The organism is Deltaproteobacteria bacterium (assembly GCA_016223005.1).
GTDB lineage: Bacteria > Desulfobacterota > GWC2-55-46 > UBA9637 > GWC2-42-11 > JACRPW01.
The window spans coordinates 1-44,417 of the sequence record JACRPW010000041.1; the positions used below are offsets into that span (position 1 = coordinate 1).

The window sequence follows — 44,417 nt, forward strand, 5'->3', positions numbered from 1 at the left end:
CGTTTAAATTGGTGAGATACGTAAGATGATTGTAGAAAGCAAAGGGTGTGAAGCGATAGAAATCCGAGAAATACAAGATGACGATATAAATGATTTGTTCAACTGGAGAAATCATCCTGATGTTAGAAAAAACTTTTTTAATTCTGACCTAATATCATGGGATGAACATGAAAAGTGGTTTAAAGCGAAAATAAAAGATTCGTATACTTCAATTTATATCGCCTGTTCTGGAAAAGATAAAGTCGGCTCAATAAGATTTGAAGATAAAAGCGATGTGATAAAAGTGAGCATCATGCTTAATCCTGACTTTTTAGGCAAGGGGGTTGGATCTAGTGTTATCAGGATTGGAACGGAGAGGTTTATAAAAGAAAAGAATCCAGATAAGCCTATTCATGCTGAAATTAAAAGAGAAAATATAGCCTCTATAAAAGCATTTCAAAAAGCTGGGTTTAAGGAAAGCCATGTTACATATGTTTTTCCTTGATTACAGTTTTGCAATAGAGCCAAATGACCTTAACCCGAAAAATGCATTTGAATATTTATTGCTTTTTTAGGTTAAAGAAATGATTCGTGGGAAGATTTAAAATGAAATCAGACATTTCCAAAGACATTTGTACTGTTCTTATTACAGGCGCAGGCGGAGCAGCGACTCCAGCGATGATTGAATTATTACGTAAAAAAAAATACAGGGTAATTGGCGTAGATAGCGATCCTTTTGCAATTGGTCTTTATGTCGCTGACAAGGGCTATGTTATTCCCGGAGGAATGTCCCCTGATTTCCTGCCGGTTATAAGGAATATCTGCAGGAAGGAGTCAGTAAGAGCAATAGTCCCTTTAGTGGATGAAGAATTAATCTCATCTTTTGAGTTAGAGCAGGATGGGATAATCGTTCTCTTACCAAAACAAGAATTTGTGGCAATGTGTTTGGATAAATTTGTCCTTATGAAACGATTAAACGCTGTGGGTATATCTGTTCCAGAAACAAAACTCGTTACTGAAGGATGTACAGGTATTCGTTTTCCCGTAATAGTTAAGCCGCGCAGAGGGAGAGGGAGCCGGGGGATTGGGATTGTAGATTCTGAAGAGAGTTTAAACTCCTTTTTAAAAGCAAGTCCACATGCGCCCAATGAACTTCTTATACAGGAATATATAGAAGGAACTGAATATACTGTTTCTGTCGTTGTATGGAGGGATGGGGAAGTCCAATCTGTGGTACCAAAAGAGATTATTTTAAAAAAAGGCATTACAAGGATTGCTGTTACGCGCAGAAATCCCAAGATAGAATCTTTATGTATAAAAATACAAAAACAATTAAATGCCGATGGTCCATTCAATGTGCAGTTGAGAGTTGATGCATTAAGTGGCGAACCATTTATATTTGAAATTAATCCGCGCTTTTCAACAAGCATTTCATTGACTATAGCATCTGGTATTGATGAACTGGGAGGCTTGATGTCCCAAGCGCTCTATGGTAGAAACAGTGAAAAGTTCGGAAACTGGCAGCCGGGTATTGTCATGATTAGGAAGACTGTAGACGAGTTTATGAGCGAATCTGATTTCCATTTCCTCAAGACAAAGATAGTGGAAAGGGTGAAATGATACTTGTAACTGGGGCAGGGGGATTCCTTGGAAGTCATCTCATGGAGCATTTTAAATCCACGCGGCAGAACAATACATAACTCTCGGTGTTTTGATATAAAATGATTAACGAAATATCAGGAATTGTAAAAGAAGTTGGCAATCTGCTTTTAAAATGGCGTAATAATGGAATTATTGAAGGTCAATGGGATGGTTCACAGTTTAAAGCCAAAGTAGATCAAATGGCTCATTTTGCATTAACCGAGCGGTTAAAGAAGATATATCCGGATATTCCAATAATCAGCGAAGAGGATATATCTTCGCATTATAAAATCAGACCTGAAATTTATTGGATTATTGACCCAATTGATGGGACATCAAGTTTTGTTGAAGGTTATGAGGGTTTTGTTACCCAGATATCTTTAATAGTAAAAAACCTCCCTGTGCTTGCAGCTATTTATGCCCCTCTTTTAGAGCTGCTTTATACTGCAAAAAGAGGTCATGGAGCATTTCTTAACAATGAAAGGCTGGCAACTCTCAAGAATAAGGAACCTAAAATATTGATTGATAATTATCCTGAACCACGGGGAATCGCCCGTGAATTATATAACGACTTATGTTTTGCCCGATATATAGAGTGTGGGAGTATTTCATTGAAAATATGTAAAGTCGCTGATGGAACCGCAGATGTTTTTTTTAAAAATGTAACAGTGAAAGACTGGGATATTGCTGCACCTCACTTGATTCTGGAAGAGGCAGGGGGTGTCTTGAAAGATAATAAAGGCGAAGAAATCAGATACACTGGAGATTTTACGCATAAAGGAATCGTAGCTGCTTCATCTGATAAAACAATCTTGCATATTGTTTTGTGTTATAATAATTTGAAAAGAAAGGAATGTCACAGTGAAAATACTTATAGTTGCTGCTCATCCTGATGATGAAGTTTTAGGCTGCGGCGCAACTATAGCAAAGCATACAAAAACAGGTGATGAGGTGCATGTAGCTATTTTTGCAGAAGGAGTAACAAGCCGCGATGAAAAACGTAGCCGCGAGAAAAGAAATACAGATTTATCACAACACTTTGCCAACGAAGTTAAATGCCCTTCAGCGTATAAGTCTGAAATGGAGCCCTGTCCGCACGCCCGCTCTTTAAAGGCAGTAGAACATCTGGCTAGGTGGATGGGGGCTTCTGTTGGTATGGAAGAGGCTGAGGCATTTTCGTTAGGCAGAGTGCTGGGTTAGGGAGAAGCAATGAAAGAGATAATTATAGGCAATAGGACAATCGGTCTTAATCGGACACCTTTTGTGATTGCAGAGATGTCGGGCAACCATAATCAATCTCTGGAGAGGGCGCTGACAATTGTTGAGGCGGCAGCAAAATCAGGGGCACATGCTGTTAAGATTCAGACATACACGGCTGATACCATAACTATTGATATTGAAGAAGGTGAATTTTATATTGATGACTCTAATAGTTTATGGAAAGGGAAATCTCTATATAAACTTTATCAGCAGGCTTATACCCCATGGGATTGGCACGAACTTATTTTTAAGAGATGCAGTGAACTCGGATTGATATGTTTCAGTACTCCTTTTGACGAGACTGCAGTTGATTTTCTGGAAGGGATCAATGCACCTGTATATAAAATTGCCTCATTTGAAAATAATCATTTACCTTTAATTCGCAAGGCAGCATCAACAGGAAAGCCTTTAATTATATCAACAGGTATGGCAACGATTGCAGAACTTGATGAGGCAGTGAGAACTGCAAGAGACGCTGGTTGTAGGGATTTAATCTTGCTGAAATGCACGAGCGCCTATCCGTCTTCGCCTCAAGATTCCAATATCCTGACAATTCCTCACATGCGGGAACTTTTTCAATGCCAGGTCGGCTTATCAGACCATACCCTTGGAATAGGTGTTGCAATTGCAAGCGTTGCATTGGGAGCAACTGTCATTGAAAAACACTTTACATTATCACGTGCTGACGGCGGGGTTGATTCAGCATTTTCAATGGAACCTCATGAGATGAAACTTCTTGTAGAAGAAACTCACAAGGCATGGCAGTCGTTGGGTATAGTTAGTTATGCTCTTACTGAGAAAGAAAAGGCATCCATTAAGTTTAGACGTTCTATTTATGTAGTTGAAGATATGAAAAGCGGAGACGAGTTTGCTCCAAGTAATACAAGGGTTATCAGACCCGGCAACGGACTCCATCCAAGATACTATGATTTCCTTTTGGGTAAAAAAGCGAGAAGAAATATTAGGAGAGGATCTCCTTTAAATTGGGAAATGGTCCAATAAGATTGGAGGGTGAGCAAAAGTATTATGGCAGAAGTGAGTAGATTTCTATTAGACTGGATAATCCCAATGGGATTCAGAGAACTCATGCGATGGAGGGAGTTTAAACAGGGAATTAAGACTGCCTCCAAGGATTCAGATATCCTGTCACGAAATAAAAAGTTCCATAATTTATATGCGGGAAGGCGATGTTTTATAATTGGAACTGGACCATCAATTAGCAGGCAGGATTTGACGCTTATTAGCAATGAGATTACTATAGTTATGAACCACTTCCATGAACACCCAATTCTTGAAAAATGGCAGCCAACATTTTATTGTGCAGGTGATCCACTATCTAACTATACCCCGGAAGAAACAAAATATATAAGTAAAGTTGCTTCTAAAATTCATCCGCAGGCATATTTTCTTCATTTGTCTTTAAAGGATATGATTGTTAAGAATAAAATGTTTCCCATAGAAAATACATACTACTTAAAATTTTTGGGATCGCCCCATGAGTGGGCGAGACTTAAATATAATTGGAATTTGAACGGTGCGGTGATGGATATTTTAACCACAATGCATATGGCAATTATAGTTGCGCTATATTTAGGCTGTTCGCCGATTTATCTCATTGGTGCAGACCATGATTGGCTATCATCCAATACACACATGAAACATTTTTATACCAATATGGATGGGAATGATTTTAAAGGAAGTTATAAATATGCATTGGAATACACCCTTGAATTATGGCAGATTCATGAGGCGCTCAGGGATGCCGCCCTTGCACGAGGAGTGACTATTTATAATGCAACAGACGGCGGTTTTCTGGATGTTTACCCTCGTGTAGATTATAAAACTCTGTTTTAACAAAGACCCTGAAGTCACAAGGGGATATTTATGATTACCATTTTTACAACCACTAAACCATTTATAGGTCAGATGAAAATCAACCAGATTAATGCGATTACGAGTTGGAAGATGCTGCATCCTGATATTGAGGTTTTAATATTTGGGAAAGGTGAAGGTAGAGAAGGTATAGAAGATGTGGTTAAGGAATTTTCTTTATTGCATATCCCTGATGTTGAAACAAGTGAAAGAGATATGCCCCTTATCAGTTCAATGTTTGATATAGCGAAAAGGAGAGGTCATTATAATATTCAAATGTTTATTAATTGTGACATTATTCTTGTGGACGATTTTTTACCAGCATTAAGAAGGATAACAATGGATAGATTTCTCATGGTAGGTCAGCGATATAATTTGACACTTGACAGACCAGTCAATTTTAAATCTCCTTGCTGGATAGATGATTTAAGAAAAGAGTGTAAAGAAAAAGGAGAGATTATGGATGTATGTGGTATAGACTATTTTACATATCCAAAAGATATATGGAAAAATCTTCCGCCTATGGCTGTTGGGCGGCCTGTTTACGATAATTGGCTGCTATATAACTGCCGTCGGTTAGGTATTCCATTAATTGATGTCTCCAATCATGTGCTGGCAGTGCACCAGAATCATGATTACAGTTATTATCCTGGTGGCAAGCAGGGTATTTCTACTGGAGCGGAGGTGGAACAAAATCGCAGGTTAGCCGGTGGAAAGGATAACTATTTTACAATAAGAGATGCGGATTGGGTATTAACTGATGAAGGACTAAAAAGGAATTATTGCCGCGGCGATATCTTGAGGTATATGGATGTTTATGCGATTTTATATCCTGACAAATTTGGTTGGTTTAAAAAAATAACTTATCTGATGCGTATGCCGAGAGAGATAGCATCATACTTGTACGGGATAACATTTAAACCGCTGGTCAAAAGGATAAAGGATGGTAGAGAAAAGGCAGGTAGAGTTATACAATAACAGTCAAAAAAGATGGATAATTATGCTGACAGGGCAACCCATTAGGGTTGCATAATGCAAGGCTAAGGCATTGCCCTACATCTACTTATTTTCAACGTTCACTATAGATGTTTACCCTCGTGTAGATTATAAAACTCTGTTTTAACAAAGACCCTGAAGTTACAAGGGGATATTTATGATTACCATTTTTACAACCACTAAACCATTTATAGGTCAGATGAAAATCAACCAGATTAATGCGATTACGAGTTGGAAGATGCTGCATCCTGATATTGAGGTTATAATATTTGGGAAAGGCGAGGGTATAGAAGATGTGGTTAAGGAACTTTCTTTATTGCATATCCCTGATGTTGAAACAAGTGAAAGAGATATGCCCCTTATCAGTTCAATGTTTGATATAGCAAAGAAGGTTGGTAGATATAATATTCAGACACTTATTAATTGTGATATTATTTTATTAGATGATTTTCTGCCAGCGTTAAAAAATATACCTGTGGATAGATTTCTCATGGTAGGTCAGCGATATAATTTGACACTTGACAGACCAGTCAATTTTAAATCTCCTTGCTGGATAGATGATTTAAGAAAAGAGTGTAAAGAAAAAGGAGAGATTATGGATGTATGCGGAATAGATTATTTTGCATATCCAAAAGATATATGGAGAAATATCCCCCCCATGGTTGTTGGACGGCCAGGCTACGACAACTGGTTATTATATTATTGCCGTCAATCGTTTATCCCGTTAATTGATGCTTCCAAATGCGTGCTGGCAGTGCACCAGAATCATGATTACAGTTATTATCCCGGTGGCAAACAGGGTATTCGTTTGGGGGTAGAGGCAGAACAAAATCGCAGGTTAGCCGGTGGAAAAGACAATTTTCTTACAATTAGAGATGCCAATTTTATACTAACGACAAAAGGATTAGAGGCTAATTTCTGCCGTGGAGATATTGTAAGATACCTTGAAGTGCTTGCGATTCTGAGGCCTCAAAGTTTCGGATGGTTGAGGTATGTAGTATATAGTCTCCGCTTGCCGAGAGAGATTCTATCTTTTATTTATAGGATAACTCTTAAACCAATAATGTTAAATATTTCCAAGGATAAGAACAGGAAAACATAATGGGTGACAGAGAAGAATTATTTACAGGATATTTTGATTCAATTTTTGCCAGTTCTAATCTTTTAACTCCTTTGGGGTATGAAAATTACGCGAGAGAATTTGATTCGTACTACAGCAGGTTTTTACCAGAAAGAAAAGATAGTCTGATACTTGATATTGGCTGTGGTACAGGACAATTTCTGTATTATCTTAAGAAAAAGGGGTTTGAAAATTATCAAGGGATTGATGTTTCATACAGCCAGATAGAATTTTGTAAAAACAATGTTACTCCAAATGTTGAAGTAGCCAATACCTTTGAATTTCTGGAAGATAAGATAAATACCTATGACATGATATCTGCCAATGATGTTATTGAGCATATGCCTAAAGATACGATTATAAATTTTTTGGAGCTGATATATCAAGCATTGAAACCCGGTGGTATGCTGTTATTAAAGTTACCTAATATGAGCAATCCATTTGCCCTTAATGCAAGATACAGGGATTTTACCCATGAGTGCGGTTTTACAGAGAAAAGCATCTATCAGGTTCTGTATGTAGCAGGTTTTCGGAATATCAATATATATCCATCTTTAACACACGATAGGTCAATAAAGGGTCTTATAGGTAAGATATTGATTTCGATATTTCACCGGGTTTTAAGAAAACTTTTCTGGCATCAGGGATTTACAGCCCCTGAGATATTAAGCAGCTGTCTTGTTGTCATGGCAAAAAAATAAGAAAATTATGAAGATACTTTTAAGTACCTGTCGTAATCCCCATTTTGCCACTCTCTCAGAATATATAGAAATTGCATTAAAGGCAGCAGGCGGTGATATATTATTTTTTAATGACATGGATTTTGTTATCCCCGGCAGGATAAGAGATAGCATGTCCTATCTGCACAATTTAGATTTAAAGAGGATAAATAGGAAACTTATTTCAGCAATCAAGTCGTTCAAACCTGCTCTTTTTCTTGAGGTTGGAGGACATAGAATACTTCCTGAAACCATAGAATATATAAAAAAATGTAGGGTAAAAACAGCCTTACTGACCATTGACGCTCCAAGGGATTTTGACCCTGTCGCTAAAACAGCGCCATACTATGATTTTATATTTACAGGGGGTTCAGAGGCATATGAAATCTTAAAATATGCGGGGGTAAAAAATTTACACTGGCTTCCATTTGCATGCGACCCTGATTTCCATAAGCCGATCGTATTAACCGAGGAAGAAAACCAGATTTATAGTTGTGATATAGCGTTTGTCGGGTCTGTTCATCCTGAATTATATCCATACAGGGTAAAAATGCTTGAATCTTTAAGTAACTATGACCTTGCGATATGGGGACCAGGGACTGAAGACCTGCCGTCAGATTCACCTCTCAAACCTCTGATTAGAGGGGGCAAGACCCCTTATAATGTTTGGACAAAGATATACGGCGCTGCAAAGATTGTTCTTTGTATACATTTTAAAGACCTGTCTGGAAATATCCCATGCTATCAGGCAAGTCCACGGGTTTATGAGGTGATGGCATGTAAGGGATTTCTTATGGTTGATAATCAAAGAGATGTTCTTACTTTGTTTAGGGATAGAGAAGACCTTGTGGTATTTAAAGATATAGATGACCTTAAGCGTCTTGTTGAATATTATCTGCATCATCCGGAGGAAAGACAAAAGATTACAGAGACAGGATATAAGACTGTTTTATCAAAACATACCTACAAACACAGAATAAGAGAGATGTTATCAATAATCGCACAAGTTGAATAAGATGATACCTTTAAAGATTGCCCATATAGTTGAAGACATGAAGATAGGCGGACAGGAAAGGGGAATACAGTCACTACTTATATCTTTAGATAGAAAGAGGTTTGCCCTTTTATTATTATGCTTAAGCAGCGGCGGAGTTATTGCTGACGATTTATCAAAGAGTGGAGTAGAAACAGAAATTCTCGGCATTAAAAATTTTAACAATCCTGTAAATATATGGAAAGTTGCAAGATGGTTAAGAACTAACAAGGTGAATATTGTCCATACACATGCACATCCGGCTGGTTATCTGGGCAGGATGGCAGCGATTTTATCTGGTGGTATCGGCATTATTCATCATGTGCATACCGTTCCCATAGATTTGAAGATAAGACATCATCTGAAAGAGAGGTTTTTAGGATTTTTTAGCGATAAGATCTTGTGTTGTTCGCAGGCAGTAAAAGATTTTCTAATCCTAAAAGAGAAGATACCAGATAGTAAGATAGAAGTTGTATATAACGGAACAAAAGACCCTCTGCCTGAATATATTTCCCTAAATAAAATGGAATTGGCAAATAAACTTAATATAGATTTGAATTCCAATGTTATTGGGTGTATAGCATCATTGACATCTCATAAGGGGCATAGATATCTATTAGAAGCCTTTAATGTTGTTAAGAAGCATATACCAAAGACAAAACTTCTTTTATTGGGAGATGGTCCGTTACGAGCAACCCTTCAAGAACAGGCTGATAGTCTTGGGATTGCGCAGAATATCGTTTTTGCGGGATACCAAAAAGATGTTTTTCCATTTATTTCTCTGATGGATGTCGTTGTTTTGTCGTCTTTTGAGAGGGAAGGGATGGGACTCTCGCTGGTTGAGGCAATGGCAATGGGAAAGCCTGTGGCAGCAAGCAAACTGCAGGGTATTATTGAAGTTGTTAAAGAGAATCATTCAGGGATTCTTGTGCCGCCGGGTGATAGTAATGCCATTGCACAGGCGATTATAAAAGTCTTACAAGATGATAAATTAAGAAAGGAAATGGGTAGAGCAGGCAGAGAGATTTTTTTATCAAGATTTACTCTTGATTTGATGGTCAGGAAAATTGAAGATATATACGAGGAAATAAATAGGACAGGTCGTTAATGACAGTATATGAATAAATGTATTTTATGTGATAATTGTGAGTCAGAAGTCATAGAAACTTCCGGGATATATAAAACCCTCCAATGTAAAGATTGTGGGCTTGTTTATGTAAACCCTATACCGCCGAAGGAATTATTGGAAAAGGCATATTCTGAAGATTATTACACATCATGGATAGTTGAACAGAGGGAAAAGCGTATAAAGATGTGGGGGAGAAGGCTTAAAACCCTTAATGACCTTTCACATAAGAAAGGCCGTCTTCTGGATGTGGGTTGCGCAGAAGGACTTTTTCTTGAATTGTCACGAAAAGATGGTTGGGATGTAAATGGGACGGAGATATCATCCTTTGCAGTAAAATATGGCAAAGATAAAATCAGTCTGAATATACTTCAGGGAGAGTTGATTGATATTGGATTTCCGGATAAAAGTTTTGATGCAGTAACCATGTGGCATGTGCTGGAACATGCCCCTAATCCTATTGTTGTCTTAAATGAAGTAAGACGCATATTAAAGGATGATGGTATTTTTATCATGGCTATCCCAAATCTCAATAATATCCTTTCACAGTGGGCTTACAGATTAGTTAAAGGCAAGAGGATGCACTTATTTAATCCTGAAGACCGTGAATTGCATCTATACCACTTTACGCCGGATACAATAAGATTAGCAATTGGAAAAGCAGGGTTTAGGGTAATGGAAATCATACCTGATATGGGAATTATTCCGTGGCATATAAAAGGTTTAAACTACATTGCCAGTATCATTAGTTTTATAAGCGGTAAAATATTAACTGATGCTATAGAGGTTCATGCTGTGACTGATGGTAGTAACGTTGCTGTTTTGAAGGATAGAGTGCCATAAGGATTATTACAAAAAAGCAGAAAGGGTAAATACATGAAAATAGTTTATGTCAGGAGTTATTTTTCGAGTTTTCTGACGCTTTATGATTATCTTGAAGATGCATTCAGGAGGGCAGGGCATGAGTTTTATCCTTTTGATTACAGGTCATTCTTAATCCCTGCAAGGATAAGGCAGCACAGTGGATTTTTAAATAACATTGCTATTTCAAAGTTGAATAGGGAATTTGTCAGGCTGGTAGATAATGTTAAGCCTGACCTTCTGTTTTTGATGCATGGTTTTACCATACAGCCGTCTATAATTGTGGAACTTAAGAAGAAGCACCATCTTATTACAGTCAACTGGTTATGCGATTATCCAAAAGACTATGAACTGGCATGCAAGTATGCCTCAAACTTTGATTATTTCTTTGTATCAGGCACCGATGCTATGAAGAGATTAAGGTTGGCAGGTCATAAAAATGTCCATCCGCTGCTATTTGCCTGTGAACCTCTTTATCATAAACCTGTAGAGTTAACTCATGAGGATAAAAGGAGATATTCATCAGATATATGTTTTATTGGCTCAATGTATCCTGGCAGACTTAGAATGCTTGAAAAGGTGTCAGATTTTGATATTGCTATATGGGGTCCTGGATGGGACAAGATACCCATTGGCTCGGCATTAACTGCACTGATAAGGGGCGGCAGCCTTGATGTTGGGGAATGGGTAAAGGTTTACTCTGCAACAAAGATAGTTTTGAACAACATAAGTTCATTTGCATCTTATGTGGATAATATGATGAATACACGGCTCTTTGAGATACTTGCCTGTCAGGCATTTCAACTGGTTGATACAAGAGATGATGTCTTGATGCATTTTACATCAGGCTCTGAACTTGTATGTTACAGCAGTATTGAGGAATTAAGACATCTTTTTAATTATTATCTGTCTCATAGGGATGAGGCAAAAGAGATAGCAATGAATGGCTACAACAAGGCAATAAAATTTCATACCTACGACCACAGGGTTAAAGAGATTATGGATGTTATTAAAGGCTGATAGGGGATTTCGCTGCTTGCTGTGGAAGAGATGACGATTGAAATAGGGATTTTAGTTTATGTATGATTCTAAAAATATTTTAGGCATCTCTGCATATTATCATGACTCTGCTGCTGCAATTGTCATTCATACTGACCATAGATGGAGTTGGTGAATGGGCAACAGCGTCCATATCACACGGCAGAGGCAGAGAGACAGTATATTTATAAGCATTACAATTTAAAGGAGATATAAATTATGGGAAAAGCGCTTATTACCGGCATCACCGGTCAGGATGGAAGTTATTTGGCTGAGTTTCTATTAGAGAAGGGCTACGAAGTTCACGGAATCGTACGTAGAGTTGCGATTGAAGATCCGGAACATAGGCTCTGGAGAATCAGGCATATCCTCGACAAAATCACTCTTCATGCCGCTTCTATGGAAAGCTATGCAAGCATATTCAATGTAGTAGATAAGGTAAAACCGGATGAATGCTACCATTTAGCAGCACAGAGTTTTGTAAGTTATTCTTTCGAGGATGAATTTTCTACGATCAACACAAATATTAACGGAACACATTTTGTTTTATCGGCAATTAAAGAAAAGGCTCCGGAATGTAAATTCTATTTTGCGGGAAGTTCTGAGATGTTCGGTCTTGTCAAGGAAACACCCCAAAATGAAAATATTCCCTTTCACCCAAGATCACCTTATGGGATCTCCAAGGTGGCTGGGTTTGATCTGACCAGAAACTACCGAGAAGCCTACAACCTTTTTGCGTGTTCCGGTATCCTTTTTAATCACGAATCACCGAGAAGAGGGTATGAATTTGTCACCCGAAAGATAACCAATGCTGTTGCTAAGATTAAATTGGGTTTGGATAAAGAGTTAAGGTTGGGAAACTTAGAAGCCGAAAGGGACTGGGGTTTTGCGGGTGACTATGTTCAAGCAATGTGGTTGATGCTCCAGCAAGATGAACCTGATGACTATGTAATTGCTACTGGAGAAACTCATACGGTTAAAGAATTTGTAGAAAAAGCATTTGATTATATTGGATTAGATTGGAAGGACTATGTAAAGGTTGATGAAAAATTTTATCGTCCTTCAGAAATTCACATACTTAAAGGAGATTATTCAAAAGCAAAAAATACTTTTGGCTGGGAACCAAAGGTAAAATTTGATGAGTTAGTAAAAATGATGGTTGAAGTTGATATAGATAAGTTGAGAAAAAAAGGGAAAGGAGTGTAGATTATTGCTAACTTTGCTAACTTTTCAACTGGAAACATTAAAAAAAATAATATAGAATAAAAAGGTGTGTTAATATATTTTATTCAGGAGGGGATAGAATTGAGTTTTATAACAGGCAGAAGACAAGAGTTATCTTTACTTATAACTAACGATTATCCACCAATTGTAAGCGGCATAGGGACTGTTTTTTATAACCTTTTCAAACTGCAGGACAAAAAAGAATATTTTATCCTTTGTCCATGGGAAAAAGGGAGCGAAGACTTTGACAAAAAAGATGATATGCCCGTAATAAGGGTTAAGGTGCCGACCGGGGAGTCAAAGGTTTCAAAGGTACTAAAAACGGTGATAAACCTGCTGGTTATTTTTAAGTATGTCTTTAAGTTAAAGGTAGGACGGATTCACTGTGGGCAGATAATCTCCAACGGTATTGCAGGATTATTATGCAAGAAACTTCTAAATATCCCATATGTGGTATGGGTTTATGGTTCAGAGACCATCCGTTTTGGAGACTCAAAGTTACTTGCATCAATCATGAGAAGAGTTCTTTCTTCGGCAGAGATTGTGGTGGCAATCAGCGACTTTACTAAGGAAGAATATCTGCAGTTCGGCGTTGACCGTGAAAAACTAATGATAATAACGCCAGGTGTGGATACCTCCCTTTTTACCACGAAAGACAAATCTGATAGATTATTGCAAAAATATAATCTTTATAACAAAAAGGTATTGCTTACTGTTGCAAGATTGGATGAGAGGAAAGGACACGATATGGTAATAAGGGCGATGTCTTCTCTGAAAGGGCAATTCCCTGATATTGTGTATCTCATAGTTGGCAGAGGCAGGGAGGAACAAAGAATCAGAAATCTTGTCAGGGAAGAGGGGCTTGAAGATTTGGTTGTTTTTGCAGGGTATGTCAGCGATGAGGAACTTCCTGATTATTATAATTTATGCGATATATTTATTTTGCCAAATAGAGAGACAAAGTTAACTGCACTCAAGGGGGACTATGAGGGTTTTGGGATAGTCTTTCTAGAGGCGAACGCATGCGGGAAGCCTGTGATAGGGGGTAGGTCAGGTGGTGTTAGGGATGCTGTTGAGGAAGGGGTTACAGGTGTTTTGGTAGACCCAGATTCCATTGATGAGATTGTGTCTGCGATAAAGAACTTTTTGATAAATAAGGAAGAGATGTACCGTATGGGAATAGCCGGCAGGCAAAGGGTGGAAAAACAATTTGACTGGAACATACTGGCAAGAAGTTTAGAGAGGATATTATAGATTGCTATGCAAACGAGCGGTAGAAACAAAATTTTCAGGATAAAAGGTATAAGAGGCTATCTGCCGCTTAAAGTCGTCAGGGTGGCAGCAAGTCTTATGAAGGATTATACTGGAAGAATTGTTGATGTTGCATGTGGGAAGGGGGTGCTTATAGGGGAAGTTGCACATTACGGAAATAAAACAGTTCTGGGTATTGATATGGCAGAGGACCAAATTGCTGTCGCAAAGGCAACAGGTATGCCTTTGGTGAGAGGAAACATTTTTAGAATGCCTTTTAAAGATATGGTGTTTGATGTATCGGTTTGTCTGAACACACTTTATAACTTCAATTCATTATCAGACCTTAAGCCGATATTAAAAGAAATGGTTAGGATTGTTAGATTGGGCGGTAAAATTATAATTGACATCAGAAATAGAAAGAATCTATTGCTTTATATAAAATACTGGTTACACATGAAGCAGGGAAAACACCCTACTGTTTCATACCTTCCTGACGAGATGGAATATGAGATGAGAGAGTTGGGATGCAGGCTTGTACAATATGAGGTTGTAGGAATAAATAATCCATACCTAATATTGGATTATGTTTTGGTTTTTGAAAAGGAATGACAAATAGATGATACCATCTGCAGGCACTCCATTAAAGTTGATAGATATAATAAAGGCATCTGTTTGTTCATGCGATTTTGAAGCCAATATTAGAAAAATGCTTTCTGTCAAATATGCTTTTACTGTTAATTCAGGGACAACAGCACTCTATGTGATATTAAGTGTTTTGAAGAGGTTGTCAAATAAAAATGAAATTATCCTTCCTGCATATACAGCCCCATCTTTAATACTTCCTATAAAAAAGGCAGGACTAAAATACAAACTTGCTGATGTCTCACTTGAAACCTTTAATATGGATGTTAACGAGGCTTTAAATATGGCAGATGATAATACACTTGCTATCCTTTGCATTCATATGTTTGGAATACCGTTAGATATGTCTGGAATGCGAGATATGGAAGGTGTATGTGTTATAGAAGATGCTGCTTCTTCATTTGGGACAAGAAAAGAAAACAAATTTACCAGCACCTTTGGAGATATTGGTTTTATAAGTTTTAATAGAGGTAAAAATCTTTCTATAATTTCAGGGGGGCTTATTGTAACTGATAGTGATAGATTTGCAGATATTATTTCTGATGAAATAAAAAAATTGCCGAGTCTTGATTTTTATGCTAAAGTTGGCATATATCTTAAAGCAGTGGGTTTATCTTATGCAGTAAGACCATGGTTTTATACGATTATGAATGGAGCAGTCTCTAACTTTAAATATACATCTCTCCATGAAGAGTTCCACAGTTTTCACTATACTGATTTTCAGAGGTCGCTTGGATGTGCCTTAATTAAAAAATCTGGCAGAATCTTTTCTGATAGAGAACGGAAGGGCAGGTTACTCTATGGTGCATTAAAAGATATAAATGGTATAAGACTCCCTCTTATCCCAGATGGATGGAATGTTGTATTTAATCAGTTTCCATTTCTTGTGGAAGATGAAGGAAAACGGTTGAAATTGGTAAATGCAGTTATCAATTCAGGACTTGAGGCTACAATCCTATATGATAAGCCAATACATAAGATATACAATTCTGAAAACCAGAATTATCCAAATGCAGAGTATATGGCAAGCAGGCTTGTCTTGATACCTGTGCATCATTATGTGACAGAAAGGAAACTTTATAAAGTTGTTGAGTCAATTAAGGATGCCTTGAAATAGTAGAAGGTTATCTGAAGGTCTATGATATTTAACGGAAGGTAAAATAGATACACAATATGAAGATATTCATTATAGAAAAATCTAAATCAAGGGTCTTCTTATTTCTCATACTCTTATCTGTCTTTTTACCTAGTAATGAGACCGTGTTTGCATATCAGAATGTCCCTGCTGCAGTTAACCTTGAAAGTGAAGTTGGCGGCAGCGCACTTTCACCTGAAGAGGTTGTTCAAAGGGTCAGGAACGCAGGACTGAAGGTCGCAATATTTGCAGATAAAGATACAAATAAGGTTGAATACGGGTTGTTCCCTTTAAGAAATTTGATAAAAAAGGCAGAGGAAAGAGAGTCTATTACCCGCTATGGTGCGCAGCAGTATATAAATCGTATAGAAAATATTGCCAGCCAAAATCCTGACATGGTTATACTGCATGGAGCGGAGACAGTGCCATTTTATTATTGGGAGGGTTCTGTATTCTCTGGACTTACGATAAAAAATTTTCATAAAAATATCCTTGTCTTTGGGTTAGAAAAGGCTGAAGACTATGAGAACCTGCCTTCTGTCTCTCATAAAAAATCATTTGAATTTTCAATAAACTGCCTTATTAGTTTATGGCCAATAATTGTTATTGTGCTTGGTTTTCTGGCATTCTCCTATAAAAAAAGGTGTAGTTACTCTTACTTAGTTACCTCTTCTGGAGCAGGAGGTGAAATAAAGTTCTATAAACCGCCTAAACTTAAGTGGCTTGGTGTTCTTTTAATGGTGGGAGGCATTGTATTTTTAGTAAATAATTATCCATTTTGCAACCATAAGTTTGACCAATAACATGGAGATAAAGGTGCTCTGCCCTATCAGAAATTGATTGATTATGTAAATGCAAAAGGGGGGCTTGCATTCTGGTCATCGCCTGATGTGGATTCTGCAACTTATAAATATGGCCCTGTAACATTTGATACCAGACCATACTATGATGACCTTTTGAATACTGCAGGATATACTGGTTTTGCCGTGTTTGCAGAAGGGATGAAGCATACAGGTATACCCGGAGGGATATGGGATAAGGTGTTACTAGAATATGTGAATGGTAAAAGAGAAAAACCTGTTTGGGCAATAGGGGAACTTGATTATGAAGAAGGGGACTGGATGGGTGAAACCCAGACTATAATGCTTGTTAATCAGATGACAAAAACTGATATTCTGGATGCCTTACGAAAAGGTCGGATGTATGCAGTTATAGGCCCTTCAGAAAAACCAAAGCCTGTGCTTGAAATGTTTAATATATGGGACAGCGCCAATAATAAGTGGGTGGAAATGGGTGAAAGTGCTAGAGCAGATAAAGTTACCAAATTAAGAATAAGGCTCACAATACCAGCGGGACAGGATGAACTGCTTAAAATCATTAGAGAGGGTGAGGTAGTAAAGGAGTTTAATTTGAAGACTGGGGTATTTGATGAAACCATAGAGATTGCTAACCATAAATCAAGTGGTATGACATACTATAGAATTGACTTAAGTTCTCGCCTTATCTCAAATCCTATCTTTATTATCTTGACATAAAATACTAATTTGTAGTAATTAACTTATAAATTTTAACATTGAAAATCTTGGAGTAACTATGGAAGTAGTGCATTTAAAAGACAGGCGGATACATACCAGAATCAGTAATGATGAAATTATAGTTTACTACAAAGTAGATGATGCGCAGCAAAAAGATAATGGAGATGTAAGCAGGTTTTTGAAGGAGAAGGTATTTGGCGCAAAGATGTCAGAGATTTCCAAGATTTTAAGCGATAAAGGGGAGACATCTTATATTGAGATAATGGAATCTAAAATAGATAGACTGATTCGTCTGCTCACTGTGTTTGCCAACCCATCAATGGGGAAAGGGGATTTGACTGCTATTAACATTAGTGCATCGGGTGTTAGATTCCGTGCAAGACATCCTTTTTCTCAAGGGGATGAAATTGAGGCCCTTTTGGTAATTTTACCGCTATTTTATTTAATTGAATGCAGATGCAAGGTAGTATGGTCTATGAAGTACAGTAATGATTATGGGGACTACTATGAAGTTGCAACTAAATATTGCAATATAAATGAGAGCGATGAGAAGAATATTTTAAATTATGTGAAGGTTTGTATTGAAAATAGTGTTTCACAATAAATAAAAAAGGGGGAGACTATGTACGAGGCATATTGGGGACTCAGGAATCTTCCGTTTCAGATACTTCCTGATACAGGCTTATATTATCCAACAAAGATGCATGATGATGCTGTAAAGAGGGTTTTATATGCCATAAAGACTTTGAAGGGCTCGTTTCTTCTTACAGGCGATATAGGTGCTGGGAAGACAACTGTTGTAAACATGGTTATGGAAAAATTGTTTAAGGATAAAGATAAATATGAAGTGGCACTCATTAATCACCCTACAATAGATTGCCTAAGTTTTATGAAAGAGGTATTGCTGCAATTTGGCATCAAAGGTGATATGTCAGAGAAGGCGGATATGATACATGCATTTCACGAATGGCTTGTTTCTACATATACCAGAGGCAGACATGCGGTACTGATTATAGATGAAGCCCATTTAATAAAGGATATGGATATATTGGAAGAACTCAGACTTTTTTCTGATTTTAGTATCAACAACCGTCCGCTTTTGACATTGATGCTAGTTGGACAATCAGAGATTAGAAAGACAATTCAGTATAATGGACCACTTGAGTCAAGGATTGCCATTAAATATCATCTAATGCCATTGAATATGGAAGACAAGGAATATATAAGACATAGGTTGGAGGCGGTTGGAGGAGAGCTCGGGATATTTACAACTGATGCGGTTGTGGACATATATAAATTTTCCGGTGGACTGCCAAGGGAGATAAATAAGATATGCGATATGAGTCTTTTTGAGGCATGTTCCGTGCAGAAAAAATCTGTAGATACAGAGATTGTTAAGAAGGTAGGCAGTGAAGATTTTATATAATCTTTATGAGAGTGACTGATATAATAAAGAAATTATCTACTGCATATGCTTTAGAAAAAATACCGCCACATACAGCAAATGATATACAGACTCCTGACGAAGATGTTGTGTCTAAAAAAACAGAAGAGAGCCAGATTCCTTCCAATAACGAAGTCGTCTCTATTGTAAGTGATGTAAACAAAGATACAAAATCCATTAAGGAAGATAATGCCATCCGTGATGATATTGTATTTGACGACATTACTTCTGAAGAATCTAATGATATACTGATTCCTTCCGATAACAAAACCAATCTAATTTTTGACAAAGATTCAAAACTGCTTAAAGAGGATAATGCCAGCCATGACGATATCGATATTGTATTTGATGACATTATATATAAGGAACTAAAGGATGTTCAGATTCCTTCCAATAAAACAGATAACATCAGTTTTTCCAATGCATATTTAGTGAGAGAAGAAAACTCTCAAAAAAAAAATGGTTATGAGACCCTAAATGCTGTAAAGACATCTTTTTTGACTACAGAGTTTCCTTTTAAACTGGCGGATATTAGTATAATGTATGAGGGGGAGAATTATTTTATAATGTGGAGAGAACTAAATAATTTCATGATTCAACTTACAGAGGGCAAGAAACCTGACCCATCCGTGGTAATCAAAACTGCCAATGTAATTGTAAATCTGCTTGTTGATGATAATAATGAACTTATTAGAGCATTGTTTGTAGAAAAGAAGTCAGAGGATATTACATCACAACTAATAAATGTAGCCATAATTACAGCAAAGATTGGGACAAGATTGGGATATAGAGATTCTCAATTAAAAGACCTTGTAACATGTGCCTTACTGCATGATGTTGGAATGCTCAAGGTGCCTGAAAAGGTTAGAAGGAAAAGAGATAAATTAACTGAAGAAGAGTTTGAGGAAATCAAGAAACATCCTCAATATTCATACGATATGTTGAATGAACTGACTGGACTGCCTTCTATTGTTGCAGAGGTTGTATATCAGGAACAGGAGAGGGAAGATGGCTCAGGGTATCCTCTGGGGTTAAGAGGGGACAGCATTCATGAATATGCCAAAATAATAGGATTGTCAGCAATATACGCTTCAATGATACAGCCGAGGCCTCAAAGGGGAAGAAAATTTCCATTTGATGTTATAAAAGAGATTATAGGAAAGTGCAAAGGACAATTTCCTGAATGCATAATAAAGGCGATTATTGATGAACTTTCTGTGTTTCCTATTGGTATCTATGTGACCCTTAATACAGGTGAGGTTGGAAGGGTTATAAAGACAAATAAACTTGCGCCCATGAGGCCTGTAATAGAAGTGGTCAGAGATTTTCACGGTAAAAAACTTAAGGAACCAAAGCGGTATGACCTTACAAAGGAACGTGTATTACAGGTAAAAGATACGCTTTATGAAGTCATATAAATTAAGAGGGGGTATCCCTATGTTTGCAATATTCAATATTACAACAGCTGTTTTTATAAGCATCCTTTTTCTGACTGGATGTAGCGGACCTCAGCCATTATCCATGGTTGGACATGGGGTGGAGCAGATAAAATCAGAAACTGTGTGGTCAAGGGATTTTGGTCCAGAACGGTCAGGGCATTTTAGGGCATTGGCAATAGCTGATTTTAATAACGATGGTAAACTTGATATTGTTGGAGGAAGTTATGAACCTGGTGCAATATTCCTCTGGTATGGCGATGGGCTTGGTTATTGGGAAAGGATTCAAAGGTTTAAAATAAAGGCTGATGTCCGTTACTTAACAGTTGGTGATGTAAACAATGACGGTTGGCTAGATATTGTATCATCCAGCCGCGGCGATACAAAGGGGATAGGGGTATGGATAAACGAAAACGGTGTTTTCAGAGAAGGGCAGAGGATTAGTGAAAAAGAATTGTATGAGGGTATGAAACTGGTTGATATCAATAATGATGGGAAATTGGATGTTATATCTGCAAACAGTTCAGATGTAAGTATTGGAGGTATTCAGGTATGGCTGGGTGTGGGTGATGGAACTTTTATTACAGAAACTGGACCAACCCGTAAGGGTATATATTTTGATGTTGCTGTTGGTGACATCAATAATGATGGAAAACTTGATATAGTGGGAGCCGGATGGGGGCAGGCTGATGGTGCAATAAGGACATGGCTGGGAAATGGAGATGGAACATGGTCCTCTGCACAGATGGTAGATAAAGGCTCATTCTGGGGTATTGATACTGCAGATGTGAATAATGACGGCAATCTTGATATTGTAGGTGCCTCTAATTTTGAAGGTGTGACAATATATTACGGTGATGGGAAAGGTGGTTTCCCTACAAAAGAAAAGTTGGCAGAAACAGGCAGTTTCTGGAGGGCAAGGGTAGTGGATTTGAACAAGGATGGTCTCATGGATATAATTGCCTCATCAAATGATGGACATGGATTGGTTGTGTGGTATCAACATAGGATAGATAAAAAATATATGGAGAAAAAAGATAGCAGTGGCTGCAATTGCACCATAGAATGGATAGCAAAGAATGAAGGTCTGCCTGTTGAAGGATTTTATTTTGACATAGCAATTGCAGACTTTAACCTTGATGGCAGGGCAGACCTTGCTGCATCCACCCATGGCGAGGGTATAAAGGTCTGGTTTAGATCACCTGGGGAACCTGCAAAGATTAAGAAAGAGATAGTTAAGGAAAAGGAGATTATTGAAAAACCTGTTGAAAAGATAGTTGAAAGGGAAAAGATTGTTGAGAAACTTACTGTGCCTGTATTTTATACCGCTGTTTTCTTTGATACAGGAAAGGCGGAGATAAGGCCTGAATCTAAAGTTATATTGAGTAGTGTTGCGGAGTTCTTGAAAAGGGTCACAGGGACGATTGTAAAACTGGAGGGATATGCTGACCCAAGGAGAATAATGAGTAAGGAATTTCCGGATAATCAGGTTCTTTCAGAGGTACGGGTAAAGAAGGTGAATGAGTACCTGATAAATGCTGGCATTCCCATAGATAGAATGGAAGTCAGGGGTTTTGGAGACAGCAACATTAAGTATAAAGGCGATGACCCGAATTCTATGCAGATGAATAGAAGGGTGGATATTACAATAATTTACAAGAGTGCCTTAATGGAAAAGGAAGGGATGAAAAATGACCTTCCCGATAAAGAAAAAAAAGGCATGGATAATAAAGAAATAGATAAAAAGGAAATATCGCCTTACAAGAAGGTGTCAACTGAGGGATTAGAAATCAGCGCGCCCAAAACAAAAGAACTGGTGTCTAAAGACCCGTTTGCAGAGACAAAGGATGTTATACCTGTTACAGAATACAAGGTATTTAAAATGATTAAGAATGTCCCTGAGTATAGGATTGGAATAGGTGATACTTTAGAGATTACCTTGTGGGAGGGGATAAAGGAAACTCATTATAGAGTTATTGTCTCACCACAAGGAACCATATCATTTTCATATGTAATAGGTTTCAATACAGTAGGATTTACGCAGACAGAGTTGGAAGGGGAATTTATAAAACTTTTGCAGGAATATGTTAAGAAACCTATTATAAAGGTAGAAGTTCCTGAGAAAGTGGCACATACTCTTTCTATATTTGGTGCAGTAAGAGACCTCCCCAGACAACCAACAGGGCCGGGGACATATACTATGTATGGCAGAGAAAGGATAACACAGTTTTTATCAAGGGCAGGTGGGCATTTGCCAATTGCTGACCTCACCCGTGTCCAATTGACAAGGGGGGGAAAGACATATTTTCTAAATTTATTTGATGTCCTGTTTAAGGCGGATTATAGACAGGATGTATTTGTAGATGATGGAGATGTAATCTTTATTCCTGCTAAGACAGAGATTAAGAATAAGGTTTTTGTCTTTGGTGAGGTGAAAGCTCCAGGGTTATTTCAATACGATGTAGGTATTTCACTTTTTGAGTCTATTATTCGGGCAGGCGGTCCCACATTTTATGGTAAGATAGAAGATGTTGTTATAATCAGAGGCGATGAGACCAAGCCAGAAGCCATTAAGTCAAACCTTAAAGATATTTATGAGAGAGGAGATTTTAGACAGAACATTGCACTTCAGAATAATGATATAGTCTATGTGTCTAAAAATACGGTGGGGAATATTGCTAATTTTATAAGAAATATAACACCTATATTGGGAATATTACGCTTTCCTATGGATTTGTATGGAGCTACTGCAGTTCCTAGAATAGACGGATTTCCTCTAATAAGAGAGGCAGCGCCTACACCTACCACTGTAATAACAACTACACCTACAGCCCCTCCACTTGGTGAAGGTGAGAGATGGGGCGAAAGTAGGTAAGGAAGTATAAATAGAATGGCAGAATATACCATTAAAGATGCAGTAGATATATTTAAGAGAAGAAAAAGGACCGTGCTAATAACGAGTGTAGTATTTATTCTGCTCTCAGTTAGTATTGTCGTATATTCTATGCCAGAATCCATTTATGAGGCGGAAACTGCAATAAAGATTGAAAAGGTTACAACACTTGGGGAATTACTTTTAGGCAGGGTTACGGTGGGTGACTATATGGCAACAGCAGAGGCAATGATAAAGGGTTATGATATTCTTTACTCTGTGGCAAAGAAGGTGGGGTTGGTTCCCTTGGATGTAAAAAAAGAAAAGGCATTAGCCACACCAAAATATATTGGAATTATAAAAGAGATGGAAGAAAGGATAACTGTTGAGAAAGGAAGAGGGAATATCCTATTGATTAAGGTGCGGCATACAAACAGGCTTATGGCAAAAAATATTGCTAACACTGTCGCTGAAACCTATAAAGAAATGGTATTCTATGAAAGAAACAAAAATATATTGGAACTGGAGAATCTTGTAGGAGTAAAATTGTCTGAGTCTGAATTAAAATTACAAAAGTCCAGAGAGGCTCTAAAATTATTTAGAGAAAAACTGGAATTTATAACTGTTTTGGATGAACAGAAGTTTATTATTGATGCCTATGCTGTAAAACAAAAGAAACTGGAGGAATTAAGGATAATTCATGTTTTTTTGCAGGAAAAAGTAAAGGCACTAAGTAGCGGAAAGCATTTAGAAGAAGAGGTAAGTAAGCTGGCTTTTATACCAGGTGGTTTGGGGGAATCTATTGCTACGTTAAATTCCAGATTAAATGGTTTTAAATTAAGAGAAAATGAACTACTGCTTTATTATACTGAGGGGCATCCGGAGATAGCATATATAAGGGAACAGAAGAATGCAGTGATAAAACAGATGATGCAGGATATTAGTATGCGTGAGAAACAGATAGCGGATGAAATCAAACTACTGGAAAATGATACTAATGCCCTCCAAATAAGAATGAAAATTATACCAGATGTCGCATTAAAATATAGTGTATTAGAAAAGGATGTTGCGGTAAACGAGGAACTATACAATAAGATAGTTGCATTGCATCAGGATGCAGCTGTAAAGAAGACAGAGGTGTCCGAGGAGGTTACAGTAGCCAAGTATGCAGTAGAACCATCTATCCCTGTTAATCGTGTGACATTTATAGGTAATATTATTATAAGTTCGTTCCTTGCGATAGTTTTTGGATTTGTCGGCGGCTTTATCCATGAGGCATTTGACACAATTCCTCATCAGACAGCAAGTCTTGCAGAACTCTTAGGCATTCCAATACTCTCTGTCATTTCTGATTGGCATACATCTAATATATTTAATCTTGTTGGCACAAGATACCCTGACACCTCTGAACAGGATATAATGAGATACATGTCGTTGCCTGCACATTTTATATCTGATTCAGCAATCTCTGAACAGTACAAGACAGTAGTTCCAAATATCTTAATGATTTCAAAGGAAAAGGATATAAAGGTGGTTGCTATTCTTCATGGTATTCAGGGGGAGGGGGCAACTGCATATGCTGCAAATCTTGCTATTTCAATCAGTCAGACCGGCAGTTCTGTGGTGCTGATTGATGCCAATTTTAAAAGTCCAGGTGTCCATAAATTGTTTGGTATAAAAAGGCAGCCTGGATTTACAGATGTCCTCATGGGTAATTACGAGTGGGATACAGCAGTAATGCGGATAACAGATCTGATGTTGGGTGAAATAAAACCTCAGCATCTTTTATCTCCTCTTGGACTTGACAATCTTTATATACTTACAAATGGGGAAAGAATAGAAAATCCATCTACCTTTATAAATTCTGAAAGGATGGATAAGACAATAGAGGCATTAAAAAACTTTTTTGACTTTGTTATCATAGACACATCACCCATCTTAACCGATTCCGAAGCATCTATGCTTATCAGCAAGGTAGATGCTGCAATAGTATTAACGGAATTTGAAAGGCTGTCAAGAAGGGCATTATTGAAAATGAGGTCTCAACTTGAAAATATGAGGGTAAAATTAATAGGATTGGTAGTTAATAAAACTAAAAAGATAGAGTTATAAGTTGTAAGTATTGTGAAATATGGAAGTATCGGTATTCAGTTACGCAGGTATTGTTGTAGGCATCTTCATTTTGGTAATTACAATTGCCTATCCTATTTTTGCAATCTATCTGCTTCCTGTTGCATTTTCTCTTTCACCCGAGATAGTTGTTGGAGCAACTGCTGCAAGAGAAATAACTGTAAGAATAGAAGATTTTCTGATAGCAGTATTGCTGATAAGGATTCTCTTTGAATTTGTTCTGATGGGGCAGTTCCCGCCGCCTAAACTCCGTTACAATGCAGTAATAATCCTGTCCATGTTTTTATATTCCATGAGTCTGGTTCTTTCAACATCTGCAGGTGTCGCAATTCTGGCGGTCTCACCAACTGGAGGTTTCTTTTTTGTTCTTAAGTTAATTCAATTCTTTTTATTTTATTTCGTCTTCTTTTATTACATCCGCAGCCAAAGAGATATAAACATAGTTCTGGCAGTATCACTAATTACTTTGTCAATTATGACAATATATGGGACTTTGCAGATTCCTTTAGGAGAAAGAATATCTATGCCGTTTGAAGGTAGTAAAGCAGGAGAGGCTGAGCCAAACACATTTGGCGGATATCTTGTGCTCTTAGGTTCTATTGTTGCAGGACTCTATAGCCATGAAACAAAAAGAATAAAAAGGGTGGTATATATCTTGTTAATAGCATCTGCTATTGTTCCTCTTGTTTATACGCAGTCAAGGACATCGTGGGCATCAGCATGGGTTGCCTTAATGGTATTTCTTATTATAACTAAAGGGTTACAGCGTAAGGTTGTTATATTCTCATTGATGCTCCTTGTTGTTATGTCCCTTCCACTTATGCCTGGAAAGATTAAACAGAGGGCAGAATTCTGGAAATCTGAAGAGGGGTTTAGATCTACAGAAACCGTAGGTGGAACTACGTTTGACCCTTCTACATCAGAGCGAATAGGAAAATATAGACAAATACCGCGATATTTTTCTAGAAATCCTGTTCTTGGTGTTGGAGTTACAGGTGCAGGATTTATTGATGGGCAGTATGTCCGTGTCATAATTGAGACAGGCTTATTAGGGGTATTTACCTTTTCCTACTTTCTTTATGTAATCTTAAGGTATATGTATTCAGTTTATAAGAGTACTGCTATTCCTTTTAGTAAAGGATTTTCTCTGGGTCTGTTTTGTGGAACTATAGGTATGCTTGTTCATGGTCTTGGTGCAACTACCTTTTTTATTGTTAGAATTGTTGAACCATACATGATGTTTCTAGCCATTCTGGTCAGCCATGGGTATATTACATCCGTGAGTAAAAAGGCAGAAATGCCTATACCCTCGCAATATGTCTACCCATATTTAATATGGCATCCTGCTACAGAAAGCAGAGTAGATACATAAATGAGGATTGCCATCCATCAGCCCCAGTTTATGCCCTGGCTTGGATATCTTGACAAGATGGACAAGGTTGATGTCTTTGTCCTGCTTGACAATGTCCAGTTTAAAAAAAACGAGTTTCAGAATAGAAATAAGATAAGGACTGCAGATGGTTGGATGTGGTTGACAGTCCCAGTTAGATTTAGTTTTGGTGATAAAATCATAGATGTCAAGATTGATAATAAGCATGATTGGCAGAAAAAACATTTATATACCCTTCAAACAAATTATGGAAGAGCCGATTTTTTCAAAGAATATTATCCGCAATTTGAGAGATTATATAAAAGAGAATTTGACATGTTGTCCCCATTGAATTATGAGACCATAATGCTTATAAAAAAATTCTTTTCTATAAAGTCAGAGATAGTAATGGCAAGTTCTATTCCAGATTTAAGTAATGATCCAACCCAGAGATTAATAGATATTTGCAGATATTTTAATGCAGATACTTATTTGGCTGGTGCAGGCGGTAAAGGATATATGGAATGTAGTAGATTTATAGATGCTGGTATTAAACTAAGTTTTCAGCATTTCGCTCATCCTGAATATGAGCAGATTTATGGAAAATTTGAACCTTATATGTCGTCAATTGACTTTATCTTTAACTTAGGGAATAATTTTGATATGGTGAGAGTATTGAATAGAGATATAGAAGAATATAAATGATACCGCATTCAAAACCCACCATTGAAAAAGAAGAATTATCCGCAGTTTCAGATGTTCTTTCTTTAGGTCAAATTTCTCAGGGTCTACAAGTTAAAGAGTTTGAAAGACACTTTGAGGAGTTTTTTGGTCTTAAAAAAGCCGTAGCAGTCAATTCAGGAACTTCAGCCTTGCATTTAGCGCTTATTGCTGTTGGTGTAAAAACAGGGGATGAGGTTGTGATTCCAAGTTTTGTATGCACTGCCCTACTAAATGCGGTTAATTATATTGGTGCTGTGCCTGTGATTGCAGATATTAATGAAGAGGACTTTAACTTAAGTCCTGGGGATACAAAAAAAAGGATTACAAAAAAGACAAAGGCGATTATTATCCCCCACATGTTTGGGACCCCATGCAATGAAATTCATGGGTTTAAAGATATAGGTATACCTATTATAGAAGACTGTGCCCAATCAATTGGTGCAAAGATTAGCGGGCATTATGTTGGCACAATGGGTGATGTCAGCACCTTCTCGTTTTATGCTACAAAGATTATGACAACGGGTGAGGGCGGCATGGTGGCAAGCAATTAATTGGAACTGATGGAAAGGATTTATGACTTGCGGGATTATGATAACAAAGATGATTACATGGTAAGATATAATTATAAGATGACAGACATTCAGGCAGCAATGGGTATTGAGCAACTTAAGAAACTACAGGATTTTATATATAGAAGAAGAGTCATAGCCGAAAGATATAATGAAGGGTTTAAAGATTTGCCCGTAAGACTGCCTGTTATAGCATCTAATATAGAATGTATCTGGTTTAGGTATGTCCTCTGTTCTGAAAGGGCAGATAGTCTGATAAAATATCTGCATGAAAATGGGATTAGTGCAGTTAAACCTATTTTTAAGCCGCTTCATATATTATTAGGTAACAAAGGAGACTGTCCAATTTCTGAGAAGGTATGGAATAATACTGTATCTCTGCCTATATATCCATTATTGTCATTGGCTGAAGTTGATGAGGTAATTAAATACATGAAACTTTTTTATATTCAGAGGAGATGATATGAAAAGTATTGTAGTTACAGGTTCATCTGGGTTGATCGGTTCTGAAGTTGTGCTCTTTTTTAGTAAATGTGGCTTTGAAGTGCATGGTATTGATAATAACCAACGTGCAGTCTTCTTTGGTCCGCAGGGGGATACCCGCTGGAACCAGCAGCGTCTTCAGAAATCTATATCTGGTTTTTATCATCATGAGATTGATATTCGTGACCGGCAAGGTATACTTAACTTAATAAAAAAAATTTGTCCTGTCTGTACTATCCATTCGGCTTCTCAACCTTCTCACGACCGAGCAGCAGATATCCCCTTTGATGATTTTGATACTAATGCAGTGGGAACCTTGAATTTATTGGAAGCAGTACGTAGATTTTGCCCAGAGTCGCCATTTATCCATATGTCCACAAATAAAGTTTATGGCGATTTACCGAATTCAATCAAATTAAAGGAAATGGAAACACGGTGGGATTATAATGAACCACAATATGGATATGGAATTCCTGAAACTTTTTCTATTGACCAATCAAAACATTCCCTGTTTGGTGCTTCTAAAGTGGCTGCAGATATTATGGTACAGGAATATGGACGTTATTTTAATATGCCAACCTGCTGCCTGCGCGGCGGTTGTTTAACCGGGCCCAATCATTCTGGTGTAGAACTTCATGGTTTTTTAAGTTATCTGGTGAAATGCAACCTTGAAGGCATTGAATACAAAATTTATGGATATAAAGGAAAACAGGTAAGAGATAATATTCATTCTGAGGATGTGGCACGTTTCATGTTTGAGTTTTATAAAAACCCTCGTTGCGGTGAAGTTTATAATCTCGGCGGAGGAAAGGAAAACTCTTGCTCTATCATGGAGGCATTTAAAATTGCGGAATCATTAACAGGAAAGAAACAGGTTTATACTTATACAGAGCAAAATCGTATCGGAGACCATATCTGTTATTATAGTGACTTAAGAAAAATGAAATCGCATTATCCGAAATGGGATATTACAAAATCACTTGAACAGACGATTGGTGAGATTGTGGAAGCGTGGCAACAGCGACTATTGAAGGATTGTAACCCATAGGAGATGCTATAAGCACAGTGTGGCACGAAATTAGGAGTTTATTATTTTATGAAGTTGTTGATTACAGGGATATGCGGGTTCGTTGGTAGTGCATTGGCAAGATATTTATTAAATGCCAAATCTGGACTAACCATTTATGGACTGGACAATCTTATTCGTCAAGGTAGTGAGTTAAACAGGGGCGAACTTCTGAAATTGGGTATTAAACTCTTTCATGGCGACATCCGAATTCAATCAGATTTTGACACATTGCCTGATGTAGACTGGTTGATTGATGCCGCTGCCAACCCGAGTGTGCTGGCTGGAGTGGATGGTAAAACGAGCAGTCGTCAACTTATAGAACACAACCTCTGTGGAACTGTAAACATACTTGAGTATTGCAAAAGGCATCAAGCAGGGTTTATACTTATTAGCACCAGCCGGGTTTATTCCATTAAGCCATTGTCAGAGATAGATGTTGAAGTAAGTGGTAATGCCTACCGTTTAAAAGAAAATGCCGTTTTACCTCAAGGTTTGACACCTTTAGGAGTTAATGAGCAATTTAGCACAATCCCGCCTCTTTCTCTTTATGGCAGCACTAAGTTTGCATCAGAAATACTTGCACTTGAATATGGAAAAATGTTTAATTTTCCAGTTTGGATAAACCGGTGCGGAGTTCTGGCTGGAGCTGGTCAATTTGGAAAAGCAGACCAGGGAATATTTGCATTCTGGATAAATGCATATCTTCGGAGAAATCCGCTAAAATATATAGGTTTTGAAGGGAATGGGTGCCAAGTTCGGGACGCCTTGCATCCTCGCGACTTAACACCCTTGCTCCTGAATCAGATGTCTAGCATATCTTCACAGGATATTCCTCAGATAGTTAATATTGGAGGCGGGATTATCAATGCCATGTCACTTGCAGAGATTAGTGAATGGTGCGCTGATAGATTCGGCTGGCATGAGATATTAAGCGATCCTCATCCCCGCCAATTTGACATTCCATGGATGGTTATGGACTACTCTTTGGCAAAACAAGTTTGGGATTGGCAGCCACAGACCCCACTGCAACAAATATTAATAGAAGTATCTGAACATGCAGAAAGGAATCCTGATTGGTTACAAATCTCCGGAGCATTATGAAAACAGAACAGGAATCTAAACCACTTAAATTGCTTTCCGTTGTAATACCAGCAAAGAATGAAGAAGGGTGTATTTGCTCAACTGTAGAACACTTGAACCTAGAACTACGGCTTCATAACATCCCGCATGAGATCGTAATGGTTGATGACGGCAGCGCTGACCAAACATGGAAACTAGTAACAGAACTTAAAGAACATATTCCACAGTTAATGCCAGTTAAAAATGATGGGCTGCATGGTTTCGGCCGTGCAATTATTCGCGGACTTGACAATATGACCGGAGACGCTGTAGTTATTATGATGGCGGACGAATCTGATGATTGTCGGGATGTGGTTCGTTACTGGAATGAATTGAATAAAGGGGTGGATTGTGTTTTTGGCAGCCGGTTTATAAAAGGTGGAGGTACTATTGATTATCCTCTGGTCAAAAAGGTACTCAACCGTTTAGCAAATACCTTTATCAAACTCTTGTTCCGAATCCGTCTGAATGACACTACCAATGCATTTAAGGCATATCGGAGCGAAGTAATTGATGGATGTAAGCCGCTGATCTCTCCGCATTTTAATCTGACTGTAGAATTACCGCTTAAGGCAATTGTTCGTGGATACACATGGTCGGTCATTCCTATTACATGGCGAAACCGCAGGACTGGTGTTGCCAAATTAAAGATAAAGGAAATGGGCAGCCGCTACTTATTTATATGCCTTTATGTATGGCTTGAAAAATATTTTTCCATGGGAGACTACAAGAAATGTGTCAAATGAACCACCACCGTCTGAATACGGCGCTAACTACGGTTAGACTAAGTTGCCTTTAGTCGACAAAACGACTCTATTCTTAAAACCATTAACTGTAGCCGATAGTGCGGGTTGATTTTACAGAGGGGGAATGTCAAAATGATTGAAAAAAGGAAATTTATTGTCCTGCTGATAATTGCCTCATCATTTTTGGTCTTAACATATTTTCATTCAATTACAAAGATGGTTTTGGTGGAAAGGAACTTTTGCGATTTTGCCAGTTATTATTTTTATGCAAATCTGCTGAACGATGGTAAGGATGTATATCTTCTTACAAGAGATAAAAATCTTGCAGAAGAACATACGCAATTAAGGCTATTAGCGGAAGGTTCAGAAATTCCTGTCCATATCTGTTTTGGAGCAGTATACTCACCAATATTTTTTTATCTCATATCGTTTCTTGCAAAATTTAAGTTTACAACTGCCAATTTGGTATGGTTGCTAATAAACAATTTATTGGTTATTGCTGCCATGGTGCTCTGGATATTCATGCATAGATACAGAGATAGTTGCTTGATTTTGGCGTCCATTATTGTGATGTTTGCAAGTCAACCGTTATTAGAAAATATGGGAATTGGGCAGGTAGGTGTTATTTTTTTATTTCTATTCCTTCTGGTAGCCTGCCTGTATAATGGAAAGATGGAATATCTTTGCGGTCCTGCTTTAGCATTTGTCTTACTTTTAAAGCCTCAATGGGGTTTGATATTGTTATTTTTCTTGTGGAAAAGGTCATATACAGTAGTTATATCTACGATAATAAGTTATATAGCGTTTCGTCTTATAGGCGTTCTTTTATATGGTTTTGATATAGAAGCGTCTTACTGGCAAAGTCTATTTTACTGGTCTCATATTCAGACAGGAGATGTAATGGAATTTTCTTTAAAAGCGGTTATTAATAGGATCTTTTTTGGAATATTGCCAGAACAAATGAAACTTGCATCTATAATGTATATATCTGTCAGTTTAATGTTGGTTATTCTTACTTTCAGGCAGATTCCTAGAATAAAGAATAGTAACGAGTTTCTTTTAGAATATGCTGTGGTAATATCTCTGGTAGTCATTGTTTCTCCAAAAACTTCAGAACATCATCTGGTGCCGCTCTTTATCCCGTTTGTTGTTGCACTTGACAAGTTGAGTGTAGGAAACATCAGAAGTATTATCTTATTAACTGCAGCGTTTTGTCTTGTGTCAGTGAAATATTCGTTAATCAATTTTTCTGCTTTTCATGTTGGACTTCCTGCTATTTTAACTGGCGGAAAAATAGTAGGAGTTTTTATACTTTGGTGGTTGTTGATGGAAACTATATCCCAAAAATATAAAAACGGTATGCAATCTATTCCATGAGTTACATTTTAGAGAATCAATAATGAGGATGATATTATCTTATCCTCCAGAGTAACAAAGTAACTATAGCATAAACCAATATTGTCTGAAGAAGTGCTGCTGCAACAAACCAGTCGGAAGTGCCTTTATAGATAGCAAATAACGATGGGAAAATTGTGCTATTTGCGGTAATGATATAAATAAAGAGCACTGCTGTTAATCTATCTCCTCCAAATATTTCTGATAGTCTGTGGTGGATATGGTCTTTACCTGTCCACGATAACCATTCATCAAAATTTTTGACCTTGCCTGTATAGATTCTTGTGACAGTAGTTAATGTCATATCGTATATGCAGATAGAAAAGATTATAACAGGCATAATGAGGTTTGTAATACTGGGCATTTCTCCCCATTCAATGTATATACTTGAGCTAGACAAAAAGAACCCTAAAAATGTGCTCCCGCTGTCTCCAAGAAAGATGCGCGCCTTATATCTCAAATTGAATGGTATAAAACCGCATATTGCCCCGATTACTATGATTATAACCACTCCTAGTGTAATATTATTACTGCTAAAGGCAAATATGGCAAGTGTAATACCTATAATGATTCCAATCCCTGATGCCTCTCCATTTATTCCATCAAGAAAATTGAAGGCGTTTACTATGCCTACTATCCAGAAAAAGGTTAAAACAAAATTAACTGCCGGTCCTAAAACATAGTCTAATGGCAGTATCTTTACATATACACCTGACAGCATTAATATGATTACACTAATGATCTGATATGCTAATCTTGTTCTCTCCCGCAGATGAAAGACATCATCTGCCACCCCGCATATGAACATAAGAGAGGATGCAATTATAATAGCGATCATCCCTCGGGATAACGGTATGCCTGATATCAAGACTACCGTAATAAACCCGATAAAAACTGCTATTCCACCTAATTTTGGAGTAGGTTTGTCATGCACCTTTCTTTCAGCAGGGATATCAAGGATGTTAAATCTAAAGGCAAGTTTTATGATAATTGGTATTATGAGAAAGGATATCAAGAAAGCGAATAATGGCAAAATGGTCATGATGTGATTAAGACGCGAGAATCGCGGGAAATGCGTAAAAGGCTTCTCGCGATTCTCGCGTTACTTCCTTTCTCGCAATTCTCGCGGTATTATATAAAGACCCTGAATGGTATATATGCCTCTGCATATTTGACCCTTCCTTCCACCCCTCTGAATATAGCATTTGCATCAGTGATTTGTGTAATATTTAATCCCTCTATATTTGTCTTATTTATCTGTGAAGTATGTGAGAATAGCGCCTCAAATTTCCTGTCAATATAATCCGAGATATCTACAAAAATGGTTGGACTAAAATCATAGGTGCTTGGGCCCTCATAGAACAGCACATTTTTTGTATATCTGGTTGCTGTGATTGCAGACATGGATAATGCCCTGTGGTCCTGATGTGTATCATTATAATGATGCACAAAAACCAAATCAGGTTTAACCTCTCCCACTACACTCTCAATATCAGATATAAGGAGATTATTAATAGGCAGTTGTGTATCTAAATAATCACCCCAATAAACCCTTTTAACCCCCAGTCTTTTTGCAGCGTCTTCCTGTTCAGCCTTTCTCTCATCAGGTTTTCCGCCTGATTCACCGACGGTCATTATCATAAAATAGACCTTTACCTTATTGTCAGCCCATTTTGCTATGGTTCCGCCGCATCCTATCTCTATATCATCAGGATGGGATCCTAGCGCCAAAACCTTTTCAATCTTTCTCAAATGAATACCCTCCTATTTTATATGATATTTTGGTTTTTTCTGCATAGTATAGAAATATATAGAGACTCAAATCTATTTACCATTTCTCTGAATGAATATCCTTTTACCCTATTGTATCCGTTTGTGCCTAATATTTTCCTCTTTTCTTTGTTAGTTATAAGATACCTGATATGCTCAGTCATCCCATCAACATCTTCGCTGTTAACCAGATACCCTGTTACACCATGCTCCACAATCTCTGCTACCCCGCCTACATTTGTGGCAATAACAGGCTTTCCTGCAGCCATTGCCTCCAGAATTACCATGCCTTGCCCTTCGTTTAAAGAGGTCAGAACAAATATATCAATATCTTTTAAAATATGGACTACATCATTTCTATAACCTAAAAGCAGTAAAGACTTTTCAAGTCCGAAGTCTGCTATCTTTTTTTTTATATCATTAAAAAGACTACCATCACCTATCATGACCGCTGTGGTATTGTCAACGGTTTTGAACAGTTTTTTGCATACTGAAAGGAATATATCAGGTCCTTTAACATGCTCAAACCTGCCGATCCATCCGATAATAGTTGTGTCTTCCTCAATACCCAATTCGCTCCTTAAGACCCCATTTTTTGCCTTTGAAAATATAGATAGGTCCAGACCATTTGGAACAGGGAGAATCTTCCCCTTTTTTGCTATCTTAAGACTTAAAAATTCCTCTTTCTCTTTTTCACTGAGGGTGGTAACAGCAATAAACAATACATTTTGCCCCTGCAAGTTTTGCTGCAATCCTTCCGATAAAACCTGCCTTTGATGTATGGGTGTGGACTATGAAAGGTTTTTCTTTTAATAAATATCGGGTTATATACAAAAGTGCCTTAATGTCATTAAAAGGACTAATATCACGGCGAAGATAAGGAAGTGTTTTTATTTCTATGCCTGTCCTTTTAATAAACCCTTCAATATCAGTAACAGGGTCTTTTGTAAAACCGCTCAGAATACCGACATCATAACCCCTTTTTTTCATCTCCTCTGATAACTTGAGAACTATATCTGATGAACCGCCTTTATCCAGCCTTGTGATTATATGTATAATCTTTTTGCCCAATAAAATACCTCAATACCTATAGAGTTCTGTACAGCCTTTGCTGCACACATGGAATCTTTTTATTTTTCTAAGCACCTGCCTGAATCTTCTGTATCTTGCATTATTCCATATCTCGTTAAAGGAACTCTCATTTACATTACCCATTGGGTAATTCATGGTATGATACGGCACTACAGAACCATCAGGAAATATGTATGCAACCATCCATGGACTTAAGCATCTATTTGAATAACTTTCTGATTCAAATTCCCAGCCTGTGTAATATTTTTTAATCTCATCATCTGTGAAATTAGGATAGAAATTTACTGCTGCACTGCTCTGTATATCTCTTATTTTTTTAAATTCCTGCAGTAATATATCTGGATTTATTTGAGGAAGTTGAGCCCATACAAAACCATACCAGTCAGGTGATGAGACACCAAATGTCCCCTTAAAAAATGTATTATGTCTGTCGCATATATCTTTATTTAAGAATAATAGATGGTGGATATTTAAATGATATGCCCCGATTTCATCTGCAATCTCTATAAGTTCAGAAAGGCGATTATAGTTATCTCCATTTACTGTGGCATTGATTGTTACAAGGGGTTTTTTCTTGCGCTGTTCTTTCTTGAACTGTTTTAAAAGTTTAAAACCTTCCATTGCCCTGTCAAAAGTTCCCTTTACACCTCTAATCTTGTCATGGATATCTCTTGGACCATCAAGTGAGAATATGATTTCATCAAGTCCTAATTTTACCATTTCTCCTGCATATCGTGCCAATAAAACTGCATTGGTAACAATGTTGCATCTGAGACCATTCTCTTTTGCAATCTGAACTACAGAAACCCAATCCTTATATAATGTAGGCTCACCTCCAAAGAGTGTTATCGTTGGTTTGAATGAACTGAATTCTTGCATTAGTTTTTTTATTGCGCCTAAAGCCAGACCCTGTTTTAACTTATCTTGTGCATAGTCCTTATAAATACCATGCTCTCCCCACTGACCGCACATGCTGCATTTAAGATTGCATCTGTAACTTAAAAAGAATGATATGGTTTCTGGAGGGGCACTGTAGCCATTGCCGAATCTATAGGTGAGATACGACAAAAGTCTTCTATAAAATGAGTGGATTGCAAATCCCGGGGATTTTATTGCCTTGTGAAGTATTCTGCTTATATTTTTTGTAGGGATAATGCTTAAATTCTTCATAGATTGAGACCTTTGAAAAACTCACAAGTTAGTCATTCCCCGACTTGTTCCCCCGAACAAGTCGGAGGACGGAATCCAGTGTTCTTTAAAATCAAAGGCTTCTGGATTCCCGATTAAAGATTGCGGGAATGACAGAAAAAATGTCAAGTTATTTATTACCTTCACTATAGTTTGTAGGAAGGGTTTTGCCCGCCAAAAACTGATAGACCTTTTCCAAAACCTCTTCCACACTTATGTCATTCATGCACTTATGGTCTTCGCATATTGCCTTATTGCATGGGCTGCATGGGTAATCCTTGCGAATTACAATATGCCCTTTACCCTTTGGCCACCATACAGCAGGAACAGTTGGCCCCATCACAGACACGGTCTTAATTTTTAATTCCGCTGCTATATGAAGCGGTCCCGAGTTATTGCATACCAATAATTCACATAGACTCAGGATAGATATAAACTTTCTCAAAGGGATTTGTTTGATAATATGTATATTATGCTCGTCCTTAAAAACCGAATCATCGAACTGTGGAAATTCTTTACCATGGATAAAGAAAAGGCAAGTCCAACCGTTTTTGGATATATCCCTTGCAACATCTATAAACCTATCCAGATGCCATCTCTGGGATGGGTAATATGCACCCGGATGGATGGCAACCAATCTCTTGTTACTGTGAATTGATTGCAAGAAAGAACTTGCCTCTTTTTTTTCATCAGGTGTGAGCAGTATTAAAGGGTTATTAAAATTATCTGGTTTAATACCCATCTTTAATAATAATTCCATCATCATTTCTGTGAATGATTTTTCAGGACTATATTCAGGACAGTCCATGGGAAAAAGTATCTGTCTTCCTGCCCATTCAATGCCTATCCTGTATTTTGCGCCTGATAAAATGGTCATGAGCGCTGGTTTTAACTCGTATGTCATGAATGGGTCTATTGCAAGGTCAAACCTTTCATGCCGCATCTCTCTGATATAGGATGCAAAATCATGGTATATCATTACCCTGTCTACATAAGGGTTGTTAAGTAAGATGTCTTTGTTTGTAACAGAGGCAAGGACTGTAAGGGATGTATAGGGGAATGCCTTTTTTAATAATCTGATAGCAGGAAGCGACAAGACCATGTCTCCAACCCTGTCATGTCTTAGAAAAAGGATATTTCTTATGTCTATAATATTAAGTCTTTTTTTTGGTATCAGGATAGAAAGAGGTTTTAAGAGTAGAAACCTTGCATTTAAATAAATTGTTTTTAATGTTTCTTTTTTGTAAATCTTTTTCAGGATCTCTCTAATTTGCATTCAATATCTCCAGATATAACCTCTCTGTCTTTTCTATATTGTTTCTGATAGAGAAATCTCTTTCTACAATATGTCTTCCTGCAATGCCAATTTCCTGTCTTTTTTCAGAATTATTTAAGATATTCAAGATTGCTGATGACAGTGCTTTTTCATCTTTAGGTGGCACGACAAGACCATTGATGCCATCTGTAATTGTTTCTCTGGCACCTCCAACATCTGTGGCTATAACAGGCTTACCTGCTGCCATTGCCTCAAGGATGACCCTTGAGAGTCCTTCTGCGAATGATGATGATGATACCAATATATCAACCCCATTTAATATTCCAAGGGTATCTTTTCTATAGCCGGTAAAGGAGAAATAATTGTTCAACCTATAAGTCTCTATCAAATCCATTATATATTCTTTATATTTCTTATCCGCCTCTCCTACTAGCAATACCCTTATATCTCTTCTTGCTTCTACTACTTTGGACATTGCCTTTATCAGATATTCCTGTCCTTTCATCTCCTCTATCCTTCCAATACATCCTATAACTATTGAACCTGTATCTATCTTGAATTCATCCCTTATGTTTGTTATGGGAAATCTATCAAACTCTTCCACACTAATGCCGTTATGGATTGTTACAAGTTTGTTTGTGGATTTTAGCCAATAAAATCTGTTTTCAAGTGCCTTTGCAACAAGGATAAACCTTGTAGATAAGAGGGATAGGAATCTATCCATGAACATGCTGCTGCTTACCCGTATATGCCATATTAAAGGGATGCGATAAAATAAGGCTGCAATGCCTGCATAAAATGTATCTGCAACAGCATCTGTATGGACAATGGCAATATTTTTCTCTTTAAACAGCCTTAATAGTTTGATTATAAATACAATGCTCAAGTGTCTGAATCGTTTGGAAGGAATTACCATTGTTTCTATGCCAATCTCTTTAAGACTGTCAACCAACTCCCCTTCGTCAGGGCATACAACAATTGGATTAAAGATATTTTTATTTAATCCGGCAACAAGATAATAGAGGCTTCGCTGCCCGCCTCCTTTCATCCCTCCGAAACTGGAAAAGTAGAGTATATTGAATCTTCTGTTGTTTGTTTTATACATCCAACTATCTATTCCGCATCAGAAGGTTTTTGCTGGTTTATGGATATTATCCACCTATAAGCGACATTGTTCTGGAGCATTTTTTAAATATATTGTCGTTTATATAATGTCTTTCAGGCTTTTTTTTGACTGCATGGAACAGGATGTCTTCTATTTCTTTGTCTGCCGCACCTCTTCTAATGACATCCTTAACATCTGTCTCGTCATCAGAAAACAGGCATGTCCGCAGTTTACCGTCTGCTGTAAGGCGAAGCCTATTGCATGAACCGCAGAAATGGTCTGATACAGGGCTTATAAAACCTATTTCTCCGATTCCGTCTGAAAACCTATACCTTCTTGCAGGACCTGTCCTTTTTTCAGGAGTTTCAAGAGGTATCAGTTTTTGATATCTTTCTATAATATCTTTTATTTCCATTGTCGTCATACACTTATCCCTCTGCCAGCCTGCCTCTACCTCAAAAGGCATATATTCAATATACCTTATATGATATGGCATCTTTTTTGTCAGCATTGCAAAATCCATTATCTCATCTTCATTAAACCCTTTTATAACAACCATATTTACCTTTATCGGATTTAAACCAACCCTAAAAGATTCCTCTAATCCTAGCAAGACCTCTTCCAGATTATCAGCCCGTGTGATACTTTTAAACCTCTCCATTTTTAATGAATCCAGACTAACATTAACCCTGCCGAGTCCTGCGTTTTTTAGCGCCATTGCATATTCTTTCAACAAAACACCGTTTGTTGTAAGACTTAAATCCTCAACCCCAATATCAGATATATTCTTTATAAAATCAACAACCCCTTTTCTAACAAGTGGTTCACCGCCTGTAAGCCTTATCCTTGTTACACCATGTGACACGCATATCTTTATTATCCTCAAGAGTTCCTCATACCTTAAGATGCTTTCATGGTGTGCAAGTTGAATGCCGTCAGAAGGCATGCAGTAAACACATCTTAGGTTACAGCGGTCTGTAATAGATATCCTCAGATAGTCTATAGAACGGTTGTATGAATCAATTAGTTGCGGCATATCTTACTGCCTTTCAGGTGTTTCCGAATCATAATCTGTAAACCTTTGCAATTTACCACCTCCGCTGCCGCTGTCTTCCTCAAAAAATCTTGAAGAGCGAGAGGTAACTGATGTATTTTCTACTGCAAACTCTGTTGGTGCTGTCCCTTGTTTAAATGCCTCAAAGATGATTTTGTCTGAAGCCTGCCCCTGAATGGTTCTATCAGGGGATTGGGAGGCAAGTTTTCCTGTCATGGCATCTATCTTTGCAAATACAATCCCTTCTGGTATGGCAAAGTTTTTTACAGGTGTCCTTTCCACTGCCTTCTGCATAAAATAAAGCCATATAGGAAGTGCGGCCCTGGCACCTGTTTCAGCATGACCAAGAGGTCTTTCATCATCATAACCTATCCATGCACCTGCAGCAAGGTCAGGTGTATATCCTATAAACCATGCATCATTTAGATTATTTGTTGTGCCTGTCTTTCCTGCCGCAGGTCTTCCCAGTGCCTTTGCCCTCTGTCCTGTGCCTTCCTGTATAACGGCTTGCAGGAGATTGGTCATTATAAATGCAGTTTCAGTACTTATAACATCCTCTGTCAGTGTTGTATTTTCCTCAATAATATTACCTGCCTTATCAGTTATCTTTTTAATAAAGAATGGTTCAACCCTTTTCCCCTGGTTCGCAAACACAGCAAAGGCATTGGTTAGTTCCATTAAGGATACACCTGATGAACCAAGGGCAATGGATAAATTCCTTGCAAGCGGCGACATTATACCCAGTCTGCGGGCATAATCAATTGCATAGCCAACCCCTATATCTTGTAATATCTTGATTGATACAACATTTCTTGAATGTGTCAAGGCGCTCCTAAATGTTATTGGCCCGTAAAATTTCTGGTCAAAGTTCTGCGGTCTCCAATCCTCTTCACCCTTTATGGTCTCTTCAAATACGATAGGGGAGTCCATTATCACAGATGCAGGTGTCCATCCTTTGTCAATTGCTCCTGCGTATATGATTGGCTTAAATGCTGAGCCGGGCTGTCTTCTGGATTGGATGACTCTATTGAATTGTGTTTTGGAAAAGTCTGAACCGCCTACTAATGCCCTGATATAACCTGTAGATGGTTCAATCGCAACAATGGATGCCTGTGCAATCGGTTCCTGCTCAAGGGTAAGGATTATAGTCCCTTTTTCTTTTTCTGGCAGTTCTTTGATATTGACAAGGAGTATGTCCCCTTTTTTGATAATCTGGTTTATATCTTTAAGATGTTTTCCTGCATCAGGGTCATTTGTAGGATTATAGAGTTTTGCCCACTGTATATCATCAAATCTTATTTCTCCCTTTCTGTTGCCAAGCATTACTGTTACAACCTTTGTCTGTGGATTTACTGCTGTTACTACACAGCGGTATATCTTGCTTGTCTCAAGCGGTTTTTTTATAATCTCTCCATCTACCTCTTCAATAAATTTAGTCATCTCATCTTTGCTGGAAAGATGTCCTAATGGTCCTCTGTAGCCATGCCTTCTGTCATATTCCTTTAATCCGTTTGCAACAGCAAGGTTAGCTGCCTTTTGGAGTTCTACATTTAATGTAGTATATATCTTAAGTCCACCCCTGTAGAGTAAATCCTCGCCATATTTATCTTCTACATAACGGCGGACATGCTCTGTAAAATAATGTCCAACCCACAAACTTTTAACCTCTTTTGGTTTTAGTTTGATGCCGTATTTAATGGACCTTTCAGCATCTTCCCTTTTTATAAAACCCGCCTCTTCCATCCTTTTTATTACATAATGCTGACGCTCTTTTGCTGTTTGTGGATTATAATATGGTGAATATCTGCTTGGCGCCTTTGGAAGACCTGCCAGAAGGGCTGCCTCTGCAATATTTATTTCTTTTGCATCTTTTCCAAAATATGTTTCAGATGCTGCCTGCACACCATAGGCGCCGTTTCCCAGATATATCTGATTGAGATACAGGTGCAGAATCTCTTCTTTAGAAAGATTCCTTTCTATGCGGTGGGCAAGGATCATCTCCCTTATCTTTCTTGATATGCTCCTTTCAGGGGTAAGAAAAAAGGATTTTGCAACCTGCTGGGTTATTGTGCTTCCACCCTGCACAATCTTTCCTGCAAACAGATTCTTATAAAATGCCCGCATGATGCTCATATAGTCAATGCCTTCATGTTTAAAAAAGCGGGCATCCTCCGCAGCAAGAAATGCATTTATCAAATGCCTTGGCATACTTGAAATGGGGATGACGATCCTCCTTTCTGTGTAAAACTCTCCTATAATCTGTCCGTCATCTGAGTAAACCTTTGTTATGATATTCGGGTTGTACTCTTCAAGTGTTTTTAATGAGGGTAGACCATTTGCAAAATATGAATAAACACCGTATGAGACAGCAGCAGCACTGATTATGATGAGAGACATTATTAAAAAAAAGACCTTTAAAAATCTTTTCACTATAGACCCCTTGTTCAAGACAATTTAGAAATTATCATAACAAAAAGGAACTGCAATAGCAAGCAATACCCTGCCGCCCTGCTGTCGTAGATTGTGGAATACATTTTGGTCTTTTTAACCCTGTTGTCTTTTTAACCCTTGACATTAGTTGCTGCGGTGGTAATATAAAATCTCATTTTTTTTTAAGAGGAGGACATCATGGCAGGTCTTAATAAGGTTATGTTAATAGGAAGGCTTGGGGCTGACCCGGAAGTAAAATATTCACCCGGTGGCACAGCAGTTACAACCTTTAAAATTGCTACTTCTGAAAGATGGAAAGGCAAAGATGGGAATTTGCAAGAAAGGACCGAGTGGCACAGGATTGTTACATTTGGCAAGACAGCAGAGATATGCGGCGAATATCTGGTAAAGGGTAAACAGATATATATTGAGGGAAGGCTGCAAACCAGAAGTTGGGAGGATAAGGATGGCAATAAAAGATGGACAACAGAAATAATTGCAAATACAATGCAGATGCTAGGTAGTCCTCCTAATGAACAGGCAAAAGGACAGGCAATAGGACAGGCAATAGAGGAAGTTGGTTTTTCACAGGATAACAATACACCTATAGACGATGTTCCTTTTTAATCCAGAAAATAATAGGTTGAGAAAAATACTGTGTCAAGAAAAATTCTGACTATTTTTTTGTATCAACCTGATGCCTGTTTAATAACCACTTTTTAAATTCAGGGAAAACTCGTTGCAATTCTATTTTAAGCCATACCCTTTCCTCGTCTGAGGCATTATTCCAAAAATCATCAAGCCATTCCTTTATGTCTTCTTTTGGGATATCTTCCTCATTAACGAGCCTCTTATCCCCATTTTGAGGTATGTAAATCTTACCTGTGAGAAGCCAGTTAATATCTAAATCAAAGCACCTCTTAAGAGATATTAGTATCTCTGCCCCCGGCATCTTTTTATTTGACTCAATCTCGGATAAGAATCCCTGAGAGGTTACTATCATATTAGCAAACTCCTGCTGGGTAAGGTTTTTGGATTTCCTGAATTGTCTTAACCTTTTTCCTAATAAGACCTGTTTTTCTTCCATCTTCTCTCTCCTTTTCCTATAGGTATAGGTTATAATAATCTCTCATGCATATTAAAAAATTTGAAATTCCCCCAATCCTGTGTTATATCGTTTACAATGGACAATACCCCCACAGATTACGAGCATCAAGATTTACAAATAGGTGAAATGGGAGATAGATTACGCATCATCCCTCTCGGCGGCCTCGGTGAAATAGGCTTAAATATGCTCGTTATGGAGTATAGAGATTCCATAATTGTTATAGACTGCGGGCTTATGTTCCCTGAAGACTACATGCTGGGTATTGACATCGTCATCCCTGATATTTCATATCTTAAAAAAAATATTGAAAAGGTTAAGGCATTTGTCATAACCCATGGACATGAAGACCATATTGGCGCCCTGCCGTTTGTGTTAAATGAAATCAAGGCTCCGCTATATGCTACCACCCTTACTATCGGCTTCATTCAGGAAAAACTTAAGGAATTTAATCTTGATAAATCTACACAGTTTGTCCGTGTAAAACCAAGACAGACCGTATCAATATGTCAGTTTAAGGTTTAATTCATAAGAGTTAGTCATTCCATAGTTGACGGTGTCGGACTTGCCATTACAACACCAATTGGCACAGTCATCCACACAGGGG

Annotated in this window: 44 protein-coding genes and 1 pseudogene; 34 read left to right on the forward strand and 11 right to left on the reverse strand. The window is 37.7% G+C overall.

All coding sequences use genetic code 11. The annotated features are described in order from the left end of the window. Positions 1–25 precede the first annotated feature (25 nt). The 31 genes from HZC45_04580 to HZC45_04730 all read left to right on the forward strand — a co-directional run bounded on the left by HZC45_04580 (position 26) and on the right by HZC45_04730 (position 31,395). Complete coding sequence (locus HZC45_04580) at positions 26–484, forward strand: GNAT family N-acetyltransferase (GenBank protein ID MBI5682425.1); 459 nt, start codon at positions 26–28, stop codon at positions 482–484. An 86-nt stretch (positions 485–570) separates the two neighbouring features. Next, on the forward strand, positions 571–1,599 hold the full coding sequence (locus HZC45_04585) for an ATP-grasp domain-containing protein (protein ID MBI5682426.1): 1,029 nt from the start codon (positions 571–573) through the stop codon (positions 1,597–1,599). Positions 1,600–1,700: 101 nt separating this feature from the next. Further along, positions 1,701–2,513: a 3'(2'),5'-bisphosphate nucleotidase CysQ gene (locus tag HZC45_04590; GenBank protein ID MBI5682427.1), complete on the forward strand. Its 813-nt coding sequence runs from the start codon at positions 1,701–1,703 to the stop codon at positions 2,511–2,513. Further along, positions 2,482–2,820 (forward strand): PIG-L family deacetylase, encoded by a 339-nt coding sequence (locus HZC45_04595; GenBank protein MBI5682428.1) that lies wholly within the window; start codon positions 2,482–2,484, stop codon positions 2,818–2,820. Before HZC45_04590 ends, HZC45_04595 begins: the two co-directional genes overlap by 32 nt. A 9-nt stretch (positions 2,821–2,829) precedes the next feature. Beyond that, on the forward strand, positions 2,830–3,882 hold the full coding sequence (gene pseI, locus HZC45_04600; GenBank protein MBI5682429.1) for a pseudaminic acid synthase: 1,053 nt from the start codon (positions 2,830–2,832) through the stop codon (positions 3,880–3,882). 24 nt (positions 3,883–3,906) lie between these two features. Continuing rightward, the gene (locus tag HZC45_04605; protein ID MBI5682430.1) at positions 3,907–4,734 is read left to right on the forward strand and encodes a hypothetical protein; all 828 of its coding nucleotides are present in this window, start codon (positions 3,907–3,909) and stop codon (positions 4,732–4,734) included. 30 nt (positions 4,735–4,764) lie between these two features. Continuing rightward, positions 4,765–5,730 carry a hypothetical protein gene (locus HZC45_04610; GenBank protein ID MBI5682431.1) on the forward strand — a complete coding sequence of 322 codons (966 nt, stop codon included), beginning with the start codon at positions 4,765–4,767 and terminating at the stop codon, positions 5,728–5,730. Between the two features lie 175 nt (positions 5,731–5,905). After that, a complete protein-coding gene (locus HZC45_04615) occupies positions 5,906–6,850 on the forward strand; it encodes a hypothetical protein (protein ID MBI5682432.1) in 945 nt (314 codons plus the stop codon). Then, positions 6,850–7,569: a class I SAM-dependent methyltransferase gene (locus HZC45_04620; protein ID MBI5682433.1), complete on the forward strand. Its 720-nt coding sequence runs from the start codon at positions 6,850–6,852 to the stop codon at positions 7,567–7,569. Before HZC45_04615 ends, HZC45_04620 begins: the two co-directional genes overlap by 1 nt. Positions 7,570–7,576: 7 nt before the next feature. Continuing rightward, a complete protein-coding gene (locus tag HZC45_04625) occupies positions 7,577–8,602 on the forward strand; it encodes a glycosyltransferase (protein MBI5682434.1) in 1,026 nt (341 codons plus the stop codon). A gap of 1 nt (position 8,603) precedes the next feature. Continuing rightward, positions 8,604–9,728: a glycosyltransferase gene (locus HZC45_04630; GenBank protein MBI5682435.1), complete on the forward strand. Its 1,125-nt coding sequence runs from the start codon at positions 8,604–8,606 to the stop codon at positions 9,726–9,728. Between the two features lie 9 nt (positions 9,729–9,737). Then, the gene (locus tag HZC45_04635) at positions 9,738–10,589 is read left to right on the forward strand and encodes a class I SAM-dependent methyltransferase (protein MBI5682436.1); all 852 of its coding nucleotides are present in this window, start codon (positions 9,738–9,740) and stop codon (positions 10,587–10,589) included. A 33-nt stretch (positions 10,590–10,622) separates the two neighbouring features. After that, positions 10,623–11,627: a glycosyltransferase gene (locus HZC45_04640; GenBank protein MBI5682437.1), complete on the forward strand. Its 1,005-nt coding sequence runs from the start codon at positions 10,623–10,625 to the stop codon at positions 11,625–11,627. A gap of 237 nt (positions 11,628–11,864) precedes the next feature. Next, on the forward strand, positions 11,865–12,851 hold the full coding sequence (gmd, locus tag HZC45_04645; protein ID MBI5682438.1) for a GDP-mannose 4,6-dehydratase: 987 nt from the start codon (positions 11,865–11,867) through the stop codon (positions 12,849–12,851). A gap of 99 nt (positions 12,852–12,950) precedes the next feature. Further along, complete coding sequence (locus tag HZC45_04650) at positions 12,951–14,123, forward strand: glycosyltransferase family 4 protein (GenBank protein MBI5682439.1); 1,173 nt, start codon at positions 12,951–12,953, stop codon at positions 14,121–14,123. A 96-nt stretch (positions 14,124–14,219) separates the two neighbouring features. Further along, the gene (locus HZC45_04655; GenBank protein MBI5682440.1) at positions 14,220–14,732 is read left to right on the forward strand and encodes a class I SAM-dependent methyltransferase; all 513 of its coding nucleotides are present in this window, start codon (positions 14,220–14,222) and stop codon (positions 14,730–14,732) included. A gap of 7 nt (positions 14,733–14,739) precedes the next feature. Next, a complete protein-coding gene (locus HZC45_04660) occupies positions 14,740–15,882 on the forward strand; it encodes a DegT/DnrJ/EryC1/StrS family aminotransferase (protein ID MBI5682441.1) in 1,143 nt (380 codons plus the stop codon). 56 nt (positions 15,883–15,938) lie between these two features. Beyond that, the gene (locus tag HZC45_04665) at positions 15,939–16,703 is read left to right on the forward strand and encodes a hypothetical protein (GenBank protein ID MBI5682442.1); all 765 of its coding nucleotides are present in this window, start codon (positions 15,939–15,941) and stop codon (positions 16,701–16,703) included. Between the two features lie 33 nt (positions 16,704–16,736). Beyond that, positions 16,737–17,435 carry a hypothetical protein gene (locus tag HZC45_04670; GenBank protein ID MBI5682443.1) on the forward strand — a complete coding sequence of 233 codons (699 nt, stop codon included), beginning with the start codon at positions 16,737–16,739 and terminating at the stop codon, positions 17,433–17,435. A gap of 58 nt (positions 17,436–17,493) precedes the next feature. Next, entirely contained in the window at positions 17,494–18,039 is a 546-nt protein-coding gene (locus HZC45_04675; GenBank protein ID MBI5682444.1) for a PilZ domain-containing protein, read from the forward strand. 18 nt (positions 18,040–18,057) lie between these two features. Beyond that, entirely contained in the window at positions 18,058–18,861 is an 804-nt protein-coding gene (locus HZC45_04680; GenBank protein ID MBI5682445.1) for an AAA family ATPase, read from the forward strand. A 5-nt stretch (positions 18,862–18,866) separates the two neighbouring features. Next, complete coding sequence (locus HZC45_04685; GenBank protein MBI5682446.1) at positions 18,867–20,297, forward strand: HD domain-containing protein; 1,431 nt, start codon at positions 18,867–18,869, stop codon at positions 20,295–20,297. Between the two features lie 19 nt (positions 20,298–20,316). After that, positions 20,317–23,190 carry a VCBS repeat-containing protein gene (locus tag HZC45_04690; protein MBI5682447.1) on the forward strand — a complete coding sequence of 958 codons (2,874 nt, stop codon included), beginning with the start codon at positions 20,317–20,319 and terminating at the stop codon, positions 23,188–23,190. 15 nt (positions 23,191–23,205) lie between these two features. Next, complete coding sequence (locus HZC45_04695; GenBank protein ID MBI5682448.1) at positions 23,206–25,299, forward strand: polysaccharide biosynthesis tyrosine autokinase; 2,094 nt, start codon at positions 23,206–23,208, stop codon at positions 25,297–25,299. Positions 25,300–25,318: 19 nt separating this feature from the next. Beyond that, the gene (locus HZC45_04700) at positions 25,319–26,689 is read left to right on the forward strand and encodes an O-antigen ligase family protein (protein MBI5682449.1); all 1,371 of its coding nucleotides are present in this window, start codon (positions 25,319–25,321) and stop codon (positions 26,687–26,689) included. 57 nt (positions 26,690–26,746) lie between these two features. Further along, positions 26,747–27,391 carry a WbqC family protein gene (locus tag HZC45_04705; protein ID MBI5682450.1) on the forward strand — a complete coding sequence of 215 codons (645 nt, stop codon included), beginning with the start codon at positions 26,747–26,749 and terminating at the stop codon, positions 27,389–27,391. Next, positions 27,388–27,960: a DegT/DnrJ/EryC1/StrS aminotransferase family protein gene (locus HZC45_04710; GenBank protein ID MBI5682451.1), complete on the forward strand. Its 573-nt coding sequence runs from the start codon at positions 27,388–27,390 to the stop codon at positions 27,958–27,960. Before HZC45_04705 ends, HZC45_04710 begins: the two co-directional genes overlap by 4 nt. Continuing rightward, positions 27,961–28,440, forward strand: a complete 480-nt coding sequence (locus HZC45_04715) for a DegT/DnrJ/EryC1/StrS family aminotransferase (protein ID MBI5682452.1) — start codon at positions 27,961–27,963, stop codon at positions 28,438–28,440. A 1-nt stretch (position 28,441) separates the two neighbouring features. Beyond that, the gene (locus HZC45_04720) at positions 28,442–29,509 is read left to right on the forward strand and encodes an NAD-dependent epimerase/dehydratase family protein (protein MBI5682453.1); all 1,068 of its coding nucleotides are present in this window, start codon (positions 28,442–28,444) and stop codon (positions 29,507–29,509) included. 48 nt (positions 29,510–29,557) lie between these two features. Then, positions 29,558–30,631 carry an NAD-dependent epimerase/dehydratase family protein gene (locus HZC45_04725; protein ID MBI5682454.1) on the forward strand — a complete coding sequence of 358 codons (1,074 nt, stop codon included), beginning with the start codon at positions 29,558–29,560 and terminating at the stop codon, positions 30,629–30,631. After that, a complete protein-coding gene (locus HZC45_04730; protein MBI5682455.1) occupies positions 30,628–31,395 on the forward strand; it encodes a glycosyltransferase family 2 protein in 768 nt (255 codons plus the stop codon). Before HZC45_04725 ends, HZC45_04730 begins: the two co-directional genes overlap by 4 nt. 38 nt (positions 31,396–31,433) lie before the next feature. On the opposite strand, the gene HZC45_04735 is transcribed toward HZC45_04730, so the two are convergent. Beyond that, on the reverse strand, positions 31,434–31,526 hold the full coding sequence (locus tag HZC45_04735) for a hypothetical protein (GenBank protein ID MBI5682456.1): 93 nt from the start codon (positions 31,524–31,526) through the stop codon (positions 31,434–31,436). A 1-nt stretch (position 31,527) separates the two neighbouring features. Between HZC45_04735 and HZC45_04740 the strand changes: the two genes are divergently transcribed. After that, on the forward strand, positions 31,528–32,772 hold the full coding sequence (locus HZC45_04740; GenBank protein MBI5682457.1) for a DUF2029 domain-containing protein: 1,245 nt from the start codon (positions 31,528–31,530) through the stop codon (positions 32,770–32,772). Positions 32,773–32,806: 34 nt separating this feature from the next. Here HZC45_04740 and HZC45_04745 read toward each other — a convergent pair whose 3' ends face one another. The 9 genes from HZC45_04745 to HZC45_04785 form a co-directional block, all read right to left on the reverse strand. Beyond that, a complete protein-coding gene (locus HZC45_04745; GenBank protein MBI5682458.1) occupies positions 32,807–33,823 on the reverse strand; it encodes an undecaprenyl/decaprenyl-phosphate alpha-N-acetylglucosaminyl 1-phosphate transferase in 1,017 nt (338 codons plus the stop codon). A gap of 98 nt (positions 33,824–33,921) precedes the next feature. Then, positions 33,922–34,542: a PIG-L family deacetylase gene (locus HZC45_04750; protein ID MBI5682459.1), complete on the reverse strand. Its 621-nt coding sequence runs from the start codon at positions 34,540–34,542 to the stop codon at positions 33,922–33,924. A 17-nt stretch (positions 34,543–34,559) separates the two neighbouring features. Continuing rightward, on the reverse strand, positions 34,560–35,300 hold the full coding sequence (locus tag HZC45_04755; protein ID MBI5682460.1) for a glycosyltransferase family 4 protein: 741 nt from the start codon (positions 35,298–35,300) through the stop codon (positions 34,560–34,562). Continuing rightward, positions 35,254–35,631: a glycosyltransferase gene (locus tag HZC45_04760; GenBank protein MBI5682461.1), complete on the reverse strand. Its 378-nt coding sequence runs from the start codon at positions 35,629–35,631 to the stop codon at positions 35,254–35,256. Before HZC45_04760 ends, HZC45_04755 begins: the two co-directional genes overlap by 47 nt. 9 nt (positions 35,632–35,640) lie before the next feature. Continuing rightward, on the reverse strand, positions 35,641–36,822 hold the full coding sequence (locus tag HZC45_04765) for a radical SAM protein (protein MBI5682462.1): 1,182 nt from the start codon (positions 36,820–36,822) through the stop codon (positions 35,641–35,643). Between the two features lie 148 nt (positions 36,823–36,970). Next, on the reverse strand, positions 36,971–38,116 hold the full coding sequence (locus HZC45_04770) for a glycosyltransferase family 9 protein (GenBank protein MBI5682463.1): 1,146 nt from the start codon (positions 38,114–38,116) through the stop codon (positions 36,971–36,973). Then, positions 38,106–39,221, reverse strand: a complete 1,116-nt coding sequence (locus HZC45_04775) for a glycosyltransferase family 4 protein (protein ID MBI5682464.1) — start codon at positions 39,219–39,221, stop codon at positions 38,106–38,108. The genes HZC45_04770 and HZC45_04775 overlap by 11 nt, the downstream gene beginning before the upstream one ends. A 46-nt stretch (positions 39,222–39,267) precedes the next feature. Continuing rightward, positions 39,268–40,257: a GTP 3',8-cyclase MoaA gene (gene moaA / locus HZC45_04780; protein MBI5682465.1), complete on the reverse strand. Its 990-nt coding sequence runs from the start codon at positions 40,255–40,257 to the stop codon at positions 39,268–39,270. A 3-nt stretch (positions 40,258–40,260) separates the two neighbouring features. Continuing rightward, a complete protein-coding gene (locus HZC45_04785; GenBank protein ID MBI5682466.1) occupies positions 40,261–42,672 on the reverse strand; it encodes a PBP1A family penicillin-binding protein in 2,412 nt (803 codons plus the stop codon). A gap of 231 nt (positions 42,673–42,903) precedes the next feature. Here HZC45_04785 and HZC45_04790 point away from each other — a divergent pair, with 231 nt between their 5' ends. Further along, positions 42,904–43,332 carry a single-stranded DNA-binding protein gene (locus HZC45_04790; protein MBI5682467.1) on the forward strand — a complete coding sequence of 143 codons (429 nt, stop codon included), beginning with the start codon at positions 42,904–42,906 and terminating at the stop codon, positions 43,330–43,332. Between the two features lie 49 nt (positions 43,333–43,381). Here HZC45_04790 and HZC45_04795 read toward each other — a convergent pair whose 3' ends face one another. After that, entirely contained in the window at positions 43,382–43,792 is a 411-nt protein-coding gene (locus HZC45_04795; GenBank protein MBI5682468.1) for a helix-turn-helix transcriptional regulator, read from the reverse strand. A gap of 147 nt (positions 43,793–43,939) precedes the next feature. Here HZC45_04795 and HZC45_04800 point away from each other — a divergent pair. Continuing rightward, positions 43,940–44,417: pseudogene (locus HZC45_04800) on the forward strand (ribonuclease J).

Excerpts from the sequence above, each read along its gene's own strand:
- HZC45_04740 (MBI5682457.1), top strand. The coding sequence starts at position 31,528 with ATGATTGAAAAAAGGAAATTTATTGTCCTGCTGATAATTGCCTCATCA.
- HZC45_04580 (MBI5682425.1), top strand. The coding sequence starts at position 26 with ATGATTGTAGAAAGCAAAGGGTGTGAAGCGATAGAAATCCGAGAAATA.
- HZC45_04615 (MBI5682432.1), top strand. The coding sequence starts at position 5,906 with ATGATTACCATTTTTACAACCACTAAACCATTTATAGGTCAGATGAAA.
- pseI (MBI5682429.1), top strand. The coding sequence starts at position 2,830 with ATGAAAGAGATAATTATAGGCAATAGGACAATCGGTCTTAATCGGACA.
- HZC45_04705 (MBI5682450.1), top strand. The coding sequence starts at position 26,747 with ATGGACAAGGTTGATGTCTTTGTCCTGCTTGACAATGTCCAGTTTAAA.
- HZC45_04675 (MBI5682444.1), top strand. The coding sequence starts at position 17,494 with ATGGAAGTAGTGCATTTAAAAGACAGGCGGATACATACCAGAATCAGT.
- HZC45_04590 (MBI5682427.1), top strand. The coding sequence starts at position 1,701 with ATGATTAACGAAATATCAGGAATTGTAAAAGAAGTTGGCAATCTGCTT.
- HZC45_04630 (MBI5682435.1), top strand. The coding sequence starts at position 8,604 with ATGATACCTTTAAAGATTGCCCATATAGTTGAAGACATGAAGATAGGC.
- HZC45_04640 (MBI5682437.1), top strand. The coding sequence starts at position 10,623 with ATGAAAATAGTTTATGTCAGGAGTTATTTTTCGAGTTTTCTGACGCTT.
- HZC45_04610 (MBI5682431.1), top strand. The coding sequence starts at position 4,765 with ATGATTACCATTTTTACAACCACTAAACCATTTATAGGTCAGATGAAA.
- HZC45_04690 (MBI5682447.1), top strand. The coding sequence starts at position 20,317 with ATGTTTGCAATATTCAATATTACAACAGCTGTTTTTATAAGCATCCTT.
- HZC45_04655 (MBI5682440.1), top strand. The coding sequence starts at position 14,220 with ATGAAGGATTATACTGGAAGAATTGTTGATGTTGCATGTGGGAAGGGG.
- HZC45_04620 (MBI5682433.1), top strand. The coding sequence starts at position 6,850 with ATGGGTGACAGAGAAGAATTATTTACAGGATATTTTGATTCAATTTTT.
- HZC45_04635 (MBI5682436.1), top strand. The coding sequence starts at position 9,738 with ATGAATAAATGTATTTTATGTGATAATTGTGAGTCAGAAGTCATAGAA.
- HZC45_04685 (MBI5682446.1), top strand. The coding sequence starts at position 18,867 with ATGAGAGTGACTGATATAATAAAGAAATTATCTACTGCATATGCTTTA.
- HZC45_04775 (MBI5682464.1), bottom strand. The coding sequence starts at position 39,221 with ATGTATAAAACAAACAACAGAAGATTCAATATACTCTACTTTTCCAGT.
- HZC45_04795 (MBI5682468.1), bottom strand. The coding sequence starts at position 43,792 with ATGGAAGAAAAACAGGTCTTATTAGGAAAAAGGTTAAGACAATTCAGG.
- HZC45_04695 (MBI5682448.1), top strand. The coding sequence starts at position 23,206 with ATGGCAGAATATACCATTAAAGATGCAGTAGATATATTTAAGAGAAGA.
- HZC45_04725 (MBI5682454.1), top strand. The coding sequence starts at position 29,558 with ATGAAGTTGTTGATTACAGGGATATGCGGGTTCGTTGGTAGTGCATTG.
- HZC45_04720 (MBI5682453.1), top strand. The coding sequence starts at position 28,442 with ATGAAAAGTATTGTAGTTACAGGTTCATCTGGGTTGATCGGTTCTGAA.
- HZC45_04730 (MBI5682455.1), top strand. The coding sequence starts at position 30,628 with ATGAAAACAGAACAGGAATCTAAACCACTTAAATTGCTTTCCGTTGTA.
- HZC45_04770 (MBI5682463.1), bottom strand. The coding sequence starts at position 38,116 with ATGCAAATTAGAGAGATCCTGAAAAAGATTTACAAAAAAGAAACATTA.
- HZC45_04660 (MBI5682441.1), top strand. The coding sequence starts at position 14,740 with ATGATACCATCTGCAGGCACTCCATTAAAGTTGATAGATATAATAAAG.
- moaA (MBI5682465.1), bottom strand. The coding sequence starts at position 40,257 with ATGCCGCAACTAATTGATTCATACAACCGTTCTATAGACTATCTGAGG.
- HZC45_04665 (MBI5682442.1), top strand. The coding sequence starts at position 15,939 with ATGAAGATATTCATTATAGAAAAATCTAAATCAAGGGTCTTCTTATTT.
- HZC45_04785 (MBI5682466.1), bottom strand. The coding sequence starts at position 42,672 with ATGTCTCTCATCATAATCAGTGCTGCTGCTGTCTCATACGGTGTTTAT.
- HZC45_04765 (MBI5682462.1), bottom strand. The coding sequence starts at position 36,822 with ATGAAGAATTTAAGCATTATCCCTACAAAAAATATAAGCAGAATACTT.
- HZC45_04710 (MBI5682451.1), top strand. The coding sequence starts at position 27,388 with ATGATACCGCATTCAAAACCCACCATTGAAAAAGAAGAATTATCCGCA.
- HZC45_04680 (MBI5682445.1), top strand. The coding sequence starts at position 18,058 with ATGTACGAGGCATATTGGGGACTCAGGAATCTTCCGTTTCAGATACTT.
- HZC45_04625 (MBI5682434.1), top strand. The coding sequence starts at position 7,577 with ATGAAGATACTTTTAAGTACCTGTCGTAATCCCCATTTTGCCACTCTC.
- HZC45_04700 (MBI5682449.1), top strand. The coding sequence starts at position 25,319 with ATGGAAGTATCGGTATTCAGTTACGCAGGTATTGTTGTAGGCATCTTC.
- gmd (MBI5682438.1), top strand. The coding sequence starts at position 11,865 with ATGGGAAAAGCGCTTATTACCGGCATCACCGGTCAGGATGGAAGTTAT.
- HZC45_04790 (MBI5682467.1), top strand. The coding sequence starts at position 42,904 with ATGGCAGGTCTTAATAAGGTTATGTTAATAGGAAGGCTTGGGGCTGAC.
- HZC45_04605 (MBI5682430.1), top strand. The coding sequence starts at position 3,907 with ATGGCAGAAGTGAGTAGATTTCTATTAGACTGGATAATCCCAATGGGA.